Genomic DNA, 57,671 nt, shown 5'->3' with positions numbered 1-57,671 from the left:
GGTGGAAATGGAAGATGAAATTCGTCTGAAAGTAGGTGACACAGCAAATACCAGAGTGATCTGCCGTACGGGTAGCCCGATTGATATTGATGATATCTACATTGCCAATCCATTCCAGTCGAAGTCTATTATTGTTTTGGACAAAGACAATGAAAATTCTGATTCGCAAATTATAAAAACAATTGTAGCGATTGTAACCAACCCAAAGAGAAGAAAAGAGCCATATCATATTACAGCGGAAATTCAAGATAGTAAGAACTATGAAGTAGCTAAAATGGTAGGTCAGGATGAGGTAGAGCTCATTTTGTCTGATGATTTTATTTCTAGAATCATGGTGCAGACCAGTAGACAGTCTGGTTTGAGTGTGGTTTACATAGAATTAATGGACTACGATGGCGATGAAATTTATTTCATGGAGGAACCATCTTTGGTGGGTAGAACCTTCCGGGAAATCATCTTTGCCTACGAAGACTCAGCGATTATGGGATTGCAGTTTGCTGATGGAACGGTTGCGATCAACCCTCCAATGGATACTGTTTTCAATGAAGGTGATCAGGTAATTGGTATCACTGAGGATGATGATACGTTAGTGCCATCTGGATTGACCGATTACCTTATTGAAAGTGATAGATTGCTAGAAAGACCCGAAGAAGAAACTAATGAAGAGCAGATTCTAATTATCGGTTGGAATGACAGAGCTAAAAATATCATTCGTGAGCTAGATCATTACGCACCATTTGGATCTACCGTAAAGGTTGTTTCCAAGTTTGAGGATCCAGTGACAGTCATTCAACGGTTGAAACCAACCTTGAAGAACTTAACGGTTGAATTTAAGCGTGCCGAGACTACAGATCGCGAGACACTTGAAAAACTTGAAATACCTAACTTTGACTATATTATTTTGCTTTGTTACGAACAGCATTTCCCTGTTCAAGAGGCGGATGCTCAGACACTAATTACACTTCTGCATATCAGAAGTATTGCTGAGCGAACAGAAAAGCACTTGAATCTAGTGAGTGAAATGATCGATATGAAAAATCGATTGTTGGCTGATATCACCAGTGCCGATGACTTTATCGTAAGTGATAAATTACTCAGTTTGCTGATGACTCAGGTTTCAGAAAACAAATTCTTGATGCGTGTATTCGAGGACTTGTTTGATGCAGATGGGTCTGAAATTTACATTAAACCTGCTACGGAGTATGTAGCGATAGGTGAGCCAGTCAACTTCTATACCATACTTGAATCTGCGGCACGCAAGAATGAAGTAGCCTTAGGCTATAGAGTACTTGCTAAGAGTAAAGACCCTAATCAAGCTTACGGTGTCGTCGTCAATCCTAAGAAGTCAGAAATGATAGAACTGACGGAAAGAGACGAAATTATTGTACTATCAGAAGATTAAAAGGAAGCTTGCTGCAAACTTCTTAACTTTTTTATTCACGAATTTTATAAGGTATTCTATATCTATAAGTCCATTAGAATGTATTATCTATTTCATAGAATTAGGCCTCAAGGAATAGAACTTATAAAGACAGACATCCCTATAGAATTCTATAAACCTAATAAAAAGACATAGGATAAGTTTAAGTCTTGTCAGGATTCAAACCTGTTGATGTAATTACCTGATTTATATGGTTTTATTGTCAGTTTACTATATACCGGTACAACATGGGTACAAAGTCCAAAAGCGAGTGCAGTGTTGACGCAAACAATACAACAATTTGAATAGTTAATTTGCATTCACCAAAGAATGGGTATTAATAACTTAAGAAGTTTGGCCAATTTAGGTTTGATATTTTGGTCAAATAAAATTCTGTTTCTATCATCGCGCCAGCAGTTTTTGAGGAAAGTTACTTTAACGCCATTGGAGAGAAAGGAATGGTGTAGTATTTATTAACACAAAAAGTAACTTTTGAACTATACCGTATTGCACATGATTAAACCTAACCTGGTTCGTAGAATTGCTGTATGCAATCTCAAACGAATCAATTATCCCACCTTAGAGGCTTTAGGATTAAAAAATGGTTTGCGTTTTTTAAAGTCTAAATCCGAATTTCAAGTTCCGTTATGTTTTTTAACGTGTTTTCTCATGAAGAGGGTCTCTCTTCTTGCGTTGAAATATTGACCTAATTGAAATAAAATATTGATCACAAAAACATAATTATTAACAAGTGGTTTTGACCATTTGACATCAATTTAACAATGAGATAACTATGAATCGATTTGCTCTTTTTGCCCTTTTATTAGCCGTAGCCTTCACTTCCAACGCTCAAAATGGGAAGGATAAATCCGGACCAAATGATCACTTGATCAAAAAGAACCTTCTTGTCGATGGGAACATTAGTTCTGCAGGAGGTAAGAATCTGGTGTTGCAAACCAATCAGTCAACCAGAATTACGGTACTGAATACCAATGGTTACATAGGCATGGATATTACCAATCCACAAGAACGTTTGCATATCAATGGATCTGTCAGAGGTAGCAGTACAGGAGGTGCCTTAAGAGTAAATACAGAACATGGTTGGTTAGATTTAGGGCCGCAAGATGGTCAATCAGTTCACTTACATACCAACATGTCGAAGTTTGTACTAAACAGATCTTTACAGGTAGATGGAGCCATTGGCACTTATGGCAATCGAAATTTGGAGCTACAGACCAATGGAAATACGCACATCACAGTGTTGGATGGCAAGGGTTTTGTTGGGCTTGGTATAACGAACCCTTCGGAAAGATTAGATGTAGCTGGAAATGCAAAGGTAAGTGAAACGATAACGGGTAAGGATTTAGTGTCAGAAACCCTTTCCACAACCGATGGTAGTTTTCAGGGGAATGTTGTAGTAGGTCAAAATCTAAAGGTCGATGGATTGGTCGGAATTGGTGTAGCAGAGCCAGTCGAGAAACTAGAAGTAGCAGGAAACGCTAAAGTGTCAGATACCATCTCAGCTACAAAGCTTGAGGCTGAAGGAGGAGATTTTTCTGATCAGGTCCATATTGCCAATCAACTGATACTTGATGGGAACATGGGTATTGGTGTGGAATCACCAAGTGAAAAATTAGAAGTAGCAGGTAATGTCAAAGCTACAGAGAAAGTAACTGCTACTAGTATAGAGGCTGTAAGTGCAGACTTCTCAGATCGGTTAAGTGTAGTTAACGATGCAAACATCGGAGGTAATCTTGGGATTGGCGTTGAGAATCCAGCGGAAAAAATGGAGATCGAAGGCAACGCAGTAATAAGCGGCAATATTACCTCGCAATCTTTATCGGCAGAGCAAATCGATCTAACGGGTGATTTTAACGTGGCTGGCAATTCATCAGTGGCTCAAAACTCATTTGTAGGCGGACAATTAGGTGTAGGTGTTGAGGCTCCAACAGAAAAACTGGAAGTAGCCGGAAACATTAAGGCGACGGAGAAACTCATTGGCACAGAAGTTCATGTTGCTAAAGCAGAGGTTTCTGATCATCTATCGGTGACCAACAATGTTAATCTGGGAGGCAATCTAGGAGTTGGTGTTACTGCTCCTGTAGAGAAATTGGAAGTAGCAGGTAATGCCGTAATCAGCGAAAGTCTCACAGCAAAGAACCTGAATACTGAATCGATGTCAGTCAATGGTGACTTTAATGTGGAGGGCAATTCAAATGTTGCTCAAAATTCAATTGTATTAGGCCAGTTGGGAGTCGGTGTTGAGGCTCCAACAGAAAAACTGGAAGTAGCCGGAAATATTAAAGCATCAGAAAAAGTAATGGCACAAACACTGGAGTCTGCAACTATTCATGTTGCAGACAATGCTACAATAAGCAACAAACTAACCGTACAAGGTAAAATTGGTATTGGCACTACAGATGAACCAGCAGAAGCACTGGAAGTCGTGGGCACAATTATGGCAGCAAACTATGTGATGTCTGATGGCTCTCCTTTGAAATCAAGTTTGTGGGATGAAACAGGTGCTGATATTGGCTATGTAGGAGGCAATGTAGGCATTGGAGTTAATGATACTCGTGGGTTTAAGATGGCCATTGCAGGAGATATGATTGTAGAGGAAGTTACCATTGATTTGCAGGCAGACTGGCCCGATTACGTATTTGAAGAATCCTATGATTTACCAAGCCTTAAGGAAACAGCTTCCTTTATTAAGGAAAACAAGCACTTACCTGAAATCCCGTCAGCTGCCGATGTAGAAAAAAATGGTGTGCAAGTAGGTGAGATGAACAGGCTTCTCCTCCAGAAGATTGAGGAACTCACCTTGTACATGATTCAAATGCAAGTCGAGAATGAGCAAATGATGAAGGCTAACAAAGGCCTATTGGAAAGAATAGAGGCGCTTGAGCAGGATAATAAATAACTGAAAAAGTTGGTATATCAGCATAACACTCAAGCTATGATTAAACTAGGTTTAAGCAAGCTATTGCTCTTCTTGACCCGATCCTTTTTGCTAATAGCATGTACAGGTCTAATGATCAAATCTATGGCACAGGATACCTCACCAACTATTCCGGATGGGTTTGGTTCGAACGAGTTGCAGACTACAGAGAATTTAAGTTCAGGAGTATTGAACATCAATTTACCAATTGAAAGTTTTCTGGTTCCCATATCCATTAGTTACAACACCTCCGGGATAAGAGTGAACCAACGTGCAGGTGCAGTCGGTCTTGGGTGGAATTTGAACGCAGGTGGCTACATTGCCAGGCAAAAAAGAGGTGTGGATGATGGAGCACGAAATGGATTTAGTGGAAAGGAGAAAAGAGGAAGCCAGGTAGCAATTAACACAACCGATCAAGTCTTCAAAAGTCAAGTGGTAGAAGGTGATAAAGATGCCAAGTGGGACACACACCCAGATATTTACTTTTTTCAATTTCTAGGATATAGTGGTCAGTTCACAATTGACGAAAACAGGAAAGTAATAAAATTGACTCCAAATAATCTCAAAATCACTCCGACGTATAATGAGGCTTATGGATATTTTGGTTTTGTCATTCAAGATGAAAATGGAAATAAATATGAATTTGAGGATAAAGAGCGTACGATCCTATATCAGGGAGGGGAGGAGCAATCAACATACTATTCAAAATGGCATTTGTCACGAATTAGAAAATATGCAAGCTCTGACTTAATCAGCTTCACCTATTCTGAAGTATGGCCTGCTCATCATGAGTTTAGCAAGTTTAATTGGAAAAGACCATATGAGTCAGGTGTGGTGAAATCACAGAGTATTCATAATGAATACCAAAGACTACAGTTAGATGAGATTTATTATTCTGGAATGAGGATAGAGTTTAACTACAGCAGTCGAGAAGATATTTCCAATCTTAGGAAGTTGGACTACATTTATTACAGAGGCAATGGAATTACCCTTCTTTACAACTTCAAGTACAACTATCTCGGTGAAGGTTTGTCAAAGCGATTGATGCTGACGGGAGTGACCAAAAGTACTTTGGAATTGGCTCTCTATCAATTCGCCTATTTTGGTCAATTTGAAAACGAACCAACACTACCTGAATATGATAGCGATCAACAAGATCACTGGGGTTTCTATAATAATAATACAGCCACCCATAAATTTCCAAAATATGGGGCAAAGCGAAGTCCAACTTTACATCAAAAGGCAAACACATTAAAAAGAATCTACCACACAGCTGGAGGATATACTGATTATGATTATGAGCTCAATAGTTATGTAAACAATATTGGAAATGAGATTAATGCTGGAGGGCTTAGAATATCGAAAGTGACAAAGGCCGATTACTCAGGTAATAGTTATGTGGTTCGTTCCTACGATTATACGGATAGCAACAATAAAACAAGCGGACAATTATACGCGGAGCCGATGTATGAAGTGAACATGAGTGACAATGGGAATGATTTTAAGGAGTATCGAGAGCATTCATACCATCCACTTCTTGATCATATGGGACGTCATATAGCATACAAATACGTAACTGTTCAATTAATGAATGGAAGTCGAGAAAGACATACTTTTTATACTTTTTCCGATGAAAATCTGCTTCAGACTAATGAAAACAAAAACCTTCGGGTAAGTGAATGGGATACAGGTTTTCCTGATAGAGAGGTTCATCATCCATATTATTCAACACACCCTGGTCCATTTGGCTATAAAAGTTTTAAAGGCACAACAGTTGGAGTTCTCCGACAGAAGGAAACCTTTGATTTTGCGAATAACAAGGTTTCACTTGAGAAATACACCTATCAGCCAGTTGCTGCGAAGACCAAGGTATTGGGGATGAATGCTACCTTATTTGGATTTGGGTCAGGTGATTTATGGTATAATGTAGATTTTTATGAGTTAGGAGATGGCTATATGCAATTGCAAAATAGTCGTTCAACGATTTATGATGTCAACAATCAAAGTAAATCCATAACTACTGTTACCGAATATTTATATCACGACACTTATCATCTACCCACCTCGATAAAAACCTATCGCTTAGGTGAAAGTACATCGAATTGGTTAGAAAATAGTACTGTTTATTTAGTAGATCAACCAGGATCCCTTTCTGATTTGAAAAATTCAAATCTCGTATCCCTTGTTAAATCCAGAACGCAGAAGGAGGGGAATCAGATAATGACTTTCAATACAATAGATTATGATTCGCAAAATTCGGGCAGTGTACTACCTAGTAGGGAACGTTCCTATATAGGATCCTCATCTGGAAACCAACTTGTTCATGATGTGTCATATACTTATGATGCTGAAACAGATCAATTGTTGGATATAACAGATAACATTGGAAAAACTACTTCTTCCCAGTTCTGGGAGTACGATGAGCTAAATATTGTTGCAAAAATAAGCAATGCAAAGTCGGATGACTGCGCCTATACCAGTTTTGAGGGCGTTGAAAAAGGAAACTGGCAAGTCCCAAGAATAACAGCCGATAATTTAACTTCAGGAATAGTCGGTAGAGCTTTTGTTTTAAATAATCAGAGTATCACAAAAAAACTGCAAGGAAACCAGGAATATCTAATTAGCTATTGGTATAAGAATGGGTCGGTAGTTTTGAACGGATTATCTAAAAACACTCTTGTAGGTACAAGGGTAACTGATGGTTGGACGCTAGAAGAAAGGTTGATAATGAGGAATAGTAGCGGAAATGTTACTGTTTCGGGTTCTGCCTCTATTGATAATTTGAGGCTTTTGCCCAAGGGCGCGTATATGACTTCATACACAAACCATCCTATTTTTGGGACTCTTACGGAAACAGATCCAAATAACAATACGGTATACTATAAATATGATGAGGCCGGTCGATTAGAATTGATTAGGGATAAAAACCTGGATATCATATCTACCAAGGAATATGAAATTACCAAATTCCTTCATGCGTCTGTTTCATCAATTTCAACCACGTACATAGGAACAACAAAGGAAGTGTTAGTAGAGAGCAATGGAAGCTGGTCTATTTCCAAAAGCTCATGGATAGATGTAGATAGGAGCAGTGGTAATGGTGTGGCAAAAATCAAGGTTACTATCAAAAATAACCCAGGACAAGGCTCTCGGTCAGGTTCATTGACCATCTCAGATGGAGGAGGCCGTTCTTATCGCATAAATATCTCGCAAGGAGGAGGCCCTGCCAAATATGTTACTCCTGGACAAAGCTCCGTTACAGTAGATGTTGATGCAGTTACGGTAGAAATACTTAGTAATACGAGTTGGGAAGCTGAAATTACCAGTGATCCAGAACAAGGGATAAGAATTGTGGGAAGCAATTCGGGATCAAATAACGGAACACTGGAAATAAGAGCATTGAGTAAAGACCCCGATGAGGAATATTCAGGTGTCATTACAATTACGTCACTAGACGGCAGTGTGAGCGCAACAATTAATGTCAACTACTAATCTATGAGATTCATGAATATTTTGGATAAAATTATAGGAACTTCTGGGGTCGAAAGAATTGGATTGATTTGTGTCGGACTTATGTTGTTAGTAGTCAGTACATTAACGGCCGAAGATTTGCCTCCAGGATTAGGAAAGATATCAGGTGCGCCCACCGCAAACCAGAATCAAACTTACACTTATGCTTTTATTGTTGCAGATGGAACTTTGGAATCTGTGAGTTGGAGCGTGATAGGAGGAACAACCATAAGCGTTTCTGAAAACTACGAAGTAAAAGTAAAGTGGACAACAGGAGACGGGACTGGGACTATTTCTGCACGAGGAGTTATAAATTCAGATGGAAGGTTAATCGATGCAGACGATTCTAAGTCAGTTACAATCAACCCTGTTCCCAAAAATGCACCACCAAAACCAAAGGCAGGTACAAAATCATGTGCCTTTAGCAAGGTGTTGAGACAAGGAACTGTACCAGATGGTGAGACCTGGTACTGGCAGAATTCACCTAATTCGAGTACGACCGCTTTGGGTTCAGTGGCGACATATAATGCTCTAAACGACGGGTACTATTATTTAAAACCTAGAAACTCTGCCGGATGGGGGCCTACGTCTCAGGGAGTTTATATTGATGTGGTGGAGCCAAGTATAGCTGGACATATTCAAGGAGCCAAAGACGGGTTCGATCGGGTGCAAACAACACTAAAAGTTGTAGGGCATAGAGGAGATCAAATCACTTGGCTCAAATATGGGACCGACGAGGTTGGAACAGGAACGACACTTCCCATTGATGTCACTACGGGAACGAACTATTTAGCAGAAGTGAAAAATGACATCTGTCCGGCAGTAAAAACCGACCATGTGTCAATTCAGATATTCAAATCCCCAGAAATAACAGTATCAAATGGAGCAAATGGAAGAAAAGTACTGTCCACCAGCTCATATAAAAGTTATCAATGGATTTTAAATGGTCAGGATATCTATGGGGCTACTGATGAAACTTTTGTTGCTCAGGAATCGGGGTCGTATCAGGTGCGTATTGTGCCAGATTTCACAGACCAAACGGCTACGTCAGCTGCAGTTAACCTATCCATCAACGTGGTGAACAAAATGCCAAACAGTCCCAACTACGTTAGAACTAGGGTGATAAATAAAGAGGGAGTTAAAAACTTAGCACAGGTAAATGCTAGTAATCCGGATGTATCTACTGTTTATATAGATCGTTTAGGAAGAAACATTCAAACGGTACAAAAAAGTAGTTCTCCCATGGGCTATGATGTGGTACAACATCAGGAATATAACGCCTACGGACAAGCCACTAAAAGCTACCTGTCGCATGTGAGTACTACTAATACAGGAGCCTATGATAAAAGTGCGGCCAGTCGCCAAAAGTCATTTTATAGTAGTGTCAGTCAGGCTGACCGTGATGCCAAGCCCTGGAGCGAAGTGAAAGTAGAAAAATCACCGGCACAGAGAATTCAGGAAAGTGGTGGTTTGGGAGAAGGTTACCAGCTTACAGAAGGCTACAAGGCGGAATATACGAATACCTTTAATACCAGCGCCGATGCCGTATTTATGTGGGAGGTAAACGGCAGTGGAGATTTGCACCTAAGTTCAACTATCTATTATTCGGCCAATAGTCTGTCCAAACAGATTGTTGACAATCCCGAACATACCTCTGGCAATAATTATAGAACCATCACATTTTCAAATTATATGGGGCAAAAAATACTAACCAGGTATTTTAATGGTAACGAACAATTTGATACGTACTATGTATATGATTTCAGAGGTCAACTAGCCTTTGTGATTCCGCCCAAGGCTTCTGAGATTACCAGAGAAAGCGGGATAGATCAAATAACCGGAGGCCGTATCTTTGATACCTCCCAAACCTTTCCAGCCAGCAACCCTACAGATGTAGATTATTTTTTCACTCCAGGGGCTAGAGTCACACTTTCTCCTTCACTAAAACTGAAAAAAGGGTTTTCTATGACCCAGGTACCGGAGGGAACCCGTGTGACTGATCGGGATGAAGATACGGATCTTTCAAAATTGGTATTTGTCAACAAGTATGACGAATATGGGCGATTGGTAAGTAAAAAAGTACCGGGCGTGGAACCCGTTTACTATGTATATGACAAAGCCGGCAGACTACGATTGAGTCAGGATGGGGAGCAGCGCAAGGAGGGGCAGTGGACCTTTACCAAATATGACCAGTTGGGTCGTCCGGTGTTGACAGGCTTATTCACTTTTGATAAAACCAGAGCATATATGCAACAGCAAATCTTTGCTGTTGGCGATGCACATAAATACGAATCCAGAGGTTCGGCGCGACATGGATACACCAATAACTTGTGGCCAACCAATGTAGCAGAAAAAGATTACCTGGTAGTCAGCTACTACGACGACTATGAATTTATGGATTCGGAGTGGACAAGTTTAGCCCATGTGCCCAATAACGGCATCAACAATGAGCCTTATCGATTATATCCAAGAGGTTTAGAAACCGGAGGAAAAGTGAGAATATTAGGTTCAGACGATTGGTTGAAATCTGTTAAGTACTATGATGACGACCTTCAACTGATTCAAGGAATCTCAGACCATCACAGAGGAGGTTTGGATAAAGTATTTACCCAGTACAACTGGTTGGGGGAAGTAGTGAAAACACGATTCGAACATGAGGTTTCGGAATCAAAGACTGTTACCATAGACGAACGGTTTGTCTATGATGATGAGGGTAGACTCAAAGAACAATATCATAGTATAGATGGCGAACCAGAAATTCTCATTGCCACTTATCAATACAATGAATTGGGAGAATTGATAGAGAAAAACCTGCACAAGCAGAGCGATAACACCTTTGTACAATCTGTGGATTATCGATACAATATCAGAGGCCAGTTGACACACATCAACAATTCGGAAAGAACCACACTCTCAGGCGATACTGATGACCATCCGGATCGATTTGGTATGGAGCTGTATTATGACAGTTCACCTACGGGTCTTTCGTTCGATACACAAACTAATGGTAATCTGGCAGGTACCACTTGGGGACACGCCGCTATGGCAGAATCTGATGAGCGCTCTTATGGTTATAGCTATGATCAGGTCAACCGCTTGACAGGTGCTACCTATCGCGAAAAGAAAGGAGCTAGCTGGAATGTAAATACCAATCACAACAATGTGAGTAATATCAAATATGATTTGAATGGCAATATTCAAGCCTTAAAAAGAAAGCAAAGCAATACACTAATTGATGATCTGGACTATGACTATGATGGTAACAAGCTGGTTAGCCTGGACGATATCATAGATCATGAAGAGGGATTCAAAGATGGTGCTGAATTGGATATAGAATACACCTACGATGCCAACGGCAATGTGATCAGCGATGCCAATAAACTGATCACCAGCATCAGCTATAATCTACTCAATAAGCCTGAGACCATCACCTTCACCAATGGCGATCATATCGACTACACTTACGATGCCGCAGGTACTCGATTGAGCATGTCAGTCAGCACAGGAGGAGATACCTATGTGACAGACTACAGCAGCGGGTTGATTTATGAAGACGACGAATTGATCACGATCTCCATGCCGCAGGGTAGGATACTGGTAGAGCAAGTAGGTGTAGACTACAACTATGACTATCAGTACTATCTCACCGATCATCTCGGCAATACCCGTGCCATGGTAGCACCCACCAACAGAACCTATCAGGCCACCATGGAGTCGGAAAGTGCGACTACAGAAGAAGCTCAGTTCCTCAATGTAGATGCCTCTCGACATCTCTCGGAATCAGACGCTAGCAGTGGAGATGAGAGCGCCTGGCTCAATCCGAAACATAATCGAATCATAGGACCAGCCAAGGCCATGAAGGTATACAAGGGGGATCAAGTGGATGCTACAGTTTGGGCGAAGTACACCGATATTGTAGGGACTAGCCCATCGGGTGCTACCATGCTGGTGGCCGATGCGATTACCACAGCTTTTGGGGTGAATAGTGGAGAGTTGTATAATGCACTGGCAGATGCTTTTTCTGGTGCATCGCTACTGGCTCCGGGAGCAGATGATGTGCCTATGGCTTATTTGAATTATACCTTCTTCGACAAGAATTATGAAAACCCACAATCAGGATTGATCAAAATAGGGACAGCTTCACGAAATACCTATGCGCAATTGGAACGAAATATCACGGCACCAGACGATGGCTTTATACTTATATGGGTAAGCAATGAAACAGATCGTGATGTGGATGTGTTCTTCGATGATTTCGAGATCACGCATACCTCAGTGGCTAACGTTTTCCAGGCAGACGATTACTATCCTTTTGGTTTGCCGATTGCTGGTAACAAATACGAGGATGTGGGCAACACGGAGAATAGGTTCCTCTACCAGGGTAAAGAGTGGCAGACACAACTGGCACTTAATCTGTATGATTTTCATGCAAGGCAGTATGATCCGGCCATAGGCCAGTTCACCAGCGTAGACCCTAAAGCAGATGTGATGCCCTACATGGGTACTTATGCTGGGATGATGTCAAATCCAGTGTATTACACTGACCCTGATGGAGAGTGCCCGATATGTGTAGTTGCTATTATTGGTGCGGTTGTCAATGTAGGTATTCAAGCCGCTCAGGGTAATATTAATAGTTGGAGTGATTTTGGTTCATACGCTTTGTCAGGGGCAGTTGGTGGTGTAGGATATGCAGTTGGTGGGCCTGTTTTAGGAGGGGCATTAATGGGCGCTGGTAATGGACTGGCTAGTGGTGGTGGACTAGAAGGAGCAGTCATTGGAGGTATATCTGGAGGTATAGCTGGAGGTGCTTTTGCATTGGCGGGGCCATTGGCCCAAGGGTTAACACAGAATATTGCTAGTCCGGTCTTAGGCCAGGGTTTGCAGTATGCTATTCAAGGCAGTTTGGCAGGTTTTGCAGGAGGAACGTCAAGCGGATTGTTAACAGGTCATAGCTTGAACGAGTCTTTGGAGATGGGGGCTAAAGGAGCCGCATTAGGAGCTGGACTTGGTTTTGTTGGTGGTGGAATCAAAGGATATGTTCACGCAGCTCGTTCAGGATTCAATCCATGGAATGGACAGCGTGTAGATCCTGTAACTGGCGTCGAAAGATTGGCAGCTAAAAGTGCACCAGGCATAGGAGCAAGTAGATCTAAAGCTCCTGCAGAATTACCAAGAGTTACCACTAACACGTCTAGTGCGCATTCTGGGTTACAGCAAGGACTGAGAACTGGAATTGAAAGTGATTTAGCAGGGAAAAACATTACTGTTCAGTCGCTCAAAATGAATATGGGGGCTCAAGGTAAACATATAGTTGGTCATAACAATTTTATAAGCGGAAAGAGCATATTAACAGTTAGCCCTAAAGGACTTCTTAATAAATTAAATACTGGTCAATTTGAAGTTCTAAGATCCTCAGGAAATAAAGTACTTGTTGATTTTGGAAGGCCAATCGGTGTCTATGTACAACCTGGTACTACTACAGGTGTTATGACAAACTTTGGCTGGGTACATATTGGTAATAATGGAATACATGTTGTTCCAACAAGACCTTTTTAATTATGGATAATAGAGATTTACTTTTATCAATGCAAAGAGCTTTATTGGGTGGAGTTATTTCCCCATTGAGAGCAGTAATTGTTGGTAAGCGAGAACAGGAAATATCAATAAAATTTGTTGTTGAAAGAAATCTTGATGGTGATGAGAGTGAGATTCTTGACATGGTTGTAACTGAAATTGCATCTGACTATCCATTGGAGAATATTAAAGAAGAAATATATGTCAGTGATCAAAAGTCAAATCAATTCGTCGGGAGCAATGAGATTTTGGCTTTTCTAAGGCATGAAGGTGACCAATCCTGACTGAGCGTAGAATGAGATAGTGAGAAAGTACTAGGTGTAGTTTATCTGGGGGATGCCTTCGGCGCAACTACACCTTTATATGTTTTGGGCAGATATAATATTGAGGTGTAGATGCAATCTACACCTAGTGGGGTAGCTGTGGCAAAGTTCACTGTAAAGGTTTACCAAAGTTTAGACTGTTGTTAGTCCATTGCTATTGTAAATTTGTAATCTGAACAATCAGAAATGTCACATCTGTACTGAACCAGTCTTGAAATATTTTTTTTCTTTTTTCTTTTTGTTGTTATTCAGCTTGGTGGCTGAAGGGCAAACTGTAGACTTCAAACTCTTTGAAGGCTCTGGCGGAAAGGTTGCAAAGGAGGTAAAAAAGAATAAAGACACTTATCGCCAAATTAGAAAGGAGCAGAAGGCTTATCTAAAGGAACAGCGAAAGAAGTACAAGGTTTTGACCGATAGTGTCAAGACTACTTCAGAGTTAAATTCTCAAAATAAGGACGAAAGAGATTCTATCCGCCGACTCTATAAGGTACAGAAAGAGTTTTATCTCTATACCGATACGCTATATAGTGTAGAGGAGATAGCCTCTTGGGATGAGCTGGAGGCCAGGAGAAAACAACAAACGCTAAGACAAGCTGAAAATCGTCTGGGAGGCAATTATTATTTTCAAAAATATCAAGCGTACAACGATCAGCTCAAATCCTATCAATCAGAGTACAAATCCTACAAGGACAGCTTAAAATCAGCCGAAGATGATCCGGAAAAAAGGGCTTATTTGATGGAGAAGAAAAAGGCCGAGCTGGCCGAGAAATACAATCAGGATTTAGAGGAAGGAGCAAAAAAGGAATTACAAGCCAGACAATTGATGCCTGGGATGCCCATGACTAGTCCAGAGGCGCAGGAGATACAAGCCTTTGCCAATGAGGGCAATGCTTTGTACAAAGGTTTGCAAGAAGATGTTAATACGCATGGTTTGGAGGATGGCATTCCGGATGATCTGTTAGAAACCCAAGGGCTGAAACATTTTGAAGGACATGAAGAGGCGCTTAAGGAAGAGATGATGAGCCTGCAGGAATTGAAAAAGAAATACAGCGATGTTCCCAATTCCAATGATCTCTCTACCGCGACTAAACGAAACTCTCTGGAAGGCACCACGTTTTGGGATCGTTTGGTTTTTGGAGGTACGTTTCAGATTTATATTGATGAGCAGGTAGCTCTAGACCTCAATCCAGAATTAGCCTATCTAATTAATAAGAATTTCAGTCTCGGTATTGGTGGAAATTATCGGGTAAACGGCCAAATAAAAGATGCCGGTGGCGTATTGCATAACCAGGCCGTCTATGGTTATCGGGTATTTACCGAACATAGAATCTTCAAATCATTTTTTGCCCATGTAGAATATGAGGCGCTATTCCTTTCGACTCCTGCCATCAATGGACAAGACGCGACCAAAAAGTGGCACTACAGTTTGTTGGCCGGTATTGAGAAACGTATTCATATCAGTGAACGCTTGGAGGGGCAAGTGGCACTCCTATATAATTTCATGTATAAGAACAATCCGGCCTATGATTCCCCGTGGAATTTAAGGGTGGGGTTCAATTTGAATAAAAAGGAACCTGATTGAACATAAGTTCAAATTATATAACAAACCGACCTCTCTTTAGTTGCAATCGTACTATCAGAAGATTAAAAGGAAGCTTGCTGCTTCAAGGCTGAACGAATTTCGCTGATGGCCTTCTTTCTATAGTTCTCTTCACTTTGATTATTCAATGATGACATGTGTTTCACATATTGCATCACATTGTTTTTTTGATCTGTGTCAAGTGTTCTCACGTTTTGCATGATTTCCAAGACTGTTGCTAGCTGATCCATTTTCTGTTGTATTTAGTGAACTGATTGAATTCTTAATAGCTACCTCAAAAGTAGAACCAATAATTAATGAAATAAATACGCCATTTACCTAAAAGTAAATTTAGGTGAGATACGTATTTCTGTAAGTTTTGAAGCTTCCCTGTTAGGAGAAAACTAGTAATTCAAAGCCTTTTTTATTTGAGATAAGGCATTTTTTCGATAATGCTCAGTAACCTTAGATGAAGTCAAATATCTGGCTTTAATGTAATCCAGTAGATCCTTTTGGTCTTCTTTTTTTAATGTTCGAAGCGTATCGAGCAAGTCTGGTGTTGTGGGATAGGTGTTCATATTTTTCTGTGTTTTGGTGCTTAATCAAAAGAACGAATTCCTTGAACCAATGACTAATGGGTTCAATTATCATTGTTTTAATTAATGATTAATATTCGAAGTGGGCAATTGAGATTATTTAATACCAGGATAAAATATCAAAGTTGAAGACAAGATAATGTGTGGGAATTAGCTAATATTGACTCAGATTTATAACCCAAAATATAATTCCATGTCCAAGAACATGACTCAGGCTGTCGATACTTTTATGAAGAGCATTGAAGCCAGAAACCCCAATGAAACAGAATTTATTCAAGCTGTTCGTGAAGTGGCGGAAGTGATTATTCCTTTCAATGAAGACCACCCAAAATATAAGCAAGCCAATATATTGGAAAGAATTTGTGAGCCTGAACGCGCTGTGATATTTCGTGTGCCATGGGTAGATGACAATGGTAATAACCAAATCAATCGTGGGTTTCGCGTACAAATGAACTCAGCCATTGGTCCATATAAAGGGGGCTTGCGATTTCATCCTACGGTCAATCTGAGCATTCTTAAGTTTTTGGCTTTTGAACAAGTTTTCAAAAACAGTTTGACTACGCTACCATTAGGTGGAGGAAAAGGAGGGAGTGATTTTGACCCGAAGGGAAAGTCGGATGCTGAAGTCATGCGTTTTTGCCAAAGTTTTATGACTGAGCTTTCTAAGCATATTGGTGGGTTTACGGACGTGCCAGCGGGAGACATTGGAGTAGGTGGTAGAGAAGTTGGTTACATGTTTGGCCAATATAAGAGACTGCGTAACGAGTTTTCAGGTGTATTGACAGGCAAAGGCTTGCCATACGGGGGAAGTTTGATACGCACTGAAGCGACTGGATATGGTACTGTTTATTTCGCTGATGAAGTACTAAAGGCGCACGGACATTCGATGCATGGGAAAGTATGTGCAGTATCAGGAAGTGGAAACGTGGCGCAATACACAATTGAAAAGTTATTGCATTTAGGTGCCAAGCCGGTAACTGTGTCTGATTCCCAAGGCTATATATACGACCCAGAGGGAATCGATGAAGAAAAACTAGCTTATATCAAGGAATTGAAGAATGAGCAAAGAGGACGTATCAGCGAATATGCAAAAAAATACAAAAGTGCGAAATTCAATAAAGATGTAACACCATGGAATGCGAAGGTGGATTTAGCATTTCCTTGCGCTACGCAGAATGAATTGCCGGATTACGACATGCAAACGTTGATCGACAATGGATGCATCGGTGTGTTTGAGGGAGCTAATATGCCTACCACGGAAGGCGCTTTAGAATTAATACGCAAAAACAGAATTTTATTTAGTCCTGGCAAAGCATCAAATGCTGGAGGAGTAGCCACATCAGGTTTAGAAATGTCTCAGAATGGTATGCGATTGAGCTGGACTAGTGAAGAAGTAGATCAAAAGCTTAAGAATATCATGATCTCTATTCATGAGAATTGTGAAAAATATGGACGTGTAGACGACAACTATGTCGATTATGTGAAAGGCGCCAATATTGCTGGCTATGTGAAAGTGGCTGAGGCTATGCTGGCGCAAGGACACGTATAATTTTCGACATTAATATTGATCTGATTTGCGGTGTGATAAGAACGGATTATCTTTGGCCTTCAAATTAAAATCTGGTTCGATATGACAATGATAATTATTATTGCGGTTTTGTTTGTTGGTGCGGCGATTTGCCCATTTGTGCTACCAAATGAAAAAGTAAGCAATCATGAAAAAGACTGGGATACTTGGTAGGCCAGTCTTTTTTGTTTCCCTCTGTCAATTGAATTAAGACCCCTTTTTTGGTATCTTATAGATACTTTACTCGTAAAAGGAATACTACTTTATTTCTAGGTCTATGAAAATTCAAAATACTAAAGCCCAAATCAGGCTACCTCTTTTCTTATCCATCGCTATAGCGGCTGGAATTTTTATTGGAGCGAATATGACAAGCTCTACTAAAGGTGGTTCTGATCTGGCCAAGTCACTTCATAAGTTTCGCGAAATTCTCAACTATGTAGATAACAACTATGTGGACGAGGTGAAAACAGAAGACTTAGTTGAAAAGGCTATCACCGATATGCTAGAGGAATTGGACCCTCATACTGCTTATATCCCAAAAGAAGAGCAAGAGTATAGCCGTTCCCAGTTGGAAGGAAATTTTGACGGGATTGGCATCGAATACAATATTTTCAGAGACACCATATATGTGGTGGCGCCATTAAGCGGAGGCCCTTCTGAGCGCGTTGGGCTATTGACCGGCGATAAGATTATCAAAGTAGACGATGAAAACGTTGCCGGAATAGGTATTAAAACTCGTGGTGTTTTAGATAGGCTAAGAGGCCCAAAGGGTACACAGGTGACTGTTTCTATTCTCAGAAAGAATAATGATGACTTGTTAGACTTCGATATCATTCGAGATAAAATCCCACAGTTCTCTGTGGATGCATCATACATGGTAGACGATGAAATCGGTTATATTAAAGTCAACAGATTTACCGCTACTACGTACGATGAGTTCAAATCTGCTTTGGACAAATTGGATGAACAAGGCCTTCAAAAATTGATATTGGACCTGACAGGGAACCCTGGTGGATATATGAGTATGGCGATTCAAATGGCGGATGAATTTTTGCCAGGTGATCCTATGATTGTATTCACAAAAGGCAAAGAATTTAGATATAACCAGGAACACCGTGCGGGAAGTGCAGGGCTATTCGAAGATCGCCCTTTAATTGTTTTAATTGATGAGGGTAGTGCATCCGCCTCTGAGATTGTTTCCGGTGCTATTCAGGACAATGATAGAGGATTGGTAGTTGGAAGACGCTCATTCGGCAAAGGATTGGTACAAATGCCTATTGATCTGTCCGACGGATCTGAATTGCGTTTGACGATTTCAAGATATTATACCCCAAGTGGCAGATCTATACAGCGTTCTTATGAAGGGGGAAAAGACGATTACTATAGCGATGTCTACAACAGATATACTTCAGGCGAATTGTATAATGCAGATAGCATTCACCAAAACGATACCCTAAAATATCAAACCGCCAAAGGTCGAACGGTTTATGGTGGTGGTGGTATCATGCCCGATTATTTTATTCCGATGGATACAGCAGGAAATTCTTCTTATTTGAATAAACTGTTTACCACTAACGCCATTAGAGAGTACTCTTTGACTTATTCAGACGGTAATAGAGCCAAATTGGAGAGCGATGGCTTTGATAAATATTTTGCGGACTTCGAAGTCAGCGAAAAAATGCTAAAGGAACTCGTTGCAGTTGCCGAAGAAAGTGGACTGAAATATAATGATGCCCAATTCAAGCACTCAAAAGACTTGATCAAACTGTATTTGAAAGCACAGATTGCAAGAGGAGTTTGGAATAATGATGGTTTCTATCCGATATTCAATCAGACCAATGAGATCTATATGCAAGCCATAGAGCTTTTTGATCAGGCAGAGTCAATTATGGCGCGAAGTAATTAGTTCTTCATTTTAGCGTATATCAATCCGACTAGTTTATCCATCAGATAAAAGGTAATGGCAAGAAAGAAGACATTCAAATGAATGTTGAATAAGAAAAAGGTAATACAAGAAAGTAGAGTCAGGAATATGAGATAGCTCATAAACCCTGCTAAATAGTTGGCCAGTTTTACTGCTCCAAAATATTTGGTTATTCTGCTTTCCATGTAATCACCTTCTACAAATACCATGTAGCTGAAGTAACAGTAACTGACAAAAAGCAGAAGGAAGAACCAAAAATTGACATAGGTATCACCTGCTTGAATATTGAGAAAGGCATTTAGAAGTATGAGTGGACCAGCAGTGATTTCGAAAAGCGTTTCGTGCATGTCATTTTCGAAGAAGTCACCAATAACTACGATTTTTCCTGCAACAAACTCTTGAATATCCAGCTCTTCAAGATAGAGTAATTCTCCTAGGTTTACTGGATTGAAACCTGCTTCAATATTTTCAATATCCTTCTGAAGCAACCGGTAATTCATAATGAAATTATTGGGCGTCCAGTGATTTCCTATTTTGACAAAAGGGCCAATAGATTCCGATTTGGTGCCGTTTAAGTCTTCGAATATTTTTAAAGGGGTCAGTTTTAAGCTATCATGATGCAATAGCTGATATTTATACACACCATCAAACACACTTCCAATCACGTAGTCTGACAGTCCTCTATTTACCTTATTGAAAATTGGAGTTTCGATCTCTCCATAATCATTGAGATGATAGGAGATAATAAGATTGTCGAATTTTTGCAGTGTAGTATCTAGCCCCACATCAAATATCGTAGAGTCCAGAAAATGAATGTCACAAATAATATACTTGGGAGTGTTTTCTCCTTTTGCTATGGCATCAAGGATGATGGTCAATTTTTCACGATCTGTAATCACTCTTTGGCCAACCGGAAATCCAAATTCATCTAATCGATCGATGAGTTGCAAATCATAAGAGGTATTAATTAATGCAAAATCTTCTGATGCTGGCACCTCTCTATTGGCGAATTTAATGGCCGATGTGCTCCATATGAGGAGCTTTTCATCGCCTGCCAACCAAGGCAAACTCATGAAATAGAAGGTAAGTAGGATCATGGCCAAAGCATTGGCCATGATCCCTAACCAGAGAAAGAATTGTTTCTTGTTCATCAATTCATAGCTTGTAAGGCGGCTTCAATATTTGCCAGTTCGCATGATCCATATAAGGAGCTGATAATTTCCTGTAGACTTTTTAATTGCTCTTCATCGCTTAGATCAGCCAGAGAATTTTTTATGGATTCAAACTCAGCGTTGCTCACCACTGCGAAGTTTAGAGAAGTAATCTCGGTGGACTCCTCCTTTTCACTATCGTAATAGAATAGTTTGGTGTCAGTGGTTTGTTTTGCTTCGATAGCAATGCCATCTACTGCGTAAAAGGTGTTAGTATCAAACACCAGGCTTCCATCTATCACATCCAATTTTTTGTTAATGGCTTCTCCATTGAATAGGTAGCTAGCATAGAAAAATCTGGTATCATCCGATGGATAGGAGGTAGCGGAAACAGCTGTGGCATATTGACCGCCAACAATTGCGATCGGACCTTCTGCGAATTTCTTCACAAAATCCATTTGATTATTGATACCACCAGCTCGCGTACTCATTTTTCCCCTGGCTGGCGACAGGACAGCAGATAGTGTGTAAGCTAAATCGCTGCTGCTTCCTTGATTACTTTGTTTTTGAATCACATATCGTCCTCTAGAGGAGCTGAGCGCGGCAGCACGAGCATTGGGTGTATCGAATCGGAGTTTCGAATCTTCACTCAATTTGGATCCCGATTTTAGGTAGTTCCCACTCTTGCTGTCATAGATTTTACCGATTACGTGTATGACGGTATAGTTTTGAGCTTGTGCAGACTGAAAGGCAAGAAACAATATGATGATTAATACTCTCATGACGTTTTGCTTAATAAATTCTAAAATCATTTTTTACGTTTTCTTCTCGTGATGTAGGTACTTGGTTTCCTTTGCTTTTTCTGATGACTTGCTCACCAACCCAAGCTCGCATTTCTGAGATCGAATAGCTTCTGTTACGGTCTGTATCCGCACGACGAGTGGTGATGCCTTCTATAAAGCTGGCAGTAAATAAACCATTCTCTGAATTCATGCCTTCTGCCGCGAATTCGGTGCCCCCAGCCGCTGAAATAACCGTTGCTCCGGTGCCTTTTCGCATATCACTAAAAAGTGATTTGGACAGCTCAAGCGTATTTTGCAGGCCAAAACTATTCTCTTTCAGTTTTACAATGTTGCCCGTTGAGCGGAAGGATACCGCACCACTTTTTTTGGCAGATGCAGTCACCGTTTGGACATCCTCATCATCTAACTCACCAGAATGACAGGTATCCATTAAGAGTATTTTATTTCGACAATCTATACCATCAATGAGGGATTCGATTTGTGCGTAGGACAAACCGCCATTGGCTGGGTTGGAGAAATCCATATTGTTGGTGGCGAAGTAATAGTTGTAGTCTTTGTCCAATACCCCGTGACCGGCTATGAATATGGCCACTACGTCATCAACTTTAGCCTGTGAGATGAATGATCGGATGGTCATGATATTCGCATCGGTGGCATCAGCATTGGTGAGTTGTTTAGCGAATACTTTCTCGTAGGCACTAGACCCTGACAAGGTTTGAATCATGTCTTGCGCATCTTTGGCGGCAAAGGCCAGATTGTAGTCCGACTGTTGATAGTTGGATACACCTATGCCAATCACATACAAGTCTGGTTTGTCCCATTCGGCGGTATATTGAATTTCGAATTTTTCAGGAATGGATTCTTGCCCCTTGGCATTAGTTGCAGTTATTTTTATTTCATTTATTCCGTTGCTTAGCGGAAAGGATAACTCCTTATTGAGGTTCATTTTGCCCTGCACGGCAATGCCCTTCGATCCAAAAACAGGAACATCATTAGCGTACACTTGAAGTTGTTTGATTGGATAATTTTTATCCGTTGCTGAAATATTTAGACTGAGCATTTTTTGATCAGTTTCTAGCGGCACGGAAGTGAAATCAACAGTTACTTCAGGTAAATCAAAAGTATTGCCTAAGTCTGCTTCGGTATAACCCAGTCTTTTTAATCTCCGATCATAAGCGGCTTTGTAAGAGGCGATCAGTTTTTTCGGTGCGTATCCGATGCGATTGGCTATTATATCTGGTCTATTGTATTTGAGTTCTAGTTGTTCAAATGGAAGTACTTTATTTTCTGCTTTAAAGGCTATGGCTTTGGCAGCTCCTTTTGAAGAGGTGTAGTACAAATCTGGCGTGTAGGTGATGAAGTCATTATTGCCAATAAGAGCCATGCTGATCGTTCTTTTTTTGCTGGCTAGGTCATATAAGGCAATTTCGCCGTTCTCGTTAGTAGTGATCAAGTATTTGTCGTCTTTGCTGAAAACCGCATCAGTCAACCTTCCACTTTGAATATCTGTGATGTACTCAGCGTTTGATTTTTTGATAATGAGCTTATAGTCCTCCCAACTTACTTTGAAATCGTTGTTTTTATACTTGTCTTCGAACAAGCGGTAATCTCCTTTGATTTTCTTTTTGGCTTTTGTTTCGCTGATTGACCAAATTTTCGCTTCACCATCTGCTGTAGCGGCAAATATTTGATCGTCGTCATCAGGATTGTATTTCACCCAAACGGTTTGTTTTTTGGTTTCTAAAAAAGACCTAAGCTGACGGCCAGTCGTATAACTCCACATTTTGAAAAACTCGGTGTTAACCGCTGCAGTCAGGAAGGATTTACCATCTTCTGAGATGTCTATACTACAGACATCAGAGGATCGATCAAAAGTCCTGACCAACTGACCAGTACTGATATCCCAAACCGTAAGGTTGCGGTCCAGTGATCCGACCATGATATGCTTGCCATCGGGTAGTACATCTACCGCAAGTGCTGGCTGAACAAAGCCTTCCAAGTCACGTATTTTCCTACCTGAATTGTAATCCCAGAGTTTAATTCTTCTGTCATCATCAGCGGAAACTACAGTTCTATAATCGGGAGACAAAGCCAATGCATTTAGGCCTAGACCAGTACCTTTTATTTCCTTAACTACAGGAGGTATATATTGAGTGGCTTCTTTTTTTCCAGGCTCAGGAAAATCTGCATTCTCTATGTCATACACCTTCATGCTGTACTTTTCATTTACAATTACTTTGGTTTGGTCTTGGTTGAAGACGGCTACTGCTCTTGGGTGGCTGGATTGCCATCTGATGGGTCGTCGCACCTCTTTAAACTGGTTTTGGTCTTCGGTTAATTCTATGATCGAAATGCTGGAAGTGCCCTCACTTGTTTCTTCGCCTTTAGCTGCGGTAAGAGGTAGGAAGGTGTTTTGGGAGATCAGAATTTTGCTACCATCATTAGTAAATTCGATGTTGCTGTAATTCATGATGTAGAAAGTCGTCATGCCTTTTCCGACATTTCCTTTTCCAATATTCATAGCCAGTGCTACCGGCGTCATGATGGCTTTGGCATAGACTTGAGCTGCGCCGGCTCCGGCTACATGATTCAAAGCATCATCGATAATTTTACCCTTTTCTAAGTCAACTAACAGCAACTCAACTCCATTGTTTTTATACCCTCCAGATATAATTCGGGTGCCATCTGGGGAAATTCCAATACTTTGAATCGACGCATTAAATCCTTTGATCGTTTTCAGTGTGTCACCTTGAAGATTCCAAACTTTGAGCATTTTGTCATCTCCACCAGAAACCATGTATTGTTGGTCTTTGGTGAATTTTATCGTGTTTACGCTACCTTCATGTGCGCTGATGGTGAGCTTTACTTTGCCTGTCTTGGCATCCCAGAGTAGTACTTTTCCATCTAGATCTCCGGAAACCAATAGTTCGCCATTTTCAGAGAGCTCCATACATCTGACAGGTGCGGTATGTGCGTTGAAGGTATTGACATCTACGCCAGTCTTAACGTCCCACATTTTTATGGATTTGTCATCGCTGGCTGAGTAGACAGCGCTGCCGTCCGGCGCATATTTCAAACTGTTTATGGCTGCGGTATGGCCTTGCCTGATAATCAATTGATTTTCTTGAGCGTTAGCCAAAAGGCAAAATAGAAGCAAGCCCAAAAGGAGATAGGAGCGTAACATAGTGAGTGAGTTTAAATGAAAATGACTGCCTCGAATAAATCGAGACAGTCCTAACTATGGATTGATATTATAGTGCGTAGCTGATAATTTGTTTTTTGTCAGCCTTGAAGAATACCTGACCAGAAATTGGGTCAAAGTCATAAACAGGTTCCTTGTCGCCTAGTTGTAGTGTACCCAATTCTTCGCCTGTTGCTTTATCCACCTTCACAAGTCCAGCGCTTTTGGCTTGTCCACCTGCACCTACCCTGGAAAGGATCATTTTTATATCTCCTTTGGATTTGGAGGCAGTGAATAACTTCTTGGCTTCATCTCCTAACATGCTGGCTCCTTTGGCCAGATCTTCGGCTTGTTGAGCGTACATTTTTGAATAGTAGGTTTCTCCACCGTAAGCGGTTCGGTGCTGCGAAGAAGCAGCTGCCGAACTGGCCGCCATAGCGATCATGGCTGCTTGGCCAACTCTTAATGCAATTTTTGCCGCCATACTCATACCTGGAGCTTCCCAGTACTTTTTCCAGCGAAGTGAGCCATCTGTTTCGAACATGAATAGATTCTGGCTAGAGCTAACCAAATAGCCACCATCTACTAATTCGATGCTAGAAGGTGTTTCATCTCCTTCAAATTGCTTGTCCAATTTGCCAACCAGAACACTGTAGTCTCCTGAAAACAAGTCCACTTCATACAGGTCTCCGTCTATGTACATCAACTCTCTGCCAAGTTCTACCTGGTATCTCAGGCTTGGTACATCCAGCATTCCCTTTTTGTCCCAAATTTTCTGACCGTCGTACTGAATGACTCCTAGTCTGCCTTTAGCGTCCGTGTACATGATTCCGTTACCCACAATTCGATCGATATTTATCCCAGAGATTTTTTCGTCCCATTTGGCTTCTCCTGTGGCTGGATCAAGTAGTACCAATCTTTTGGCCTTTTGTGTAATCGCAATACCATGATCACCTAGATCGATCACAGTTCCATCAACTTTTTTTACTTTCCATTTTTCAGTGCCAGATTTTAGATCGTAAAGACGAAGATTACTTTCATCTTTTGTGACTACACCATAGCTCATCGCGGTAAGTGATGGCACTTCTTTCAATTTCAATTCTTGCTCCCAAAATTTGCTTCCTGAGGCCATATCTACAGCTGATAGTGTACCACTGTTTTTCTTTTTCTCAAAAAAGTATCCGGTAGAAAGGTCAAGACTGAGGTCGAATTTTTCAAAAGTTTGGTTTTTCAAAGAAGTATTGTAGTCCCATTTGATTTTTCCACTTTTCGCATCCATACGTGCGATTTTAGTTTTGCCCGGCATGATGATATCAGAACCCACTACAAACGGAAAGTTTTCACTTGATACTTGATCGCTCTCCCAAATTACTTTAGCGCTGGGCAGTTCTACCATTTTCGTCATTTGCATCCAGGGCGCTCCTTTTTGCATAAAATCCTGCCAAGAGGCAGAGATAACTACCATTCTTAACTCAGGAATATACCCAGTACCATTGTAGTTGAACGTGGGCATTTCTTTTCCAAAAAACTTAGTGATGGGCATCTCAGCCTTTCTTGGGCTCATTACCTCTTCTCCGGTTTGAATATTGACAATCGCGTAGTTCTTGTATGCTGCATTATCAGTGTACTTGATTTCAATGAAATCACCCATTTCAGGGTATTCCGCATCTTCAATTACATAGATGAATTGCTCAAAAAGAGCAGAAGGATCTTGTTTTTTGCCATCGGCACCTTTTACTGCTCTGGCACCTTTCATAATGTCGTTACTCCATAGTTTGTTTCCATCTCGAGAGTCTATGCCATGTAGACCCATGTCGTTAGTTCCTACCAAGAGGATGCCCGATTCTGTGACTTTGTTCCAGGCGATTTCTTTTTCAAAGTCAAGTTGCCAAAGCGCGTCTTGTGCTTGAGTACTTCCCATGAGGCTGAGGAGAAAGGCAACTAAAATTCCATATTTTAGACTGTAGTGCTTCATAATAATTCCAGTTTTTAGATTGTTTTTGGAATAAAATTAGAACGCTATGAAGCTGAGTTCAATCCGTATTGCTAGGTATATTGAATACCCAAAGAAGATAAATTAGAAGATAAATTCTACCTGATCTTCTTTTTGTCCAAGATGAGGGTAGGTTTTTTCTGTAAAAGTGGAGTTTTTATTTTTTTTCAGTAGCGTAGTCGAGCATCTCGTGCCGTAGTTTTCCATGGTTATATACATGGCGGATAATGCGCGCTCCCAATCGAGTGGTACGCCAGTACTTGGAAGCTGATCGTCCGGAGCAATTGTTTTATTCTGAATAATACTCAATAGGCTTTCTGATGTCACGTGGTCATCTTGAATCAATTGAGTCAGCCTCTGTTTCCCAGTCACTACCTTGGGCCATGGGTCATTGAGTAGGGCATTACTCAGACCATAAACACCGGGTTCAAGAGATTTGATCTGATGATTAATATTGTTGTAATACCAAAGGGAGTGATTGTCACCTACCAAAAGATTATATCCATTGTAGGGAGTTTGTGCTAACTTTATTTTGTCTAAATAGGCTTGAGGATCAGTATCCTGCGTAAGATAATTTTTTGTTAAGTCTCCTCGAGTAGGCGCATCGTTGTTGATATTGGCTATGTCTCTATAGTTCGTCAATGCGGCAAACTTTCCTGTTTTGGTAATACCCATCCAGGTGCCGCCGGCGGTGAGGTCTTTGCCGGCTATTAAATCTGGATATTCGGACCAGGTACAAGCGCTCTCCGTCGGACGATTATAGAACTCATCTCTATTGGCAGTCACGATGAGGTCATAACTGGTGTGTTTTTTCCAGGCGAAGAGTATGAGACACATAGCTTGTAATATTAGATCATAAAAAAGGCTCTGATTTCGAAATTAAAACGAATCAGAGCCTAAAGTATCTTTATTGGAAGATTTATCTAAAGTCGATCACTTCCGCACCATTGTATTTTGCTTTATCAAAGACAAACATTTTGTCAGTGATAGAGGCATCTTCTTTAAAGCTCAATACCTTATACAGATATCGACTTCCAGACTTATCAAACACTTTAAAGCTCTGCAATGACTTGTCACCGGATGCAATTTCCATTCTTATTTTGAAGTATTCTTTTTCGCGATCTTCAGGTACTAAGTCGACAACATCTGTTGCGCCATTGTTCTTAGATTCTGTATAAACGTACTTGTATCCGGTTTTGTAGATATCAAAAATGTTAGACAATGAAATTTCTTCTTCTTCAGGGTCAAAACTTGAAATAGTCATTTCATTTTCTTCCTTTAGATAGGTATAAATATCTGTACCATCAAAAGTCACTTCTTGCTCGTCCATGATCAACTTGTACTTTTCTCCTCTTACTAAGATTGTGCCTTTGAATCCTTCATCAATATCATCTCCATCATCTTCCATGGTATAAGAAAACTCAGCTCTGAAGGCAGGAATATTTTGATATTTTTCACTCATGGCATCCAACACTTGTTTGGCTGCCGGGTCTTTTTGCGCCACTGCGTGTGTGAGGGCAGCAATGCTGAGTATAATTAGGAATTGGATCGACTTCATAATGCGTATTGTTTAATTTCGGTTGAAAATGATGCACAAATTGCACATTTCATGCCAAATATAAAAGTTAATTAAATTGATTAGAGACCGTTGAGTTCATTGAGCAATAACTCGAGTGAATGTTCATCGGGGATAAGGACTTCGCGAGCCTTGCTACCTTCGAATGCACCGACTATGCCTGCAGCTTCTAATTGATCGATTAATCGACCGGCTCTGTTGTATCCTAGTTTTAATTTTCTTTGAACTAAAGAAGTACTTCCTTGCTGATGCATCACAATGAGTCTGGCTGCATCTTCAAACAGCACATCTCGATCTTTAAGGTCTACCTCACCTATAGCACTTTCTCCTTCGTCACCTACAAATTCTGGGAGCATGTAGGCAGATTCGTAGCCTTGTTGATCTCCTACAAATTCACAGATACGATCTACTTCAGGAGTATCTACAAATCCGCATTGGAGACGAATAATATCAGAACCAAGGGATAATAACATGTCTCCCATACCTACCAATTGCTCAGCACCACCGGCATCGAGAATGGTTCTTGAGTCGATTTTAGAAGTTACCCTAAAAGACAACCTCGCAGGAAAGTTGGCTTTGATCACACCGGTAATCACGTTTACCGAAGGACGCTGAGTAGCAACCACCAAGTGAATACCAATAGCTCTGGCTAATTGGGCCAATCTGGCAATAGGAGTTTCTACTTCTTTGCCTGCTGTCATCATCAAATCGGCTAGCTCATCGATGACTAAAACAATGTATGGTAAGAATTTGTGTCCCTTGTTTGGATTGAGCTTACGCTCAACGAATTTCTTATTGTACTCTTTCAGGTTTCTACACGCCGCGTCTTTGAGTAGATCGTAGCGATTATCCATTTCAATACACAGTGAATTTAGTGTATAGATTACTTTTTTCGTATCTGTGATAATGGCTTCCTCGGTACCTGGTAGCATGGCTAAGAAGTGTTTTTCAATTTTATTGAAAAGCGTTAACTCCACCTTTTTAGGGTCTACCAGTACAAACTTGAGTTGCGATGGGTGTTTCTTGTAAATCAATGAAGTCAAGAGAATATTTAAACCTACCGACTTACCTTGGCCAGTAGCCCCTGCCATCAGCAAGTGAGGCATCTTGGCTAGATCTGTTACATATACTTCATTGGAAATGGTTTTTCCCAGCACCACGGGCAGCTCAGCACTGCTCTTCATGAATTTGTCCGTCGTGAGGATCGACTTTACATCTACCATCTCACGATTCTTATTTGGTACTTCAATACCGATCGTTCCTTTTCCTGGAATAGGGGCGATGATCCTAATGCCCAAAGCCGCTAAGCTCAATGCGATATCATCTTCCAGGTTTTTGATTTTTGAAATCTTGACGCCAGCCTCAGGCACAATTTCATATAGAGTAACAGTAGGTCCAATAGTCGCTTTGATGCTTGATATACCAATCTTAAAATTGATCAAGGTCTCTACAATATTGTCCTTATTTTGCTCTAGCTCTTCTTTAGATACCTGCACATTTTTTTCCGGATAATCTATGAGCAAATCTGGCGTGGGATAGACATACTTTGCGAGATCCAGTGTTGGGTCATAGTTCTCAAGTTTGTCCGTGATTTTTTCTTTGGCTTCTGGTTTTTCTACTTGAAGTGCCAGGTCTTCTTCTTTATTTTTTTCTATAGGGGCTGCCAGTTTGTTTTCTACAACTGGCGTCGACTCAGGTTCTTCTACCACTAAATCCAATTGTGGTTTTTCCTTCTTTTTGTCAGTAGGTTGCTTCACCTCTACTTTCCACTCCTCGGAGTCGTCGATTTGCTCCTTCGATTCAGCTTCGGCCTCTTCCTTTTCTACTTCTTCTTTGATCGCAGATACAACAGCTGCTATGGTCTCAGAGTCGTCTTCTGCCGCATTGGTATCTTCTTCTTCATCGGTTTCTAAATCATCCTCCAGATCTTCATCCAAGCGACTATCTAATGAGGGGGCGCCACTTAGCCCGACCATTTGGGTAATGTTGAAGAAATAGATCGTAAAAACAGCCAGGGCGAAAAGTAGAAATAGCAAAGTGCCCCAGCCCATAAGGCTGTCAAGTAGAATAGCCAATTCAAAGCCAGTACCACCTCCGAGAAAACCCCAAATATTGATTTGCTCGGAATTGATCATAAAGTACCCAATGAAAATACTTACCCAGAGCAAGAAAAAAACTGTAAACCAAAAGGACTTTGAAATAGGTAGAATTTCTCTATCGAATACGATTTTATAACCCACCAAAAACAAAAAAGGAGGAAGTAAAAAAGACGCGATTCCGAAAAATTGATAAATGAAATAATGAGCAGTATATGCGCCAAATAGTCCCAACCAATTTTCTGCTTCCAGACCGGATGCCTTCATTCCAGTATCAGCAATATTTCCCATCAAGCTCTGATCAGCTTTGCCGGTAAATAAATAGGAAATGAATGCTGTAAGTAAGAACAAACTAAAAACAAGGGTAAGAAAGCCCAAAGACAGGTGAAAGCGTCTGTCATTCAAAAATCCAATAGATACAGAGGGTAACTTAAACTGTCTTTTTTCCTTTGTCTTGTTCTTAAAAGTGTTTTTGGCCATTGATGAGTATTTGGAATGTAAATTAATCAAAATGGGCACAAATGTTAACCCAAGAATCGATCATTTAGTAAGTGCTTAGGCAAGTGCTTTATTGATGTCTGAGATCAATTTTGGACCTTCATAAATGAATCCGCTATAGACTTGTACTAGGCTTGCTCCTGATTCTACTTTTTCTAACGCTGAGGCACCAGAATTTATTCCTCCTACTCCAATGATTGGAAAGGAGCCATTTGATTTTTCATGTAAGAATCGAATGAGCTCGGTGGATTTGGATTGAACAGGTTTCCCACTCAATCCACCAGCTCCAATGGATTCAATTGTGTCGCCTGATGTTTTAAGTCCAGATCGGTCTATGGTGGTATTGGTGGCAATGACACCATCAATTTTAGTTTCATTCACGATTTCAATAATATCCATCAACTGATCTTCCGTCAAATCTGGAGCAATTTTGAGTAGAATAGGTTTGGTAGCAGGTCTCTTTTTGTTTTCATCCATCAAGGTATTGAGAATGCGGGATAACGGTTCTTTCTCCTGAAGTTCTCGAAGACCCGGGGTGTTTGGCGAACTCACATTCACTACAAAATAATCCACTACATCAAACAACTCATTGAAGCAAATGATGTAGTCGTTGACAGCTTCTTCGTTTGGTGTCACTTTATTTTTGCCAATATTTCCCCCAACTAGGATGTTCGATTTTCTTTTCTTCAATCTCTCTTTCACTACGGCCACACCATCATTATTGAAGCCCATTCGGTTGATCAAAGCTTGATCTTCTTTCAATCGAAACAATCTTGGTTTGGGATTGCCTGGCTGTGGTTTAGGAGTCACTGTCCCTATTTCCACAAACCCAAAGCCCATAGCAGCGAACATATCTATGGCCTCGGCATTTTTATCAAGCCCTGCAGCAAGTCCCACTTTGTTTGGGAATTGTAAACCAAAAAGTTCTGTAGACTGTCCTTTATTCTTTTGGCCATGTGCCAATGAAAAAATGACTCTACCAAATGGCAAGGCATTGATTACTTTCATCATGAAAAATGTCAGATGATGGGCATTTTCAGGTTGGAATAGAAAGAGAAAAGGGCGGATGAGAATCTTGTACATAGTCATTTTTATCAAGTGCAAATGTAAGATGAATGGAGTAAGGCATAAACCTTCATATCTTAAAATAATCTTAAATTTGATATGGTATGCAATGTTTTTGTAGCGTTTGATCTACCGAGGATATTATTGACTTGAACAGTATTATTGGCAGTTTGATCGAGTAAATAATTCATAGACTGCTTCTTCATATAAATTGTACCTTGATAATAATGCAAAAAATTCTTTAATATGAACTTCAATCAGTATAAAAAGGATCTCCTAAAAGAAACAATGCAGGTCGTGGTATTTAATTCCAATGGTGAGTACCTGGATTCTTGTCATTCCTTAGAAGATTTATATGGTTTTAAAGAAACTGTCTTTGAAAGGAGTCACTTTTTGAAAGGTGTTAAAAGTGAATTAATAGAATTGAAAGCCAATGGGATACTCAATTATTATTGTGTGTCCGATAGTTTTTTTAATGCTCGAATGATCTGCGACTATAGGATTGAAAAGGTAAAGAATGGAGATGAAGAAGTATTTAATTGGGTAATCATAGATCAGACTCAGTTATATAAAGAGGTGATAGAAAAAGGTTTGATTGAAGGGGAAATACAAAATGAGTATGAGTCGATAAAACAACATGTGAATGAATTAGAACAGGAGTTGAAAGTGAATCAAATGATAAGTTCTAAAATTTACAATGAGATAAAAGTGCCTATTTCTGGATTGAAATACCTTTGCAAATCCGTTACGGATCAATTGGAGTTCGATCTAAAAAAGAGATACCAACAAAGCTCAGGAATAATAACAGGTTTTTTAGAATATGCCATTGGACAAATGGTGCTGACCGAGCTGAAGGAAACGAATACACCATTCAAAATCGATCAAATTATTTCAGCTGTTCAGGATACCTTTCTTGGCGAGGCTGATGCCCATTTAATTTTTGAAAAGGAATTTGAATCATCAATTATTATTGGTAATAAGCATAAAATGTATACAGGCCTTGTCCGTTTGCTAAGTAATATTATTGACAGCAAACCTGATGGAAGCATTAAAATTATATTCACCTACGATGCAACCACAAGAGTGATTAGAGTTGTAGTTAAATCTAATCTACTACCAGATGCATTGGAGAGAATAACTAATAAGTTCTTGGAAATTAGTGGGTCTTACGAAGTATTGATTGAAAAAGGAACTTTAGTCATGGTTTGTCCTATTGAAGAAATCAAACTATCAGAATCATTAATACAAAAAAAGAAATTTGATGATAAGGCAAAATTGATTTCTCGGGCTGAGTTTCCATACCTATATCAAATTACCAATCAGGATGAAGAAATGGTGAGAGATATTGTGGAGGGTGTGCTCGATGTGGTTCCATTCGAGCTAGAAAAAATGATGTTGCAATATCAAGCTAGAGATTTTGATTCGTTAGCTCGCACTTCGCACAAGGTGAAACCAAACTTTGAAAACCTAGAACAGAAACAATTTATAAATAGAATTTTTGAAATCGAAGAAGCAGCACTTGCAAAAAATGATGAATATCTTGAGTCTAATCTATCTGATTTTATCCGTGAAGCAGGGGAAAAAATAGAAGAGCTAAAACGTATTTATACTTAAATTAATTTAGACCCTTTGACCCTATCTCGATTGATTTTTGTAACTTATAATAGTAGCTTAAAATCTTTTGAATTCGTTGATTTTGTAGAAACTAACTAACCTAGTAGAACTATGCCAAAAAATTTAACTTGTATTGCTATTGATGATGAATTCATCGCGTTGAAAATCATCACTTCTTTGATCGAACAAACGGGATATCTAGAATTGCTTGGAACCTATCAAAATGCTTTGGAGGGAACCAACGCCATCATAGAATTAGAACCTGATATTGTTTTTTTGGATGTTCAAATGCCAGAAGCCAGCGGGATTGATATCATCAAATCATTAAATAAGAAGCCTGAGATCATTCTGGTTACTTCGCAAGAAAAGTATGCAGTGGAGGCTTTCCAATTTGATGTCACAGATTATCTGGTAAAACCAATCAAAAGTTACCCGAGATTTGCCCAGGCAGTAACAAAAGCAAAGAATAAAATAGAACTTAATCAAAAGCAAACCACCGATGGTGATGCAGTGTTTATGAAAATAGACTTTCTGCTAACCAAGGTCATGTACGACACTATTTTGTATGTTGAGGGATACGGAGACTATATCAAAGTACATACCATCGAAAAGACTCACGTGGTGTATTATAAATTGAGTAGTATCGAAGAAAAATTACCCAAAGATCAGTTCTTGCGTGTGCATCGCTCCTATCTAGTACAAATCAATAAAATTGACAACATAGATCAAAACAGTTTACTTATTGGCGATTCAATTGTGCCTGTAAGTGCAAAATACAAGCCTGAATTATTATCTAGAATTGAGTTGCTTTAAGAACAATATTCCGATGTGTACTAGAGAAGATTGAGATAATTCCATTAGCGGAATAGAGAAAAATTAGCTTAATTTTATTTCCGCATGAAAAAACCCAAAATACCAGGTAACGAAACAGAAAGGCTAGCCGAGCTAAACTCCTATGAAATTCTTGACACGGATCTGGAGCAAAGCTTTGATGATATTACCAAAATTGCTGCATTTATTTGTGAGTCACCAATCTCTTTGGTCAGTCTGATAGACAAAGATCGCCAATGGTTCAAGTCACGTCATGGATTGGATGTGTCTGAAACTCCAAGAGACTTGGCATACTGCGCACATGCGATTCACACGCCTGAGGACATTTTGGAAGTGCCGGACGCTTTCAAAGACGAACGATTTCATGATAACCCATTGGCTACTGGTGATCCCCATGTCAGATTTTATGCTGGAGCACCTTTGGTATCCTCTGGTGGCTATTCGTTGGGTACCTTATGTGTGATAGATCACGAGCCCAAAAAGCTTAATGAGGCGCAACGCGAAGCGCTTTGGGCGTTATCGCGTCAAGTCACTGCTTTGTTAGAGTTGAGAAGGACGAATAGACAGCTAGAAGAAAGCAAAAGGGAAAAAATTTACGCGGAAAAAAAATTTCGAGAAAGAATTGAGCGAATAGGAGACATGGTTTATGAGTTGAATACTGAAGGGTATTTCATCTATGTAAACCCTGCGTTAGTTCGTGAATCTGGATTTCCAGAGGAGCAATTATTGAAAATGCATTTTTCAGATCTTGTAGATCCTGTAGACGCTCAAAGGGTGTCAAAAAATTATATAAATGTTCTCAAAAAGGAGATAAAATCTTCGTATCTGGAATTTAGAATGAAAAGCCCCAATGGTCCTGTTTGGGTAGGCCAGACCGTTGAAATTGAATTTCAGGACAAAATTGGCGTTCGGACATTTGGTGTAGCAAGAAATATTCAGGAGCTGGTAGAAACTAGAGAGCAATTGCTCGAAAGGGAAGAAATGTATAGACTATTATTTGAACACTCGAAAGATATGATCTGTCTACACGAACCCAATGGTAATTTCTCCTTTCTTTCATCTGCCGTAAAAAATCTACTGGGTTATGAACCAAATGAGCTGATTGGAATTTAGTCCCTATGATCTTATTCACCCGGATTTAGTCGAAAAAATAAGATCTGAAGTTAATGAAGCCGTTTTGCGTGGGGTAAGTCATGCAGGAATTGAGTCTAAGCTGAGAAAAAAAGATGGATCGTATCTTTGGGTTGAATTTTACTCCAAACCTATTTTAAATGAAAGTAAGGAAATAGTTTCCATTCAATCATCAACAAGAGACATCACCCGTAGAAAAAAGTATGACGAAAAAATTCAGCATGCTATGAATCTTGCTGAAGAATCGAAGCTGGAAGCCATTGAGTCTGCAAAGGCTAAGGAAGCATTTCTCTCTACAATGAGTCATGAAATTCGCACGCCACTCAACGCCATTCTTGGTGTGTCTAATTTACTCCTGATGGAGGATCTGGACCCCAAACATCTTGAACACCTTAATCTTCTAAAGTTTTCAGGTGAAAATTTACTCTCTCTCATCAATGACATTTTAGACTATAATAAAATAGAATCAGGTAAAATGGACCTTGAGCAAGTCGAATTTAACTTGAAGAACAATTTAAATAATTTGCTCCAGTCACTCTCCCCTAGTATCAAAGAAAAAGGGTTGGGAGTAGTGCTCACGTATGACGAGCAATTACCGGAGAATTTTATTGGTGATCCTGTTCGAATCTCCCAAGTGCTCAACAACCTTTTGAGCAATGCTATAAAATTTACTGAAGAAGGCTTTATCAAATTAGTGGTGAAATCGGTTGAGAATAGTGAATTAGAATCACAAATACATTTTGAGGTTCATGATTCCGGTATTGGTATTGAAAAATCGAATCAAGAGATAATTTTTGAAAACTTCGAACAGGCAAGTGATGATACGACTCGCAAATTTGGTGGAACTGGGCTAGGACTGGCCATTACAAAAAAGCTATTGCATCTAATGGAAAGCGAGATTTACCTTGACAGTGAATTAGGCTTAGGATCCATATTTTATTTTGATCTGAAATTGCCCAAGGCAGCAGAAAGTGAATTAGCAGACTCAAGGCCAATGCAAGTTGAGTTTAAAGATTTGTCGGAACTAAATATTAAAATTCTAATTGCAGAAGACAACAAAGCTAATCAGATTGTATTGGAGAAGTTTTTGATCAAGTGGGGTATCAAGATGGAGTTTGTTGAAAACGGTAAATTAGCGGTTGAAAGATCTAGATCAGAGCTTTACGATTTGGTTTTGATGGATTTGCAAATGCCTGAAATGGACGGTTATGAGGCTACTCGATTAATACGCGCTCAAAGCACCAATTATGCGCTGAACCTACCAATTGTAGCATTAACCGCCTCTGCCTTATTAAATGTGCGAAAGAAGGTCAAGGAACTGGGTATGTCAGATTATATTACCAAACCATTTAACCCCGAAGAGCTTTACAAAAAAATATTGATGTATAGAGGTAAGGTGGTTAAAAAAGTTGCCGTTGCATCGGATAATCCAATAGGTAAAAAATTATTAGAATTGGCTGATAATGATCAAGATTTTGTCAGGGAGTTAGCCGAACACTACCTTGACACCTACCTAAACTTTTCTTCCAATTTTTTGCAAGCAATGAAAGATTCGGATGAAGATTTATTGTACCAGACATGTGAGTCGATCAAAACGAGTAATGAGGTATTGGGGATTACATCAATGGAAAATGTACTGAAGAATGCACATCAATCGCTACTCGATGGAGGAGCGAAAAAGGACGCGATTGTAGAAGAAACAAAACAAGCTTGTGATCAGGTCACTTCAACCCTTTTACATATTAAGGACAGCTAATTTGATTGCCTACAGCTGAATTTTGAAAAAATAAAGGAGCAATCTAGTCATCAGATTCACTCACCGAGAAATTTTCCTGTTTCAACGAGTCTCTTTAAATACAGGACTCACAGAGTCTAAATTCGGGGTTGTAAGATATTAACCTCAGTTTAACCTGTTATGAAAGAGAAACACAGTATAATACTTATCATCACAATCCTTGTATTTGGCCTAAGTTTCAATTCCTTCGCTCAAACCAAAGGACTTATTTACAAACCTGCCAATGCTGGGAAATCCGTTCTTGACCCCAATTTGGACGGTTACGTTTCAAAAACTGACCAAGGATTCATGACCGACGATGAGACCGAGAGTGAAATTCCTTTTGTGCCACTACCGGTCGTTGGAGCGGGTGAGCCATCTAGCGACAATTCAGCAGGTCCGAGCTGTGGATTTGTAGATTTAGTTCGCTCTGATGAAGACGAAACCATCTATACCTATTCTGATGGAACAAATCTCATGTTTCGTTTTCGTTTAGGTGGAACAGCAGAAAATTCTAAAGGTTATACCATTCTCGTTGATACCGACCAATTGTTTGGTTCAGGATCTGATCTTGATTATGTATCCGGAAATCCTGGTTTTGAGTACGAAATAACTTTAAGAACGAATTTCGGTGTGAGTATTTACGACATCAACAACAATACGCTTGCAAGTACCGAAATTGGCGATGGAACTGTCGATCGTCCGTATGAAGATTTCGCTCAAAAATCCATAGCAGGCTCTACCATTTGTGGAACAGATTATTTCTACGATTTTTATGTGCCTTACGCGGATTTACCTTTTAGTAGCTCCACACCTGTTAGAATGGTGGGAGGCACCACCATTGCACCCAAAGAATCAACAGGATTCAAAATGGCGGATTTGGGAGGTATCGATGATGACTCGGGTGTAACAGATGATTTGTTTCAGGATTTGATTGATGTTTTTCCACCCACTTCAGGAGATGACATCAGTGGAGGAACTCAAATTCATCCCCGAGCAACATGTCCAGGTATAACAGGCCCCATTGCTGTAGATGCCACTTCGGTATCAGGTACCACTACGGAAGTAGATGGTGCTACTATAGAACTTTTTAGAGATGGAACTTCTCAAGGCACTACGCTCGCTTCTGGTGGAGTTTGGACAGTTTCTGGTATATCTGCGGCAGTGGCAGGAGAGGTGTTTACTGCCACAGCCAAAGTAGGCCCTACAGCGGCTGCAACTGCGGCATCCAATGAGAAATCTACGTCCTATTCTACTTGTAATACATCCACGGTAGGGGCGACCTGCGCAGATAAAGTGATTAATACAACATTTGATTTAAGTGCAAGAGGTCTTTGTGCACCAGCAGGAAGTGCCACACCAGGCGCCACTATCCAAATTAAACACAATGGCGTGGAGCGCATGGATGCCGCTTCAGGCAGTAGTGGAGGGGTTTCCGGCACTGTAACAGTCAACCCAGATGGTGGATGGAATTGGAAATGTAATACAAATTCTAATTGCGGAAGTGGAGGGTCGTCATGTGGATTCCCCACCACAGGAGTTTTTGAAATCACGCAGACAGTTGGAGCAGGGTGCCCTTCCGAACCCCTGTATTATTGTGTTAGTGCTACAGCATCGGATGTCCCAACAATTGATGCTACCCCAACAACAGATGATACAACGATAAGTGGTACATGCGGAACAAGTGCTACTGTTACTTGGTACTTGGATGATGTGTCACAATCTACAGCTACCTTTTCAGGCACTTGGTCGTTTGCTGTATCCGGATTGATTGCAGGAGAAGTAATTAGAGTGGTAGCAGCAGAGTCTGGAGAGTGTGCTAGTGAAGTGAGTGCTACAGTTGTGACAGTACCAGTTCAGTCTGCAAAGCCCACTATAGATGGAGATTATTGTGTAGATGGTGGATCAAATATTACATCTGTCAGTGGTTTTTCATCCGAACCGAATGGCTCGACGATTACCGTTTATTCAAGATCAGTTAGTGGTGGTACTGAGACTTTCGTGGGGAGTACTACAACTATCGCCTCAAATGGTGCATGGACGGTAACTACTAGTAATATTCCTACAACTTCGTATATCACCGCCACGGCTCAGGCATCTGGCGATTTAATAAGTGATTTTGCTACTGAGGTATTTGTTAATACAAAAACTCCAGACCCAACGAATAAACTAACACTTGATTCTCCAATTGCGGAAGGTGATGACGAGGTTAGCGGGACAACTCTGGTTAGTGGAACAGATAATTTGGTAATTCAGCTGTATATCGACAATGTAGAGATTGATGGAGCTACTTATAATGTTCCGCCGAGTCTGAACTCTTTAGATCCATGGACCATCACTGGCTTGTCAAGCCCTTTTAATAAGCTCTTTGCTGGAGGGTCTGCGACGGTAACAGTGACCAACGAAAGTGGGGGTCTCTGTGAAAGCAATCCTTCGAATGCAGTAATTATTGATTGTCAATCGCCTGATGTAGGTATGTCATTTGCTGCTACATCGGCTACCACGATATGTGCTGGTGAAACAATAGATTTTTCTGTGTCTTATACTGAAAATTTGATCGTCTACGAGTTAGTTGATCAGTCTGGTAACGGGGTGGCCGCTGCTACCTTAGGAGATGGTTCAGGACTTTCATTTACTACATTCCCCATCGCTTCCTCCGTCACCTCCATTAGTTTAGTAGCTTCTCGTATTGGAACCGTCTGCGAGGAAACCGTTGGAACCATCAATGTGTCTCCAGAAGAAATTAATCTTACGCATATAATCACAACCCAACCGACAAATTGCCCTTCACCTGATGGAGTAATAACCCTCTCTGGTCTGACTGCTTCTGAAAATTATACACTCGATTATACTCTAGATGGAGAGGCAGTGCCTTCTGCCATTATCACAGCAAATGGAAGTGGAAATTACGCTATGACAGGACTAGCGCCAGGAGATTATTCAAATATTACAATCAGCGGAACCGCTGTTACGTTGATTTGTGATAACGTAATTGTTGGACCTGTAAGTCTGGTCAACGCAGGTGCTGCTACGCTTGCAGTGGGAGTTGAAACCGGACCCTCTACCTGTGGCGGTTCTGACGGAAGTATCACCTTTACAAGTACCGAACTCAGCACTAATTATACGCTCAATTATGTTTTAGATGGAGTACCAGGATCTACAGCTGTTAGTAGTGATGGAGCGGGGGGTATTGCTGGTTTTACCGGATTATCGGCAGGCGTCTACTCAAGTATCAGCATTACCAATACAGGCACGCTTTGTAAGTCGAACTCTATTGGGCCATTTACGCTAGCAGTTCCGAACCCAACCATTGCAATTACTGGAAGCGCTAGCCCTGCGAGTTGTGGAGGAAATGGAACGATCAACTTTTCATTTACAGACATAACTGATGGAACTTATACGATTAATTACAATGGTGGAAGCTTTGCGTCAGTGGCTGTAGCTTCGAACGTCGCGTCAGTTTCTGCTCCAGCAGGTAGTTATGTTGATTTGAATATCACAGATATTACCACAGGATGTACCACAGACGAAAACCCAGATGTGGTACTCAACGACCCAGCAACGCATACCATTGCTGCAAGTCGAGTAAACCCCACTACATGTGGAGGTAATGGAAGCATTAACTTAACATTTACAGGAGTAGCAGTAGATGGCAATTACAACATAGATTATGACGGAGGGCAATTCACCAATGTGGCGATTGCATCCAATGCTGCAACAATATCTACAGTGGCTGGTACTTATAATAACCTTAGTCTTACTTATGCTGGTTGCGTGAGCGCCGAATTTCCAGATGTGGTTTTGACCGACCCTACAAAACCAACCATTTCACTTACATCTTCTTCAGATCCAACCACTGCCGGAGGAACTGATGGTCAAATTGAACTGGTTGTTACAGGTGTTCCTGATGGTTCCTATACTTTGAATTATCAAGATGAGGTGCCTAGTGCACAGACTTTCACTGGTGTGTCAATAGCTTCAGGATCGGCAACAATCTCTGGATTATCTGAAGGCACTTATAACGATATCACAATTACTTATAATAACTGTACTTCGATCGCTGACATAGATGTTGTTCTTTCCGATCCTGTAGTACCTATACCGTCTATCACGGGAAGTACTCCTTCAAACCCATCTACCTGCGGAGGTACTGATGGGTCTATTGCTTTGACATTTAATAATGTAGCAGCTGGTACCTATTCGTTAGATTATCACGATGGAGTGGGTACTGCTAGTTTTAGTGGAGTAGTAGTAGACGGGTCAGGAAATGCAACCGTTAGCAATCTCTCTGCTGGCACATATAACGACATTACTATCACAGTAAGTAGCAATACTTCTGTTGAGGATGTGGATGTGGTATTAACGGATCCTGTTAAAGCAACTATAGCAGAGGGAACGCATACACAACCTACCAATTGCGCTGCTCCAAATGGAACGATTGTATTAACAGGTGTTACCTCTGGAACCTATGATGTTGATTTTTCATTTAATGGCACACCACAGTCCACCCAGTCTATAACAGCAACTGCGTCTGGTATTTCCATTGCCGGACTAAATAATGGAGCGTATACAAATTTAAGCATTACTAATCCCACTACGAGTTGTGAATCTAATATCATAGTAGGGCCAATTAATTTGGCAAATTCTAGTGCTCCAAGTGGTGCAGGTATCACACCAAGTGCGACGACGTTAACCTGTACAACAACTACAGCGACATTGGCAGCAAGTGCAACTGACAACTCAGGTACCAGTAATTTGACTTATGCCTGGACGACGGCTGACGGTACAATCGATTCAGGAGCTGCCACAGCTACTGCCACGATTAGTGCAGCGGGTACTTATACGGTCACCATTACTGACCCAGACAATAGCTGTACTACCAGCACTAATCAAGTAATCAGTGAAGATGTATCTGCGCCAAGCGGAGCGAGTATCACACCAACTTCAACAGTATTGTCAACTACAGTCACTACCGCAGACCTAACGGCTAGTGCAACTGACAATTCGGGAACTATTAATTTGACGTATGCATGGACTACTGCTGATGGTACTATAGACTCTGGGGCGGCAACAGCAACAGCTACCGTTAGTTCAGGAGGTACATATACAGTAACAATATCCGATCCAGACAATGGGTGTTCAACGACGGCGCAACAAGTAATAACAGAAGATTTTGTGGCCCCAAGCCCAAGTACCAGTGGAGAGCCAGCAGCAGTAAACAGCACGACGCCATATGATGTAACGATCGACTTTGGAGAAATCGTCACCGGTTTTGTAGTGGGTGATGTGACCGTAGGCAACGGCAGTGCGACCGACTTCACCGACAATGGCGATGGCACGTACACTGTAGAGATTACGCCAAGTGGAGCAGGCGACATCACTGTAGATGTAGCGGCTAATGTAGCGCAAGACGCGGCGGGCAACAACAACACGGCCGCGGCAACAGCGACTACGGTTTATGACACGACTGCCCCGAGCCCAAGTACCAGTGGAGAGCCAGCAGCAGTAAACAGCACGACGCCATATGATGTAACGATCGACTTTGGAGAAATCGTCACCGGTTTTGTAGTGGGTGATGTGACCGTAGGCAACGGCAGTGCGACCGACTTCACCGACAATGGCGATGGCACGTACACTGTAGAGATTACGCCAAGTGGAGCAGGCGACATCACTGTAGATGTAGCGGCTAATGTAGCGCAAGACGCGGCGGGCAACAACAACACGGCCGCGGCAACAGCGACTACGGTTTATGACACGACTGCCCCGAGCCCAAGTACCAGTGGAGAGCCAGCAGCAGTAAACAGCACGACGCCATATGATGTAACGATCGACTTTGGAGAAATCGTCACCGGTTTTGTAGTGGGTGATGTGACCGTAGGCAACGGCAGTGCGACCGACTTCACCGACAATGGCGATGGCACGTACACTGTAGAGATCACCCCAAGTGGAGCAGGCGACATCACTGTAGATGTAGCGGCTAATGTAGCGCAAGACGCGGCGGGCAACAACAACACGGCCGCGGCAACAGCGACTACGGTTTATGACACGACTGCCCCGAGCCCAAGTACCAGTGGAGAGCCAGCAGCAGTAAACAGCACGACGCCATATGATGTAACGATCGACTTTGGAGAAATCGTCACCGGTTTTGTAGTGGGTGATGTGACCGTAGGCAACGGCAGTGCGACCGACTTCACCGACAATGGCGATGGCACGTACACTGTAGAGATCACCCCAAGTGGAGCAGGCGACATCACTGTAGATGTAGCGGCTAACGTAGCCCAAGACGCGGCGGGCAACAACAACACAGCGGCGACAACAGCGACGACAGTATATGACACGACTGCCCCAAGCCCAAGTACCAGTGGAGAGCCAGCAGCAGTAAACAGCACGACGCCATATGATGTAACGATCGACTTTGGAGAAATCGTCACCGGTTTTGTAGTGGGTGATGTGACCGTAGGCAACGGCAGTGCGACCGACTTCACCGACAATGGCGATGGCACGTACACCGTAGAGATTACGCCAAGTGGAGCAGGCGACATCACTGTAGATGTAGCGGCTAATGTAGCGCAAGACGCGGCGGGCAACAACAACACGGCCGCGGCAACAGCGACCACTGTTTATGACACGACTGCCCCGAGCGCAAGTACCAGTGGAGAGCCAGCAGCAGTAAACAGCACGACGCCATATGATGTAACGATCGACTTTGGAGAAATCGTCACCGGTTTTGTAGTGGGTGATGTGACCGTAGGCAACGGCAGTGCGACCGACTTCACCGACAATGGCGATGGCACGTACACTGTAGAGATTACGCCAAGTGGAGCAGGCGACATCACTGTAGATGTAGCGGCTAACGTAGCGCAAGACGCGGCGGGCAACAACAACACGGCCGCGGCAACAGCGACCACTGTTTATGACACGACTGCCCCAAGCCCAAGTACCAGTGGAGAGCCAGCAGCAGTAAACAGCACGACGCCATATGATGTAACGATCGACTTTGGAGAAATCGTCACCGGTTTTGTAGTGGGTGATGTGACCGTAGGCAACGGCAGTGCGACCGACTTCACCGACAATGGCGATGGCACGTACACCGTAGAGATTACGCCAAGTGGAGCAGGCGACATCACTGTAGATGTAGCGGCTAATGTAGCGCAAGACGCGGCGGGCAACAACAACACGGCCGCGGCAACAGCGACCACTGTTTATGACACGACTGCCCCGAGCGCAAGTACCAGTGGAGAGCCAGCAGCAGTAAACAGCACGACGCCATATGATGTAACGATCGACTTTGGAGAAATCGTCACCGGTTTTGTAGTGGGTGATGTGACCGTAGGCAACGGCAGTGCGACCGACTTCACCGACAATGGCGATGGCACGTACACCGTAGAGATTACGCCAAGTGGAGCAGGCGACATCACTGTAGATGTAGCGGCTAATGTAGCGCAAGACGCGGCGGGCAACAACAACACGGCCGCGGCAACAGCGACCACTGTTTATGACACGACTGCCCCGAGCGCAAGTACCAGTGGAGAGCCAGCAGCAGTAAACAGCACGACGCCATATGATGTAACGATCGACTTTGGAGAAATCGTCACCGGTTTTGTAGTGGGTGATGTGACCGTAGGCAACGGCAGTGCGACCGACTTCACCGACAATGGCGATGGCACGTACACTGTAGAGATCACCCCAAGTGGAGCAGGCGACATCACTGTAGATGTAGCGGCTAATGTAGCGCAAGACGCGGCGGGCAACAACAACACGGCCGCGGCAACAGCGACTACGGTTTATGACACGACTGCCCCGAGCCCAAGTACCAGTGGAGAGCCAGCAGCAGTAAACAGCACGACGCCATATGATGTAACGATCGACTTTGGAGAAATCGTCACCGGTTTTGTAGTGGGTGATGTGACCGTAGGCAACGGCAGTGCGACCGACTTCACCGACAATGGCGATGGCACGTACACTGTAGAGATTACGCCAAGTGGAGCAGGCGACATCACTGTAGATGTAGCGGCTAATGTAGCGCAAGACGCGGCGGGCAACAACAACACGGCCGCGGCAACAGCGACCACTGTTTATGACACGACTGCCCCGAGCGCAAGTACCAGTGGAGAGCCAGCAACAGTAAACAGCACGACGCCATATGATGTAACGATCGACTTTGGAGAAATCGTCACCGGTTTTGTAGTGGGTGATGTGACCGTAGGCAACGGCAGTGCGACCGACTTCACCGACAATGGCGATGGCACGTACACTGTAGAGATTACGCCAAGTGGAGCAGGCGACATCACTGTAGATGTAGCGGCTAATGTAGCGCAAGACGCGGCGGGCAACAACAACACGGCCGCGGCAACAGCGACCACTGTTTATGACACGACTGCCCCAAGCCCAAGTACCAGTGGAGAGCCAGCAGCAGTAAACAGCACGACGCCATATGATGTAACGATCGACTTTGGAGAAATCGTCACCGGTTTTGTAGTGGGTGATGTGACCGTAGGCAACGGCAGTGCGACCGACTTCACCGACAATGGCGATGGCACGTACACTGTAGAGATTACGCCAAGTGGAGCAGGCGACATCACTGTAGATGTAGCGGCTAATGTAGCGCAAGACGCGGCGGGCAACAACAACACGGCCGCGGCAACAGCGACTACGGTTTATGACACGACTGCCCCGAGCCCAAGTACCAGTGGAGAGCCAGCAGCAGTAAACAGCACGACGCCATATGATGTAACGATCGACTTTGGAGAAATCGTCACCGGTTTTGTAGTGGGTGATGTGACCGTAGGCAACGGCAGTGCGACCGACTTCACCGACAATGGCGATGGCACGTACACCGTAGAGATCACCCCAAGTGGAGCAGGCGACATCACTGTAGATGTAGCGGCTAACGTAGCCCAAGACGCGGCGGGCAACAACAACACAGCGGCGACAACAGCGACCACTGTTTATGACACGACTGCCCCGAGCGCAAGTACCAGTGGAGAGCCAGCAGCAGTAAACAGCACGACGCCATATGATGTAACGATCGACTTTGGAGAAATCGTCACCGGTTTTGTAGTGGGTGATGTGACCGTAGGCAACGGCAGTGCGACCGACTTCACCGACAATGGCGATGGCACGTACACTGTAGAGATCACCCCAAGTGGAGCAGGCGACATCACTGTAGATGTAGCGGCTAATGTAGCGCAAGACGCGGCGGGCAACAACAACACGGCCGCGGCAACAGCGACTACGGTTTATGACACGACTGCCCCGAGCCCAAGTACCAGTGGAGAGCCAGCAGCAGTAAACAGCACGACGCCATATGATGTAACGATCGACTTTGGAGAAATCGTCACCGGTTTTGTAGTGGGTGATGTGACCGTAGGCAACGGCAGTGCGACCGACTTCACCGACAATGGCGATGGCACGTACACCGTAGAGATCACCCCAAGTGGAGCAGGCGACATCACTGTAGATGTAGCGGCTAACGTAGCCCAAGACGCGGCGGGCAACAACAACACAGCGGCGACAACAGCGACGACAGTATATGACACGACTGCCCCAAGCCCAAGTACCAGTGGAGAGCCAGCAGCAGTAAACAGCACGACGCCATATGATGTAACGATCGACTTTGGAGAAATCGTCACCGGTTTTGTAGTGGGTGATGTGACCGTAGGCAACGGCAGTGCGACCGACTTCACCGACAATGGCGATGGCACGTACACCGTAGAGATTACGCCAAGTGGAGCAGGCGACATCACTGTAGATGTAGCGGCTAATGTAGCGCAAGACGCGGCGGGCAACAACAACACGGCCGCGGCAACAGCGACCACTGTTTATGACACGACTGCCCCGAGCGCAAGTACCAGTGGAGAGCCAGCAGCAGTAAACAGCACGACGCCATATGATGTAACGATCGACTTTGGAGAAATCGTCACCGGTTTTGTAGTGGGCGATGTGACCGTAGGCAACGGCAGTGCGACCGACTTCACCGACAATGGCGATGGCACGTACACCGTAGAGATTACGCCAAGTGGAGCAGGCGACATCACTGTAGATGTAGCGGCTAATGTAGCGCAAGACGCGGCGGGCAACAACAACACGGCCGCGGCAACAGCGACCACTGTTTATGACACGACTGCCCCGAGCGCAAGTACCAGTGGAGAGCCAGCAGCAGTAAACAGCACGACGCCATATGATGTAACGATCGACTTTGGAGAAATCGTCACCGGTTTTGTAGTGGGTGATGTGACCGTAGGCAACGGCAGTGCGACCGACTTCACCGACAATGGCGATGGCACGTACACTGTAGAGATCACCCCAAGTGGAGCAGGCGACATCACTGTAGATGTAGCGGCTAACGTAGCCCAAGACGCGGCGGGCAACAACAACACAGCGGCGACAACAGCGACGACAGTATATGACACGACTGCCCCAAGCCCAAGTACCAGTGGAGAGCCAGCAGCAGTAAACAGCACGACGCCATATGATGTAACGATCGACTTTGGAGAAATCGTCACCGGTTTTGTAGTGGGTGATGTGACCGTAGGCAACGGCAGTGCGACCGACTTCACCGACAATGGCGATGGCACGTACACCGTAGAGATTACGCCAAGTGGAGCAGGCGACATCACTGTAGATGTAGCGGCTAATGTAGCGCAAGACGCGGCGGGCAACAACAACACGGCCGCGGCAACAGCGACCACTGTTTATGACACGACTGCCCCGAGCGCAAGTACCAGTGGAGAGCCAGCAGCAGTAAACAGCACGACGCCATATGATGTAACGATCGACTTTGGAGAAATCGTCACCGGTTTTGTAGTGGGTGATGTGACCGTAGGCAACGGCAGTGCGACCGACTTCACCGACAATGGCGATGGCACGTACACTGTAGAGATCACCCCAAGTGGAGCAGGCGACATCACTGTAGATGTAGCGGCTAACGTAGCCCAAGACGCGGCGGGCAACAACAACACAGCGGCGACAACAGCGACGACAGTATATGACACGACTGCCCCAAGCCCAAGTACCAGTGGAGAGCCAGCAGCAGTAAACAGCACGACGCCATATGATGTAACGATCGACTTTGGAGAAATCGTCACCGGTTTTGTAGTGGGTGATGTGACCGTAGGCAACGGCAGTGCGACCGACTTCACCGACAATGGCGATGGCACGTACACCGTAGAGATTACGCCAAGTGGAGCAGGCGACATCACTGTAGATGTAGCGGCTAATGTAGCGCAAGACGCGGCGGGCAACAACAACACGGCCGCGGCAACAGCGACCACTGTTTATGACACGACTGCCCCGAGCGCAAGTACCAGTGGAGAGCCAGCAGCAGTAAACAGCACGACGCCATATGATGTAACGATCGACTTTGGAGAAATCGTCACCGGTTTTGTAGTGGGTGATGTGACCGTAGGCAACGGCAGTGCGACCGACTTCACCGACAATGGCGATGGCACGTACACTGTAGAGATCACCCCAAGTGGAGCAGGCGACATCACTGTAGATGTAGCGGCTAACGTAGCCCAAGACGCGGCGGGCAACAACAACACAGCGGCGACAACAGCGACGACAGTATATGACACGACTGCCCCAAGCCCAAGTACCAGTGGAGAGCCAGCAGCAGTAAACAGCACGACGCCATATGATGTAACGATCGACTTTGGAGAAATCGTCACCGGTTTTGTAGTGGGTGATGTGACCGTAGGCAACGGCAGTGCGACCGACTTCACCGACAATGGCGATGGCACGTACACCGTAGAGATTACGCCAAGTGGAGCAGGCGACATCACTGTAGATGTAGCGGCTAATGTAGCGCAAGACGCGGCGGGCAACAACAACACGGCCGCGGCAACAGCGACCACTGTTTATGACACGACTGCCCCAGTAATTGTTATTGATACAATTGCCGGCGACGACATCATCAACGCGATTGAAGACAACACAGACGTAACGGTAAGCGGAACAACTACAGGCGTAGAAGACGGACAAATGATTACGATTACGCTAAATGGCTTAAACTATATGGCTACTGTGATCGGCAATGTCTGGTCATTGGATATACCAGCAGTAGATGTACAAGCTTTGGGCGAGGGAGATCATGATATTTCAGCAAATGTTTCTGACGCGGTAGGAAATCCTGCTATTGAAGTAATCAGCACGATAAACTACGATACCACTGCTCCTACTATTATCATTAGTACGGTAGCAGATGACGACATCATCAACGCGATTGAAGACAACACCGACGTAACGGTAAGCGGCACAACGATAGGCGTAGAAGACGGTCAAACGATCACCGTCTCATTGAACGGCGAAGACTACGATGCGACAGTTACAGGCAACACTTGGACACTAGACATCCCAGCAGCAGATGTACAAGCCTTGACCGAAGGCGACAACGACATCACTGCGAATGTATCAGACGTAGCAGGCAACCCAGCGACCGAAGCAACTAAGACGGTAGATTATGACATCATTGCGCCAACGATCACCATCGCTACAGTAGCCGGTGATGACATCATCAACGCGATCGAAGACAACACCGATGTTACTGTAAGCGGAACAACCACAGGCGTAGAAGATGGTCAAACGATCACAGTGAGCCTGAATGGCGAAGATTATGATGCGACAGTAACAGGCAACGCCTGGACACTAGATATCCCAGCAGCCGATGTACAAGCCTTAACCGAAGGTGACAATGACATCACTGCGAATGTATCAGACGTAGCGGGCAACCCAGCGACAGAAGCAACTAAGACGGTAGATTATGATGTAACACCACCGGAAATACCTTCAGTTGTTAGTCAAATTACCAGTGATAAAACTCCTACTTTAGAAGGAACGGCCGAAGCAGGAAGTACTGTAACTATAGAAGTTGGTGGAGCCACATTTGAAGTGACGGCAGATGCTTCAGGAAACTGGACATTAAATACTAACCAAACGCCAACTACTGGAATATTTGATCCAAATGTAGATGGTAGTAATGAGGTAATAGTAACCAGTACAGATGCTGCTGGAAATCAAACGATGGATATTACCGCTCTTGAACTGATTATACTGGCCAATGATTCAGATGGAGACAATATTCCTGATATAGATGAGGATTTGGATGGAAACGGAGATCCAACTGACGATGATTCGGATGGCGACGACATTCCAGACTACCTAGATGAAGATGACGATGGTGACGGGATTGATACCAAAGATGAGGACGTAGATTCAGATGACGATCCAACCAATGATGATACAGATGGAGACAACATTCCAGATTATCTGGACACGGATGATGATGGAGATGGGGTAGAATCTATAGATGAGGACTTAGATCAAGATGGAAATCCTGCAAACGATGACACAGATGGTGATGGAATTGCTAACTATTTGGACGAAGACGATGACGGTGATGGAATTGCCACAACTGATGAAATAAATGGCGACTGTGATAGGGATGGAATACCCAATGAGTTGGATGCGGATCTATGTGAATCACCGGCAACTGTATTAAATACTGTAGTTTCTCGAAACAGTCCAGCGCCATACGACAGGCTTCAAATTGAAAATATAGAGGATTTCCCAAATAATTCAGTTCAAATTTTCAATAGATGGGGAAATAAGGTTTGGGATACAAAAGGCTATGACAATAGAGGCAATGCATTTTTTGGAAGTGGCAGTGGAACAGGAATACTTGGTTCTACCGGAAGGTTACCCGTAGGGACTTACTTCTACCTTGTTGACTTAGGAAACGGAGACGATCTAATCAAAGGCTTCGTAAGGGTAGAATAGATTAAGGAAACAGTTTTGTTTTAGGTTATGAAGACCCGTCTCTGAGATATGAGATAGGTTTTTTTGTTTAGTATAATTGTAATCATCAGGTTGATCTCCCTGGCCAGATGCATTCTATTCAACGAGAAAACCATCACACTCAACGAGTCCTATCATATGAGGTGTTTAGATCAAATAATATTGAGTATTAATTCATTCAGGTAATGGAATGGATTGTACAGAACCAAACACTCTGAACATGAAAAGAATAAAATTACTTCTAATCGTAACTAGCCTTTTGTGCTTAGCAGGACATACCCATGCGCAGCAACAAGTCATGTTTACACAATATATGTTCAATCAATTGGCTATTAACCCTGCTTATGCAGGTATTCATGAGGGGATTAGTACCAGTCTTTTAGCTCGTGAGCAATGGGTTGGGTTTGATGGAGCACCCAGTACACAGACTTTTTCCATTCATAGCCCAATCAAATACAGGTCTATAGCTTTAGGTGCTGTTTTGGTAAGAGATAAAATTGGTATTACTGATCAATTTGGTGCCTACTTTAGTTATGCCTATCGTATTCAACTTTCAGACTATAGCAAGCTTTCATTTGGCTTGCAAGCCAGTTTTAATCAGTATAGGGTAGACTATTCAGAGAATATTTACAATGATCCTAACCTGGCCAATCAAGGAATTAATGACTTGTCACCAAATGCGGGTGCAGGTATCATGTGGCATTCAGACAGGTTTTATCTTGGATTTTCAGTTCCTCAGTTGTTCAGCAATGCATTGTATGATGGCGGAGAGGGAGCTGCGGATCCTGATGCTAAATTGGTCAGACACTATTTCGTGAGTGGAGGATATGTATTTGATCTTAATCCTAACTTGAAATTAAAACCAAATATACTTTTCAAATGGGTGCAAGGTGCTCCGTTTGAGATCGATATAAATGCAAATTTTTTGATCAAAGACATCGTATGGCTGGGATTGTCTTATAGGTCTTTGGATAGTTTCGATGCCCTGTTCCAACTGCAGATTACACCTCAATTTCAACTAGGCTATTCTTACGATTTTCTAACCACTACAGACTTGAGCAGAGTAAATAGTGGTTCTCACGAAATCATGATCAATTATGTCTTCAATCTGAAGAGCGATAAAATTGTTACGCCAAGATATTTTTAAACCACCCTATCATGAGCATGTATAAAAAAATCATATTCATTATCGTATACCTTTTTTTATCAGTTTTACTTTTTGTGGCTACGGCATCGGCGCAGGATGATGCCGCATCCAAGCCAAGTAATTTTAAGCTAAACAACTATCGTAGAACTAAGGAGCGAGCGGACAAATACTTTGATGACCTAGCTTACCGAAAGGGAATTGAGGTTTACAAAAAGGCCTTCGAACAATTGCCAACTGATGATACACTCAAAGTCGAAATAGCAGATGGCTATTATCAAATTCAAGAAATGGATAGTGCCCAAAGGTGGTATTCCGAGGTTATCGATAGGCCCGAATTAATAGTTGAAGATAGGCATTATATCAATTACGCAGAAGCATTGATTTACCAGGGGAAGTATGTAGAAGCTAAAACTTGGTTCGAGAAGTTTGAGGCTAATAATCCTGAGGACAAGAGAATAAAGTTGAGATTGGATGGTCTGGAAAGGCAGCTTACTTTCTATAGAGACTCAATTCGTTTTGAAGTATGGAATGCACCTTTCAATTCTGAGGGCTACGATTTTAGTCCTACTTTTTATCAAGATGGCTTGATCATGGTCTCCTCGCGAAGAACGGCGAACATGACTCAGTTTCTGAAAGCTAAGTATGATTGGGATGACACCTACTTTTTAAACCTGTTCTCAGTCGACTCCAACAACGAGGTCAATGAGTTTAATAGAAGGCTAAAAACGAGTTATCACGAAGGGCCAGTAGCATTTTATGAGAACGACACCAAAGTGATATTTACTCGAAATAGTTATGAAAAAGGCGAGGTAAGGGTAAGCAACAAAAAACTACGTGTACAAGGCTCGAAAGTAAATGAAAGCAAAAGTGGAGAAGTAAACCTGAAGCTTTTCTATTCAGAGATTGAGGAGAACGGCAAATGGTCTACCCCTGTGGAGCTTTGGTTCAATGATGCCAATATCTCTTCAGGTCACCCAACGGTAAGTAGAGATGGGAAACGGCTCTATTTTGCTTCTAATAGAGAGGGAGGCCTAGGTGAAACGGACCTTTATATGTGTCATTGGAGAAATGGAGTATGGGGAGAACCTGAAAATTTAGGAGACAAAATCAATACCGAAGGATCAGAAATGTTCCCTTTCATTTCAGAAGATGATATTTTGTATTTTGCTTCCAATGGGCATATGGGACTCGGAGGTTTAGATTTATTTGAAGTTGATCTAAAAAATGAGCATGCTAAACCTCAAAATTTGGGTTATCCAATGAATACGGCTAGTGATGACTTTGGTATTTGTGTTCAGTCAAAAGGATCGGATCAATATGGGTACATTTCTTCCAATCGACCAGGTGGTAAAGGCTTAGATGATATTTATGCTTTCCGTTATTCTCAACACAGGTATATCCCTGGGCAAGTGGTGGATTTGGTTACGGGCAATCCTATAGAAAATGCAACGGTTCAGGTTGTATCCGCTGTAGGGGATACAATCGAACAATCTATTACGCCTCAAAACGGTTCATTCCATTTTGAATATGACATGGATCATCGATTTACTGTTCTGGCTGGGAAATTAGACTATTCAAAGGACATGAGTCGTTTCAGTCCTCAGCAATGGCCAGAAGGAGATACACTCGTGTTGAGAATTATGAAAGACCGTTTGGTGGTGAGAGGAACAATAACTGATGAGGTAAGAGGAGACTCTTTGGCACAAGCCAGAGTTATTGTAACCAACGAAACGACTGGTGAAAAATTTGGAATCGTAACGGAGGCAGACGGAGCTTATTCTTTCCTTGGTCACCCTAACAGTACTTATTCTTTTATGTTTAAGAAATATAGATATTTCTCCGAAACAGATAAGTTAGAGATAGGAGATCAACACAACGGTGAAATCATTTTTGATCGAGACTTGGAGAAAATCATTATAGGTAAGCCTATTGGATTGAATGATATTCATTTTGATTTGGCTAAGTGGGATATTAGACCTGATGCGGCTGTAGAGCTAGATAAATTCACTGAAACTTTAATGGAAAATCCTTCAATTATCGTTGAACTAAGCACGCATACCGATAGTAGAGGTGGAGATCAATACAATTTTGATTTGTCAGATAAGCGGGCTAAATCTTCTGCAGATTATGTGGCTGCCCATGGAGTGGACCATGCAAGAATCTTGGGGCAGGGATATGGAGAGTCACATTTGGTAAACAATTGTAGCAACGGTATAAGATGTCCAGAGTCAGAACATCAGAAAAACCGTAGAGCTGAATTTATGATAACCGGATTTTTGCCGGACGCACTTACCGAAGAAGAAAAGAAACTTTTGTGGATAGATGCAGATTACATCTCTGAGCATATGTCGGATGAAGATCGAAAAGAATTCGTGCTGGTTGAGCAAAATTCAACAGGACCTACGCTTCTTTCTGGCCAGGTGAAAGATGCTATGGGAAATGCATTGAAGGACGCTGTGGTTACTATGGTTGTCAAAGGCGCGCATCGAGCCACTCAGGTATACACGGATGAACAAGGAAATTTTGAATTGAGGGTAAATTCACATGCTATCTATAAACTGATAGTTCAACAGGATGAGTTCATGGACGAAGGGATTTTAGTGGAAATAGAAGATGAGTCGATCATGGACCTTTCGATTCAGCTAGTTGGAAGAGGGGATGAGGAAGTTAATAAGGAAGGGTAACCTTCCTTGTTAACTCCTCGGGTGATAGTCTCTCACGATCTGTTTTAGATAATCCCGATCCAAGTGTGTGTAAATCTCTGTGGTGGTGATAGACTCATGTCCTAGCATTTCTTGTACTGCTCTAAGGTCAGCTCCACCTTCGATCAGGTGGGTAGCAAAGGAGTGTCTGAAGGTGTGAGGGCTTATTTTTTTATTCAAACCTATTTTAATCGCCAGATTTTTAATGATAGTGAAAATCATCACCCTGGTCAATTGTGCCCCTCTTCGATTGAGAAATACGATATGCTCGTGGCCTTTTTTGATGTCGAGGTGACAGCGAATTTGCTCTACATAAATCTTGAGGTGTTTCAGTGCTTCCCGACCAATCGGAACCAAGCGTTCTTTGTTTCCTTTACCAATCACTCTCAAAAATCCAATGTCTTCCAGTACACAATTCAGCTGCAGATTGACCAACTCAGATACCCGCAATCCCGAACTGTACAGTGTTTCGAGCATGGCTTTGTTTCGAGGACCTTCTGGCGTGCTGAGGTCTATGGCATCGAACAAGGCATCAATTTCTTGCACATTGAGTGTGTCGGGCAGTTTGCGTCCCAGTTTGGGTGCTTCAATCAGTTCAGAAGGGTCTTTGTCTAAGTCTCCTTCGAACACTAGGTACTTAAAGAATGATTTGATACCTGATACGATTCGAGCCTGTGAATAGGCTGACATGCCGAGTCCATGAATGTATTCTAATAGGTCTCTGATATCTGAATCTTTGACCTTTAGGGGGCCATGGTCGTTTTCTTTCAGAATAAGGAATTGCTCTAACTTCACGATATCCTGTACATAAGCCTCTACAGAATTGGGAGCTAGTGAGCGTTCTAGCTGTAGATAGGATTTGAATTGACTGATGTAGAATTTCCAGGACATTTTTTTCGTTGTTTGTCATCTCGTAGGCGTAGCCGGAGAGATCTTCTGTCGGTTATGCCTTGGCCAGTTAATTCTGCGTGCTGCTGAGGAGATATCTCCATTGCCTTACGATATGACCGCAGTATTGTTAAGCAAAGTAAAAATGAACTATTTTAGAAAACTGTGCAACGGGTTTGTCATCTATCGATAGTTGTAGCTTACTTTTGCGCCCTTTATATTTAGATCATGAAAATACTCATTCTCAACGGACCAAATCTGAACCTGCTAGGCAGGCGCGAACCCGAAATTTACGGTCATGAAACTTTTGAAGATTACTTTGAACACCTCAAGGTGAAATTTACAGATGTAGAGCTGGAATACCTGCAAACCAATCACGAAGGAGTAATGATCGACAAAATCCATGAAGTGGGATTTGACTATGATGGCATTATTCTAAATGCCGGAGGCTACACCCATACCTCTGTTGCTTTGGCCGATGCGGTAAAGGGTGTGTCTACTCCGGTGGTTGAAGTTCATATTTCCAACATCATGGAACGCGAAAAATTCAGACATCACAGTTACCTGACGCCTGTATGTGTGGCGCATTATATCGGACTAGGCCTAGATGGATACAAAGAAGGCATCCAATACATTTTAAACAACTAATTCATGCAACTCGAATTCACTCAAATTTTGTCTGTTTCACTGATTTTGTTTTCGGTGATTGACATCCTAGGGAGCATCCCTATCATTATCAACCTTCGAAAGAAGGCTGGAGTAATCCATAGTTTCAGAGCCACGTTTGTGGCTGGTGTGATCATGGTCATCTTCCTCTTTTTAGGAGATAAAATTTTAGGTCTTTTAGGTATCGATGTAGGTTCTTTCGCGATCGCAGGGGCATTGATCATGTTTATGATTGGTATGGAAATGGTTTTGGGCATTGAACTTTTCAAATCGGACGAAGAAGAGTCTAGCTCGTCTTCTATTGTGCCGATCGCCTTTCCTTTGATTGCTGGACCGGGTACGATGACGTCGCTGATATCGCTCCGTGCGGAATTTGATTTGACCAACATATTAATGGGTATTTTGATCAACTTGCTCTTGATCTATGCCGTGCTCAAGTCCTCCAGTTGGCTGGAAAAGAAAATTGGACATGCCGGCTTCAATATAATCCGTAAAGTTTTCGGCATTATTCTGTTGGCGATTTCGATCAAACTATTCAAGAACGGAATAGCTTTTTAGATTCTGTGGTCAACGGTTGAGCTTTGGATAAAGCCTTTAATCTTTTAACTTTCTACTTAAGACTTATAACTTTTTACTTTAGACTTTCAACTCTTTCCCATGGCTCAACCTAGCATCATCATATATACCGACGGTTCATCCAGAGGCAATCCGGGTCCAGGAGGATATGGAACCGTCCTATTAGCCAAAGGCCACAGGAAAGAACTGTCCGAGGGGTTCCGTAAAACTACCAACAACCGCATGGAACTCCTGGCGGTGATCAAAGGCCTTGAAGCGCTGAAAGTAGTGAATGCCGAAGTGCTGATCTATTCTGATTCGAAATACGTGGTAGACGCTGTAGAAAAAGGCTGGCTGTGGGGCTGGGTGAAAAAAGGATTTAAAGACAAGAAAAACAAAGACTTGTGGGAGCGCTTTATTCCACCCTACAAGCGCAATAAAGTCACCTTCAAATGGGTGAAAGGCCATGCCGGCATTCCCGAAAACGAACGTTGCGACGAGCTAGCCGTAGAAGCTGCTTCAGGTTCTAATCTTCCTCCTGATCAGGCTTTTGAGAATGGGATTAATGATTTTTAAATCTGATGAAGTATCTATTCGAAGGAGATAATTTCGGATTTACCAAACAAGAGCTACACCTGTTTGGAGGGAATTATGGGTTTAGAAAAATTGATTTGACGCAAGTTTCTAAAATTTATGTTTATAAAGGAATGCTGACAAAATATCCTATTCTCACTTCAATTTTTGGTTTGTGCTCTATTGCATTGGTGACATATGG

General features: G+C 42.4%; 30 protein-coding genes (2 of these 30 running past the window's edge). 19 read left to right on the top strand and 11 right to left on the bottom strand.

What is annotated here, in order from left to right; all coding sequences use genetic code 11:
- The 6 genes from R8N23_RS18780 to R8N23_RS18755 form a co-directional block, all read left to right on the top strand.
- Positions 1-1,402: the 3' portion of a CASTOR/POLLUX-related putative ion channel gene (locus R8N23_RS18780; RefSeq protein WP_318173146.1), read on the top strand. Its footprint begins 503 nt before the window's first position; only the last 1,402 of its 1,905 coding nucleotides appear in the window; its start codon lies off the left edge, out of view; the stop codon is at positions 1,400-1,402.
- An 811-nt stretch (positions 1,403-2,213) separates the two neighbouring features.
- Complete coding sequence (locus R8N23_RS18775) at positions 2,214-4,340, top strand: hypothetical protein (RefSeq protein ID WP_318173145.1); 2,127 nt, start codon at positions 2,214-2,216, stop codon at positions 4,338-4,340.
- Between the two features lie 36 nt (positions 4,341-4,376).
- Positions 4,377-7,850: a BACON domain-containing protein gene (locus R8N23_RS18770; RefSeq protein WP_318173144.1), complete on the top strand. Its 3,474-nt coding sequence runs from the start codon at positions 4,377-4,379 to the stop codon at positions 7,848-7,850.
- A gap of 3 nt (positions 7,851-7,853) precedes the next feature.
- Entirely contained in the window at positions 7,854-13,424 is a 5,571-nt protein-coding gene (locus tag R8N23_RS18765) for a DUF6443 domain-containing protein (RefSeq protein WP_318173143.1), read from the top strand.
- A gap of 2 nt (positions 13,425-13,426) precedes the next feature.
- Entirely contained in the window at positions 13,427-13,726 is a 300-nt protein-coding gene (locus tag R8N23_RS18760; protein WP_318173142.1) for a hypothetical protein, read from the top strand.
- A 250-nt stretch (positions 13,727-13,976) separates the two neighbouring features.
- Positions 13,977-15,347 carry a hypothetical protein gene (locus R8N23_RS18755; RefSeq protein ID WP_318173141.1) on the top strand — a complete coding sequence of 457 codons (1,371 nt, stop codon included), beginning with the start codon at positions 13,977-13,979 and terminating at the stop codon, positions 15,345-15,347.
- A 62-nt stretch (positions 15,348-15,409) separates the two neighbouring features.
- Here R8N23_RS18755 and R8N23_RS18750 read toward each other — a convergent pair whose 3' ends face one another.
- Complete coding sequence (locus R8N23_RS18750; RefSeq protein ID WP_318173140.1) at positions 15,410-15,595, bottom strand: hypothetical protein; 186 nt, start codon at positions 15,593-15,595, stop codon at positions 15,410-15,412.
- Between the two features lie 153 nt (positions 15,596-15,748).
- Complete coding sequence (locus tag R8N23_RS18745; RefSeq protein WP_318173139.1) at positions 15,749-15,922, bottom strand: hypothetical protein; 174 nt, start codon at positions 15,920-15,922, stop codon at positions 15,749-15,751.
- A gap of 211 nt (positions 15,923-16,133) precedes the next feature.
- On the opposite strand from R8N23_RS18745, the gene gdhA reads away from it, so the two are divergent.
- Positions 16,134-17,489 carry an NADP-specific glutamate dehydrogenase gene (gdhA, locus tag R8N23_RS18740; protein ID WP_318173138.1) on the top strand — a complete coding sequence of 452 codons (1,356 nt, stop codon included), beginning with the start codon at positions 16,134-16,136 and terminating at the stop codon, positions 17,487-17,489.
- A gap of 295 nt (positions 17,490-17,784) precedes the next feature.
- Positions 17,785-19,413: a S41 family peptidase gene (locus tag R8N23_RS18735; protein ID WP_318173137.1), complete on the top strand. Its 1,629-nt coding sequence runs from the start codon at positions 17,785-17,787 to the stop codon at positions 19,411-19,413.
- On the opposite strand, the gene R8N23_RS18730 is transcribed toward R8N23_RS18735, so the two are convergent.
- The 8 genes from R8N23_RS18730 to R8N23_RS18695 all read right to left on the bottom strand — a co-directional run bounded on the left by R8N23_RS18730 (position 19,410) and on the right by R8N23_RS18695 (position 31,812).
- Positions 19,410-20,582, bottom strand: a complete 1,173-nt coding sequence (locus R8N23_RS18730) for a hypothetical protein (RefSeq protein ID WP_318173136.1) — start codon at positions 20,580-20,582, stop codon at positions 19,410-19,412. The two genes, R8N23_RS18735 and R8N23_RS18730, sit on opposite strands and share 4 nt — an antisense overlap.
- Entirely contained in the window at positions 20,582-21,364 is a 783-nt protein-coding gene (locus tag R8N23_RS18725; protein WP_318173135.1) for a hypothetical protein, read from the bottom strand. Before R8N23_RS18725 ends, R8N23_RS18730 begins: the two co-directional genes overlap by 1 nt.
- A gap of 10 nt (positions 21,365-21,374) precedes the next feature.
- Complete coding sequence (locus R8N23_RS18720; protein ID WP_318173134.1) at positions 21,375-24,569, bottom strand: caspase family protein; 3,195 nt, start codon at positions 24,567-24,569, stop codon at positions 21,375-21,377.
- Positions 24,570-24,636: 67 nt separating this feature from the next.
- The gene (locus tag R8N23_RS18715) at positions 24,637-26,541 is read right to left on the bottom strand and encodes a PQQ-binding-like beta-propeller repeat protein (RefSeq protein WP_318173133.1); all 1,905 of its coding nucleotides are present in this window, start codon (positions 26,539-26,541) and stop codon (positions 24,637-24,639) included.
- A 102-nt stretch (positions 26,542-26,643) separates the two neighbouring features.
- Positions 26,644-27,396 (bottom strand): NRDE family protein, encoded by a 753-nt coding sequence (locus R8N23_RS18710; protein WP_318173132.1) that lies wholly within the window; start codon positions 27,394-27,396, stop codon positions 26,644-26,646.
- Positions 27,397-27,478: 82 nt separating this feature from the next.
- Entirely contained in the window at positions 27,479-28,117 is a 639-nt protein-coding gene (locus tag R8N23_RS18705; RefSeq protein ID WP_318173131.1) for an outer membrane lipoprotein carrier protein LolA, read from the bottom strand.
- A gap of 80 nt (positions 28,118-28,197) precedes the next feature.
- A complete protein-coding gene (locus R8N23_RS18700; RefSeq protein ID WP_318173130.1) occupies positions 28,198-30,711 on the bottom strand; it encodes an FtsK/SpoIIIE family DNA translocase in 2,514 nt (837 codons plus the stop codon).
- Positions 30,712-30,786: 75 nt separating this feature from the next.
- Positions 30,787-31,812 (bottom strand): quinone-dependent dihydroorotate dehydrogenase, encoded by a 1,026-nt coding sequence (locus R8N23_RS18695; RefSeq protein ID WP_318173129.1) that lies wholly within the window; start codon positions 31,810-31,812, stop codon positions 30,787-30,789.
- Between the two features lie 228 nt (positions 31,813-32,040).
- Between R8N23_RS18695 and R8N23_RS18690 the strand changes: the two genes are divergently transcribed.
- The 7 genes from R8N23_RS18690 to R8N23_RS18660 all read left to right on the top strand — a co-directional run bounded on the left by R8N23_RS18690 (position 32,041) and on the right by R8N23_RS18660 (position 54,769).
- Positions 32,041-33,408 carry a hypothetical protein gene (locus R8N23_RS18690; RefSeq protein WP_318173128.1) on the top strand — a complete coding sequence of 456 codons (1,368 nt, stop codon included), beginning with the start codon at positions 32,041-32,043 and terminating at the stop codon, positions 33,406-33,408.
- Positions 33,409-33,519: 111 nt separating this feature from the next.
- On the top strand, positions 33,520-34,221 hold the full coding sequence (locus tag R8N23_RS18685; RefSeq protein ID WP_318173127.1) for a LytTR family DNA-binding domain-containing protein: 702 nt from the start codon (positions 33,520-33,522) through the stop codon (positions 34,219-34,221).
- A gap of 84 nt (positions 34,222-34,305) precedes the next feature.
- Positions 34,306-35,352, top strand: coding sequence for a PAS domain S-box protein (locus tag R8N23_RS18680; protein WP_318173126.1), 1,047 nt, complete (start codon positions 34,306-34,308; stop codon positions 35,350-35,352).
- The gene (locus R8N23_RS18675; protein WP_318173125.1) at positions 35,342-37,126 is read left to right on the top strand and encodes a response regulator; all 1,785 of its coding nucleotides are present in this window, start codon (positions 35,342-35,344) and stop codon (positions 37,124-37,126) included. The genes R8N23_RS18680 and R8N23_RS18675 overlap by 11 nt, the downstream gene beginning before the upstream one ends.
- 159 nt (positions 37,127-37,285) lie before the next feature.
- Positions 37,286-50,920 (top strand): Ig-like domain-containing protein, encoded by a 13,635-nt coding sequence (locus tag R8N23_RS18670; RefSeq protein WP_318173124.1) that lies wholly within the window; start codon positions 37,286-37,288, stop codon positions 50,918-50,920.
- A gap of 238 nt (positions 50,921-51,158) precedes the next feature.
- Positions 51,159-52,085, top strand: coding sequence for a type IX secretion system membrane protein PorP/SprF (locus R8N23_RS18665; protein ID WP_318173123.1), 927 nt, complete (start codon positions 51,159-51,161; stop codon positions 52,083-52,085).
- An 11-nt stretch (positions 52,086-52,096) separates the two neighbouring features.
- Positions 52,097-54,769 (top strand): carboxypeptidase regulatory-like domain-containing protein, encoded by a 2,673-nt coding sequence (locus R8N23_RS18660; RefSeq protein WP_318173122.1) that lies wholly within the window; start codon positions 52,097-52,099, stop codon positions 54,767-54,769.
- A 9-nt stretch (positions 54,770-54,778) separates the two neighbouring features.
- On the opposite strand, the gene xerD is transcribed toward R8N23_RS18660, so the two are convergent.
- A complete protein-coding gene (gene xerD, locus R8N23_RS18655) occupies positions 54,779-55,678 on the bottom strand; it encodes a site-specific tyrosine recombinase XerD (protein ID WP_318173121.1) in 900 nt (299 codons plus the stop codon).
- Between the two features lie 225 nt (positions 55,679-55,903).
- Between xerD and aroQ the strand changes: the two genes are divergently transcribed.
- The 4 genes from aroQ to R8N23_RS18635 form a co-directional block, all read left to right on the top strand.
- A complete protein-coding gene (aroQ, locus tag R8N23_RS18650) occupies positions 55,904-56,323 on the top strand; it encodes a type II 3-dehydroquinate dehydratase (protein WP_318173120.1) in 420 nt (139 codons plus the stop codon).
- A gap of 3 nt (positions 56,324-56,326) precedes the next feature.
- Positions 56,327-56,899, top strand: a complete 573-nt coding sequence (locus R8N23_RS18645; protein ID WP_318173119.1) for a MarC family protein — start codon at positions 56,327-56,329, stop codon at positions 56,897-56,899.
- Between the two features lie 99 nt (positions 56,900-56,998).
- A complete protein-coding gene (gene rnhA / locus R8N23_RS18640; protein ID WP_318173118.1) occupies positions 56,999-57,472 on the top strand; it encodes a ribonuclease HI in 474 nt (157 codons plus the stop codon).
- A 5-nt stretch (positions 57,473-57,477) separates the two neighbouring features.
- On the top strand, positions 57,478-57,671 hold the 5' portion of the coding sequence (locus tag R8N23_RS18635) for a hypothetical protein (protein WP_318173117.1). The gene runs 316 nt beyond the window's last position; the window shows 194 of its 510 coding nt (coding positions 1-194); its start codon is at positions 57,478-57,480; its stop codon lies off the right edge, out of view.

Origin of the sequence: Reichenbachiella sp. (assembly GCF_033344935.1) — a bacterium.
Taxonomy (GTDB): domain Bacteria; phylum Bacteroidota; class Bacteroidia; order Cytophagales; family Cyclobacteriaceae; genus Reichenbachiella.
Note: the sequence above shows the minus strand (reverse complement) of the source record. Positions and strands in the feature narration are given on the sequence as shown.

Coding starts and splice junctions, on each gene's coding strand:
- R8N23_RS18715 (WP_318173133.1), bottom strand. CDS start 26,541: ATGAAGCACTACAGTCTAAAATATGGAATTTTAGTTGCCTTTCTCCTC.
- R8N23_RS18770 (WP_318173144.1), top strand. CDS start 4,377: ATGATTAAACTAGGTTTAAGCAAGCTATTGCTCTTCTTGACCCGATCC.
- R8N23_RS18680 (WP_318173126.1), top strand. CDS start 34,306: ATGAAAAAACCCAAAATACCAGGTAACGAAACAGAAAGGCTAGCCGAG.
- aroQ (WP_318173120.1), top strand. CDS start 55,904: ATGAAAATACTCATTCTCAACGGACCAAATCTGAACCTGCTAGGCAGG.
- R8N23_RS18670 (WP_318173124.1), top strand. CDS start 37,286: ATGAAAGAGAAACACAGTATAATACTTATCATCACAATCCTTGTATTT.
- R8N23_RS18765 (WP_318173143.1), top strand. CDS start 7,854: ATGAGATTCATGAATATTTTGGATAAAATTATAGGAACTTCTGGGGTC.
- xerD (WP_318173121.1), bottom strand. CDS start 55,678: ATGTCCTGGAAATTCTACATCAGTCAATTCAAATCCTATCTACAGCTA.
- R8N23_RS18695 (WP_318173129.1), bottom strand. CDS start 31,812: ATGTACAAGATTCTCATCCGCCCTTTTCTCTTTCTATTCCAACCTGAA.
- R8N23_RS18705 (WP_318173131.1), bottom strand. CDS start 28,117: ATGAAGTCGATCCAATTCCTAATTATACTCAGCATTGCTGCCCTCACA.
- R8N23_RS18710 (WP_318173132.1), bottom strand. CDS start 27,396: ATGTGTCTCATACTCTTCGCCTGGAAAAAACACACCAGTTATGACCTC.
- R8N23_RS18745 (WP_318173139.1), bottom strand. CDS start 15,922: ATGAACACCTATCCCACAACACCAGACTTGCTCGATACGCTTCGAACA.
- R8N23_RS18660 (WP_318173122.1), top strand. CDS start 52,097: ATGAGCATGTATAAAAAAATCATATTCATTATCGTATACCTTTTTTTA.
- R8N23_RS18690 (WP_318173128.1), top strand. CDS start 32,041: ATGAACTTCAATCAGTATAAAAAGGATCTCCTAAAAGAAACAATGCAG.
- R8N23_RS18760 (WP_318173142.1), top strand. CDS start 13,427: ATGGATAATAGAGATTTACTTTTATCAATGCAAAGAGCTTTATTGGGT.
- R8N23_RS18700 (WP_318173130.1), bottom strand. CDS start 30,711: ATGGCCAAAAACACTTTTAAGAACAAGACAAAGGAAAAAAGACAGTTT.
- rnhA (WP_318173118.1), top strand. CDS start 56,999: ATGGCTCAACCTAGCATCATCATATATACCGACGGTTCATCCAGAGGC.
- R8N23_RS18685 (WP_318173127.1), top strand. CDS start 33,520: ATGCCAAAAAATTTAACTTGTATTGCTATTGATGATGAATTCATCGCG.
- R8N23_RS18665 (WP_318173123.1), top strand. CDS start 51,159: ATGAAAAGAATAAAATTACTTCTAATCGTAACTAGCCTTTTGTGCTTA.
- R8N23_RS18725 (WP_318173135.1), bottom strand. CDS start 21,364: ATGAGAGTATTAATCATCATATTGTTTCTTGCCTTTCAGTCTGCACAA.
- R8N23_RS18645 (WP_318173119.1), top strand. CDS start 56,327: ATGCAACTCGAATTCACTCAAATTTTGTCTGTTTCACTGATTTTGTTT.
- R8N23_RS18750 (WP_318173140.1), bottom strand. CDS start 15,595: ATGGATCAGCTAGCAACAGTCTTGGAAATCATGCAAAACGTGAGAACA.
- R8N23_RS18775 (WP_318173145.1), top strand. CDS start 2,214: ATGAATCGATTTGCTCTTTTTGCCCTTTTATTAGCCGTAGCCTTCACT.
- R8N23_RS18730 (WP_318173136.1), bottom strand. CDS start 20,582: ATGAACAAGAAACAATTCTTTCTCTGGTTAGGGATCATGGCCAATGCT.
- R8N23_RS18735 (WP_318173137.1), top strand. CDS start 17,785: ATGAAAATTCAAAATACTAAAGCCCAAATCAGGCTACCTCTTTTCTTA.
- gdhA (WP_318173138.1), top strand. CDS start 16,134: ATGTCCAAGAACATGACTCAGGCTGTCGATACTTTTATGAAGAGCATT.
- R8N23_RS18720 (WP_318173134.1), bottom strand. CDS start 24,569: ATGTTACGCTCCTATCTCCTTTTGGGCTTGCTTCTATTTTGCCTTTTG.